The sequence below is a fragment of the Paenibacillus puldeungensis genome, from assembly GCF_042678945.1.
Taxonomy (GTDB): Bacteria; Bacillota; Bacilli; order Paenibacillales; family Paenibacillaceae; genus Fontibacillus; species Fontibacillus puldeungensis.
On record NZ_JBHTLM010000010.1, the window covers coordinates 1 to 57,671 of the forward strand.

46 protein-coding genes, 2 pseudogenes and 1 riboswitch are annotated in these 57,671 nt (G+C 51.2%); of the genes and pseudogenes, 18 read left to right on the forward strand and 30 right to left on the reverse strand.

Annotated elements, in window-relative coordinates; genetic code table 11:
* Window positions 1–215: 215 nt before the first annotated feature.
* On the forward strand, window positions 216–437 hold the full coding sequence (locus ACFQ3W_RS14460) for a hypothetical protein (protein WP_379319950.1): 222 nt from the start codon (window positions 216–218) through the stop codon (window positions 435–437).
* Complete coding sequence (hepT, locus tag ACFQ3W_RS14465; protein ID WP_379319951.1) at window positions 394–669, forward strand: type VII toxin-antitoxin system HepT family RNase toxin; 276 nt, start codon at window positions 394–396, stop codon at window positions 667–669. Before ACFQ3W_RS14460 ends, hepT begins: the two co-directional genes overlap by 44 nt.
* A gap of 144 nt (window positions 670–813) precedes the next feature.
* On the opposite strand, the gene ribB is transcribed toward hepT, so the two are convergent.
* Window positions 814–1,458, reverse strand: a complete 645-nt coding sequence (gene ribB / locus ACFQ3W_RS14470; protein WP_379319952.1) for a 3,4-dihydroxy-2-butanone-4-phosphate synthase — start codon at window positions 1,456–1,458, stop codon at window positions 814–816.
* Between the two features lie 108 nt (window positions 1,459–1,566).
* A riboswitch (FMN riboswitch) is annotated at window positions 1,567–1,725 on the reverse strand.
* 182 nt (window positions 1,726–1,907) lie between these two features.
* On the opposite strand from ribB, the gene ACFQ3W_RS14475 reads away from it, so the two are divergent.
* Entirely contained in the window at window positions 1,908–2,912 is a 1,005-nt protein-coding gene (locus ACFQ3W_RS14475; protein ID WP_379319953.1) for an LLM class flavin-dependent oxidoreductase, read from the forward strand.
* A gap of 46 nt (window positions 2,913–2,958) precedes the next feature.
* Here the strand turns inward: ACFQ3W_RS14475 and ACFQ3W_RS14480 are convergent, their stop codons facing one another.
* The 7 genes from ACFQ3W_RS14480 to ACFQ3W_RS14510 all read right to left on the reverse strand — a co-directional run bounded on the left by ACFQ3W_RS14480 (window position 2,959) and on the right by ACFQ3W_RS14510 (window position 14,098).
* Window positions 2,959–5,292 carry an alpha-glucuronidase family glycosyl hydrolase gene (locus ACFQ3W_RS14480; protein WP_379319954.1) on the reverse strand — a complete coding sequence of 778 codons (2,334 nt, stop codon included), beginning with the start codon at window positions 5,290–5,292 and terminating at the stop codon, window positions 2,959–2,961.
* Between the two features lie 376 nt (window positions 5,293–5,668).
* On the reverse strand, window positions 5,669–6,724 hold the full coding sequence (locus ACFQ3W_RS14485; RefSeq protein WP_379319955.1) for an endo-1,4-beta-xylanase: 1,056 nt from the start codon (window positions 6,722–6,724) through the stop codon (window positions 5,669–5,671).
* A gap of 142 nt (window positions 6,725–6,866) precedes the next feature.
* Window positions 6,867–7,796, reverse strand: coding sequence for a carbohydrate ABC transporter permease (locus ACFQ3W_RS14490; protein ID WP_379319956.1), 930 nt, complete (start codon window positions 7,794–7,796; stop codon window positions 6,867–6,869).
* A gap of 27 nt (window positions 7,797–7,823) precedes the next feature.
* Complete coding sequence (locus ACFQ3W_RS14495; RefSeq protein ID WP_379320105.1) at window positions 7,824–8,687, reverse strand: ABC transporter permease; 864 nt, start codon at window positions 8,685–8,687, stop codon at window positions 7,824–7,826.
* Window positions 8,688–8,907: 220 nt separating this feature from the next.
* A complete protein-coding gene (locus ACFQ3W_RS14500) occupies window positions 8,908–10,605 on the reverse strand; it encodes an ABC transporter substrate-binding protein (RefSeq protein WP_379319957.1) in 1,698 nt (565 codons plus the stop codon).
* A gap of 104 nt (window positions 10,606–10,709) precedes the next feature.
* The gene (locus ACFQ3W_RS14505) at window positions 10,710–12,488 is read right to left on the reverse strand and encodes a sensor histidine kinase (RefSeq protein WP_379319958.1); all 1,779 of its coding nucleotides are present in this window, start codon (window positions 12,486–12,488) and stop codon (window positions 10,710–10,712) included.
* Entirely contained in the window at window positions 12,485–14,098 is a 1,614-nt protein-coding gene (locus tag ACFQ3W_RS14510; protein ID WP_379319959.1) for a response regulator, read from the reverse strand. Before ACFQ3W_RS14510 ends, ACFQ3W_RS14505 begins: the two co-directional genes overlap by 4 nt.
* 287 nt (window positions 14,099–14,385) lie before the next feature.
* On the opposite strand from ACFQ3W_RS14510, the gene uxuA reads away from it, so the two are divergent.
* The 10 genes and pseudogenes from uxuA (at window position 14,386) to ACFQ3W_RS14560 (ending at window position 25,212) form a co-directional block, all read left to right on the forward strand.
* Window positions 14,386–15,492, forward strand: a complete 1,107-nt coding sequence (gene uxuA, locus ACFQ3W_RS14515) for a mannonate dehydratase (RefSeq protein WP_379319960.1) — start codon at window positions 14,386–14,388, stop codon at window positions 15,490–15,492.
* Between the two features lie 2 nt (window positions 15,493–15,494).
* Window positions 15,495–16,349, forward strand: coding sequence for an SDR family oxidoreductase (locus ACFQ3W_RS14520; RefSeq protein WP_379320106.1), 855 nt, complete (start codon window positions 15,495–15,497; stop codon window positions 16,347–16,349).
* A gap of 659 nt (window positions 16,350–17,008) precedes the next feature.
* Window positions 17,009–18,793, forward strand: a complete 1,785-nt coding sequence (locus tag ACFQ3W_RS14525) for a sensor histidine kinase (RefSeq protein WP_379319961.1) — start codon at window positions 17,009–17,011, stop codon at window positions 18,791–18,793.
* A 2-nt stretch (window positions 18,794–18,795) separates the two neighbouring features.
* Entirely contained in the window at window positions 18,796–19,596 is an 801-nt protein-coding gene (locus ACFQ3W_RS14530; RefSeq protein ID WP_379319962.1) for a response regulator transcription factor, read from the forward strand.
* 148 nt (window positions 19,597–19,744) lie between these two features.
* Complete coding sequence (locus ACFQ3W_RS14535; protein WP_379319963.1) at window positions 19,745–21,091, forward strand: extracellular solute-binding protein; 1,347 nt, start codon at window positions 19,745–19,747, stop codon at window positions 21,089–21,091.
* Between the two features lie 84 nt (window positions 21,092–21,175).
* Window positions 21,176–22,057, forward strand: a complete 882-nt coding sequence (locus ACFQ3W_RS14540; RefSeq protein ID WP_379319964.1) for a carbohydrate ABC transporter permease — start codon at window positions 21,176–21,178, stop codon at window positions 22,055–22,057.
* Window positions 22,058–22,078: 21 nt separating this feature from the next.
* Entirely contained in the window at window positions 22,079–22,963 is an 885-nt protein-coding gene (locus tag ACFQ3W_RS14545; RefSeq protein WP_379319965.1) for a carbohydrate ABC transporter permease, read from the forward strand.
* A 42-nt stretch (window positions 22,964–23,005) separates the two neighbouring features.
* Complete coding sequence (locus ACFQ3W_RS14550; RefSeq protein WP_379319966.1) at window positions 23,006–23,632, forward strand: polysaccharide deacetylase family protein; 627 nt, start codon at window positions 23,006–23,008, stop codon at window positions 23,630–23,632.
* A gap of 469 nt (window positions 23,633–24,101) precedes the next feature.
* Window positions 24,102–24,440: pseudogene (locus ACFQ3W_RS14555) on the forward strand (insertion element protein); the annotation flags it as partial.
* Between the two features lie 235 nt (window positions 24,441–24,675).
* Window positions 24,676–25,212 (forward strand): GNAT family N-acetyltransferase, encoded by a 537-nt coding sequence (locus ACFQ3W_RS14560; RefSeq protein WP_119367397.1) that lies wholly within the window; start codon window positions 24,676–24,678, stop codon window positions 25,210–25,212.
* A 446-nt stretch (window positions 25,213–25,658) separates the two neighbouring features.
* On the opposite strand, the gene nirD is transcribed toward ACFQ3W_RS14560, so the two are convergent.
* The gene (gene nirD, locus ACFQ3W_RS14565) at window positions 25,659–25,973 is read right to left on the reverse strand and encodes a nitrite reductase small subunit NirD (RefSeq protein ID WP_379319967.1); all 315 of its coding nucleotides are present in this window, start codon (window positions 25,971–25,973) and stop codon (window positions 25,659–25,661) included.
* 19 nt (window positions 25,974–25,992) lie between these two features.
* On the reverse strand, window positions 25,993–28,428 hold the full coding sequence (gene nirB / locus ACFQ3W_RS14570; RefSeq protein WP_379319968.1) for a nitrite reductase large subunit NirB: 2,436 nt from the start codon (window positions 28,426–28,428) through the stop codon (window positions 25,993–25,995).
* A 439-nt stretch (window positions 28,429–28,867) separates the two neighbouring features.
* Between nirB and ACFQ3W_RS14575 the strand changes: the two genes are divergently transcribed.
* Both ACFQ3W_RS14575 and ACFQ3W_RS14580 read left to right on the forward strand, forming a co-directional pair.
* The gene (locus ACFQ3W_RS14575; RefSeq protein ID WP_379319969.1) at window positions 28,868–29,473 is read left to right on the forward strand and encodes an ANTAR domain-containing response regulator; all 606 of its coding nucleotides are present in this window, start codon (window positions 28,868–28,870) and stop codon (window positions 29,471–29,473) included.
* Window positions 29,474–29,493: 20 nt separating this feature from the next.
* Window positions 29,494–30,543 (forward strand): anthranilate phosphoribosyltransferase, encoded by a 1,050-nt coding sequence (locus tag ACFQ3W_RS14580; protein ID WP_379319970.1) that lies wholly within the window; start codon window positions 29,494–29,496, stop codon window positions 30,541–30,543.
* Between the two features lie 744 nt (window positions 30,544–31,287).
* On the opposite strand, the gene ACFQ3W_RS14585 is transcribed toward ACFQ3W_RS14580, so the two are convergent.
* From ACFQ3W_RS14585 to ACFQ3W_RS14650, 14 genes are all read right to left on the reverse strand, one after another.
* Window positions 31,288–31,461, reverse strand: a complete 174-nt coding sequence (locus ACFQ3W_RS14585; protein WP_379319971.1) for a hypothetical protein — start codon at window positions 31,459–31,461, stop codon at window positions 31,288–31,290.
* An 88-nt stretch (window positions 31,462–31,549) separates the two neighbouring features.
* The gene (locus ACFQ3W_RS14590) at window positions 31,550–32,773 is read right to left on the reverse strand and encodes an alpha-L-fucosidase (protein ID WP_379319972.1); all 1,224 of its coding nucleotides are present in this window, start codon (window positions 32,771–32,773) and stop codon (window positions 31,550–31,552) included.
* A gap of 55 nt (window positions 32,774–32,828) precedes the next feature.
* Window positions 32,829–34,604 carry a glycoside hydrolase family 35 protein gene (locus ACFQ3W_RS14595; RefSeq protein WP_379319973.1) on the reverse strand — a complete coding sequence of 592 codons (1,776 nt, stop codon included), beginning with the start codon at window positions 34,602–34,604 and terminating at the stop codon, window positions 32,829–32,831.
* Between the two features lie 25 nt (window positions 34,605–34,629).
* A complete protein-coding gene (locus ACFQ3W_RS14600; protein WP_379319974.1) occupies window positions 34,630–35,514 on the reverse strand; it encodes a carbohydrate ABC transporter permease in 885 nt (294 codons plus the stop codon).
* Window positions 35,515–36,399, reverse strand: coding sequence for a carbohydrate ABC transporter permease (locus tag ACFQ3W_RS14605; RefSeq protein ID WP_379319975.1), 885 nt, complete (start codon window positions 36,397–36,399; stop codon window positions 35,515–35,517).
* A gap of 108 nt (window positions 36,400–36,507) precedes the next feature.
* Window positions 36,508–37,944 carry a carbohydrate ABC transporter substrate-binding protein gene (locus ACFQ3W_RS14610; protein ID WP_379319976.1) on the reverse strand — a complete coding sequence of 479 codons (1,437 nt, stop codon included), beginning with the start codon at window positions 37,942–37,944 and terminating at the stop codon, window positions 36,508–36,510.
* Between the two features lie 149 nt (window positions 37,945–38,093).
* Window positions 38,094–39,680: a response regulator gene (locus ACFQ3W_RS14615; RefSeq protein ID WP_379319977.1), complete on the reverse strand. Its 1,587-nt coding sequence runs from the start codon at window positions 39,678–39,680 to the stop codon at window positions 38,094–38,096.
* Window positions 39,673–41,409 carry a sensor histidine kinase gene (locus tag ACFQ3W_RS14620; protein ID WP_379319978.1) on the reverse strand — a complete coding sequence of 579 codons (1,737 nt, stop codon included), beginning with the start codon at window positions 41,407–41,409 and terminating at the stop codon, window positions 39,673–39,675. The genes ACFQ3W_RS14615 and ACFQ3W_RS14620 overlap by 8 nt, the downstream gene beginning before the upstream one ends.
* A gap of 546 nt (window positions 41,410–41,955) precedes the next feature.
* Window positions 41,956–42,564, reverse strand: coding sequence for an alpha/beta hydrolase (locus tag ACFQ3W_RS14625; RefSeq protein ID WP_379319979.1), 609 nt, complete (start codon window positions 42,562–42,564; stop codon window positions 41,956–41,958).
* Window positions 42,561–43,511: a ring-cleaving dioxygenase gene (locus tag ACFQ3W_RS14630; protein ID WP_379319980.1), complete on the reverse strand. Its 951-nt coding sequence runs from the start codon at window positions 43,509–43,511 to the stop codon at window positions 42,561–42,563. Before ACFQ3W_RS14630 ends, ACFQ3W_RS14625 begins: the two co-directional genes overlap by 4 nt.
* 40 nt (window positions 43,512–43,551) lie before the next feature.
* The gene (locus ACFQ3W_RS14635) at window positions 43,552–44,184 is read right to left on the reverse strand and encodes a nitroreductase family protein (RefSeq protein ID WP_379319981.1); all 633 of its coding nucleotides are present in this window, start codon (window positions 44,182–44,184) and stop codon (window positions 43,552–43,554) included.
* A gap of 40 nt (window positions 44,185–44,224) precedes the next feature.
* On the reverse strand, window positions 44,225–44,623 hold the full coding sequence (locus ACFQ3W_RS14640) for a DoxX family protein (protein WP_379319982.1): 399 nt from the start codon (window positions 44,621–44,623) through the stop codon (window positions 44,225–44,227).
* Between the two features lie 263 nt (window positions 44,624–44,886).
* Window positions 44,887–45,330: a MarR family winged helix-turn-helix transcriptional regulator gene (locus ACFQ3W_RS14645; protein WP_379319983.1), complete on the reverse strand. Its 444-nt coding sequence runs from the start codon at window positions 45,328–45,330 to the stop codon at window positions 44,887–44,889.
* Between the two features lie 235 nt (window positions 45,331–45,565).
* Window positions 45,566–45,946, reverse strand: a complete 381-nt coding sequence (locus ACFQ3W_RS14650; protein ID WP_379319984.1) for a cytochrome-c oxidase — start codon at window positions 45,944–45,946, stop codon at window positions 45,566–45,568.
* Window positions 45,947–46,168: 222 nt separating this feature from the next.
* Here ACFQ3W_RS14650 and ACFQ3W_RS14655 point away from each other — a divergent pair, with 222 nt between their 5' ends.
* Window positions 46,169–47,077 carry a DegV family protein gene (locus ACFQ3W_RS14655; protein ID WP_379319985.1) on the forward strand — a complete coding sequence of 303 codons (909 nt, stop codon included), beginning with the start codon at window positions 46,169–46,171 and terminating at the stop codon, window positions 47,075–47,077.
* A 53-nt stretch (window positions 47,078–47,130) separates the two neighbouring features.
* Here the strand turns inward: ACFQ3W_RS14655 and ACFQ3W_RS14660 are convergent, their stop codons facing one another.
* From ACFQ3W_RS14660 to ACFQ3W_RS14680, 5 genes and pseudogenes are all read right to left on the reverse strand, one after another.
* A complete protein-coding gene (locus tag ACFQ3W_RS14660) occupies window positions 47,131–49,422 on the reverse strand; it encodes an ATP-dependent DNA helicase (RefSeq protein WP_379319986.1) in 2,292 nt (763 codons plus the stop codon).
* Between the two features lie 88 nt (window positions 49,423–49,510).
* Entirely contained in the window at window positions 49,511–50,980 is a 1,470-nt protein-coding gene (locus ACFQ3W_RS14665; protein WP_379320107.1) for an FAD-dependent oxidoreductase, read from the reverse strand.
* Window positions 50,981–51,192: 212 nt separating this feature from the next.
* On the reverse strand, window positions 51,193–51,888 hold the full coding sequence (locus ACFQ3W_RS14670) for a copper homeostasis protein CutC (RefSeq protein WP_379319987.1): 696 nt from the start codon (window positions 51,886–51,888) through the stop codon (window positions 51,193–51,195).
* A 13-nt stretch (window positions 51,889–51,901) separates the two neighbouring features.
* The gene (locus ACFQ3W_RS14675; protein ID WP_379320108.1) at window positions 51,902–52,963 is read right to left on the reverse strand and encodes a M17 family metallopeptidase; all 1,062 of its coding nucleotides are present in this window, start codon (window positions 52,961–52,963) and stop codon (window positions 51,902–51,904) included.
* An 84-nt stretch (window positions 52,964–53,047) separates the two neighbouring features.
* A pseudogene (locus ACFQ3W_RS14680) lies at window positions 53,048–53,374 on the reverse strand (peptidase M17); the annotation flags it as partial.
* Between the two features lie 544 nt (window positions 53,375–53,918).
* Here ACFQ3W_RS14680 and ACFQ3W_RS14685 point away from each other — a divergent pair.
* Entirely contained in the window at window positions 53,919–55,130 is a 1,212-nt protein-coding gene (locus ACFQ3W_RS14685) for an MFS transporter (protein WP_379319988.1), read from the forward strand.
* Between the two features lie 81 nt (window positions 55,131–55,211).
* On the opposite strand, the gene rlmN is transcribed toward ACFQ3W_RS14685, so the two are convergent.
* A complete protein-coding gene (gene rlmN / locus ACFQ3W_RS14690) occupies window positions 55,212–56,255 on the reverse strand; it encodes a 23S rRNA (adenine(2503)-C(2))-methyltransferase RlmN (protein ID WP_379319989.1) in 1,044 nt (347 codons plus the stop codon).
* Window positions 56,256–56,537: 282 nt separating this feature from the next.
* On the opposite strand from rlmN, the gene ACFQ3W_RS14695 reads away from it, so the two are divergent.
* The gene (locus ACFQ3W_RS14695) at window positions 56,538–57,662 is read left to right on the forward strand and encodes an ABC transporter substrate-binding protein (RefSeq protein WP_379319990.1); all 1,125 of its coding nucleotides are present in this window, start codon (window positions 56,538–56,540) and stop codon (window positions 57,660–57,662) included.
* Window positions 57,663–57,671: the final 9 nt, after the last annotated feature.

Sequence of the window (57,671 nt, forward strand, 5' to 3'; positions counted from 1 at the left end):
AGTATCGACAGGTATTCTTTATTTAGGCTTGTAGGTTTTAAGGTTTAAGTTTTGAAAAACAGGTGCGAGTACACAATTATTTTCATCCGCGGCGGTCGGAATGGCACATTACGGGATTGTTTGTACAACCAATCAATAATACGAACAACAGAATTGGAAACAAATACTTCAAGTAATCCCCCGACAACTTGGCCCCCTCCGCCTATGAACTATTTATGGCTTCATCGGAATTGGCCGATCTTGTCGGGCGTGAAGTGGACCTCATTTTTTTCCCCCAAGCCACCCCTGTCTTTAAAGCACAGATCATTGGATCAGGAGAGTTGCTGCAAGATTCGAAGCCTTATACCCGGCAAATAGCATATATGCACGCTTTGAAGGAATATGCCCTGCTTAATGAAGAACGTAAAGAAATCATGGAGGGTTACCGGAGAGGGTGATGGAATTGAACCGCGATATATTAGCGAACAAATCAGAAACAATCAATCGGTGTCTGAAACGAATCCAAGAAGAATACGATGGGAAAATGGAGTAATTGATAAATTACTCAACCGCAGCCTAAAGGCAATGGTCGGTTTCCGCAACATTGCCGTACACGACTACCGAAGCATACAGATTGAAATTGTTCAGGCCATTATAGAGAACCACATCGATGATTTCGTTTCCTTATAACAAAAGTTAGGGTTTTCAGCTCAGATATCACCGAAGAATAGACCTAATACAAACGCCCTTTCGACTTTCAAATCAGAAAGCGAAAGGGCGAATTAGTTGATTGCTGGATTTGCTCGGATTCACCAGATTGCAGCTCAATTGCAGCTATTTTCCGGTACGCTGGCGGTATTCCACCAAGTCTTCTATTGTAACTACCGTCATGCCATGCTTGTTCGCAAAATCGGCTACCTCTGGCAATCGGGCCATTGTTCCATCCGGGTTGGTCAATTCGCACAGCACCCCGTAAGGCTTGTGTCCGGAAAGTCGGGCCAAATCGACAGAAGCTTCCGTGTGCCCCTGGCGCTCCAAAACGCCCCCTTGCCGAGCCCGCAGCGGAAATACATGCCCGGGATGGCATAGATCGGACGGTTTGGCATGTTCTGCGATGGCTGCTTTAATTGTGGTTACCCGGTCGGACGCCGACACTCCGGTCGTCACCCCTTCACTGGCCTCGATGGAAATGGTAAACCCTGTTTGATACCGGCACGTATTGTGCTGGACCATCATCGGAAGCTCTAACTCCTTGACCTTCGCCTCCGGCAGGCAAAGGCACACGATCCCGCTGCATTCGCGAATCAGCATCGCCATCTGCTCCACCGTCAGTGTATCCGCGGCAAAGATCAGATCGCCTTCGTTTTCCCTTCCCTCATCATCGGTCACCAGAACGCCCCGGCCTTCCCTTAGTGCGCTCAGCGCCTTTTCCACCCGTTCCGACGGGCTGCCGAACTTCGACAATAACGATTGATTCATGGTATACGCCTCCATATGAATAGTAGACTTACCAGAATCAGGGTATAGAAAAAGACAGTTTTCTTCAAAACTGCAGAGAAAAATAAACCCTGTACCTCATCATCACTGTCCTATCCTCTTCCATCCAGACTGTCACTGTCGGCACTGGCCTCGCACCAGTTCTGCTGACTTCCTCCACACTTTATGGGGGAACGCTTGCGGGCTCCCCGGCTCTTTTTGACCCGGGATACCGCCGATGGGGAATTTCACCCTACCCTGAGAATAAGTCATCTCAAACGTTACCACTATGGCGCAGGGTGTCTATGACGTTTATCTCTCAAATTGCTGAGTTAACCGATTAATTTTGTTTATATTGCCACCCTTTGATATGATAAAAGAGCAATATCATCCATAAAGTTCCTTTCGCTCTTTTTGCTCAAATCACCCTATTCATTAGGAGGCATAGATTTATGAGTAAAAAAATAACCGAAATCCCGTTTTCTATCCTGGATCTCGCCCCGATTACCGTCGGCAGCACGGCCGCCGACTCCCTGCGGAATACACTGGACCTGGCACAACATGCCGACCAGTGGGGATACAACCGCTACTGGCTTGCGGAGCATCACAGCATGCCCGGCATTGCCAGCTCGGCCACGTCGATCGTGATCGGGCATGTGGCCGGGGGAACCAAGCGCATCCGCGTCGGCTCCGGCGGCGTCATGCTGCCCAATCATTCGCCGCTCGTCATCGCCGAGCAGTTCGGCACGCTCGAATCGCTGTACCCAGGGCGAATCGATCTTGGGCTTGGGCGAGCGCCGGGCTCCGACCCGCTCACCTCGCAAGCGCTCCGTCGCGGCCCCGGCAGCGACGGGCAGGATTTCCCGGAGCGGCTTAGCGAGCTCCGGGGGTATTTCCACCCCGCGCCGGGTAGCGGGGCGCGGGTACGGGCCATCCCGGGCGAAGGTCTGAACATCCCGATCTGGCTGCTCGGCTCCAGCGGCTTTAGCGCGCAGCTGTCCGGCCAGCTCGGTCTGCCGTTCTCCTTCGCCAGCCACTTCGCGCCGGATTATTTACTCCCGGCGCTCGATCTGTACCGCCACCAGTTCCGCCCATCGGAGGAACTGGCGGCGCCCTACGCCATGGTCGGCGTGAACGTCATCGTCGCCGATACCGACGAGGAGGCTCGCCGCCTGGCGACCTCGCAGCAGCAGCAGTTCCTGAACCTGATCCGCCGGCAGACCGGACAGCTCAAGCCGCCGGTGGACAGCATGGAACCGATCTGGACGCCGCAGGAAAAAGCGCTGATCGAGCGGCAGCTCGGCTTTGCTGCGATCGGCTCGCCGGATACGGTGCGTCAGCGGCTGGAGATATTGCTGCAGCAAACCGATGCGGATGAAATGATCGTCGCCGCTCAGGTATACGATCATAAAGCCCGCCTACGCTCGTATGAGCTGCTTGCGGAAATCGTGCATTAAAGCTGAGGCAGCCCGCTGGACTAAGTGTCCAGCGGGCTGTTTTACTTTAATAAATCGTCCGTCCCTGTTCATCCGGTATACCGGACTTCCGGTAAAAATATGTGTTAATCACATCGCGCCAATGCTTGGCATGCTCGGCCTGCTTAGCGAGTCGACCCGCCACCTGGGCGTGGCGGATATCATCGATTTTATCCCTTAGTCCCTCCCAGCTCTGGACAAAGCCCTCCGCCTCTTCTGCCCCGGTAAAGTGAGTATCGTAAATATGCTGGATTACGGTTTTGCCCGAATGCAGCACATGGGAATAGGGTACATGGTGAAAAAAGAGTAGCAGTTCGTCCGGGCACGTCCCCAAAGACTCGAACATTTCGGTGTTCGGACTAAAATATTGGGCCGCATAGCCCGTCCCGCTGCGCTTCGTCCGATCAACCCCAATCCCGTCCCGGTCCGCAAAATGGTACGTCCCCCAGCGCGAATACTCGTACCCGTCCACGTCAGGTCCGTAATGCGTGTGGGGCGTCACCATCCAGCCGACGCCGAGCGGCGCGGTGTAGCTCTCGTAAATAGGCCATGACTTCATGAGCATACCGGTGACTCCCGCTACAACCGCAGGATGATTGCCGAACGTCAGCCGTGTCCATTCATCGGCAATCGCCTCGGCGGACAAATCCGGATTCCAGACGAGTCGCCCGTAACCGTACAAATTGGCCTGCGCCAGCGTATGCCCCGTCCAGTTCTCCTCGTCCCCGATGTTGGATACGGCCGCTACGCCGCTATGCGGAAAGGGAAACCGTGAGCCGCCGACAATATCCTTCACCCTCGTCTCGGGTCCCAAGGCATAGGTGTCGAAGTCCAGCACCTGCTTCCACTGCGGCACCAAATAGCAAAGGTGCCTCTGCTGTCCGGTATATTCCTGCGCCACCTGGAACTCAATCACCTGATTGGTATGCGGCAAGGCGCCAAACAGCGGGGAAACCGGCTCGCGGACCTGAAAATCCATCGGTCCGTTTTTGATTTGCAGGATGACGTTATCCCGAAACTTGCCGTCCAACGGCTTAAAATGATCGTACGCCGCGCGGGCCCGATCTGTCCGGCGATCGCGCCAGTCCTGCATGCAGTTATATACGAAGCAGCGCCAGATGACCAGACCGCCGTAGGGCTCCAACGCCTCGGCGAGCATATTGGCTCCATCGGCATGATCGCGTCCATAGGCAAACGGGCCCGGGCGATGCTCCGAGTCAGCTTTGACCAGGAATCCGCCAAAGTCGGGGATGGCGGTGTAAATCTGCTGGACTGCAGTTTTCCACCAAGCTTGAACGCCCCTGTCCAGTGGGTCTGCGGTACTCAGGCCACCGATGGCGATCGGTGCGGCAAAGTTCACGCTAAGAAACAGCGCGATACCATACTCCCTGAACACCGCGGCCACCCGGGCTACGTCCAGCAGCAACTCGCCGGTAATAAAGTGCGTCTCCACTTCATGCACATTCACGTTATTTATCGAAATAGCGTTGATTCCGGTGGAGGCCAGTATACGGGCATAATCTTTAACTCGCTGCAAGTCAGTGACCATACTGCCGTCTCGATAAAAAATCGAACGTCCCGCATACCCCCGTTCGATGGAACCGTCCGCATTATCCCATTGGTTGATCATCCGCAGCCGGTTGCGCGGGCACTCCCTGACGTTAAGCCCCTCTGGGCAGATGCCCATGGAGATCAACCGCAGCAGATGGAACGCGCCGTACATTACGCCTCTCGCCGATCCGCCCGTAAGCAGCAGGCAGTTTTCGCCGCCTTCCCGGACATGAAGCAGGGTGAATCCATCGGCTTCGAGGGCTGCACTAGCCTTAGGGACTCGCCATGGCTTGCCTTGGGCTGATGTTTGGGATATAGGACCCGTTTCCGACATCGGCAGAGGGTCAAAACCGGGTTGAACCGCGAGCTTACTCACGGTCCCCGAACCTTCCCCGGCTGCCCCCGCTGTCTCCGCCCCCTCCGGCTTGTTCACCTGCAGCAACAAACAGGAAGTGCCAGTCGGTTCCTGCACCACCTCTGGCGTAAAGCCGAGCATGGACCGAATTCCCTCCTGCAATTCAGCCACCGCCGCGGCCAATACCCCCTCAATCCGCCCGGCAACGACGATCTGTTGGATCAATGGCTTGTAAACCTCGCACACCTCAGAATCATTCACCTTAGCATACTGAAGCCACGCTTTGTACAAAGCGCTTCCACCTGAACCCGCACAAAAGCTATCCACCCCGTTTGTGCTTCCGTTTGTGCATTCATTTTTGCTCTCGTTTGTACTGTTGTTTGTGCTCCCTTTTGGGCTTCCGTTTGTAGTCGCGCTAAAGCTTTCCCCCGATATTCCGCCAGTATTTTTGCTCATCCGTACGCCCCTCTCCTCTCTCAAACATCTGAGCCCGTTCACTAGTTATGCGCCTTCTATCATTGTTGGACCTGTCTATCCTGTTTCCACCTGTCCACTACTTATGCCACTACCCACATAGACAGGCAAAAAATAAGGGACATTTATGGCCCTATTTCTCCCTTTTTACCTCTTTTACACAAAATAGGGGTAAAAAATGGCCCTATTTCTACGAAGTAGGCATAAAAACCGCCTTTTGGGCGTCTTTGGAAGAAAATAAGACCATAAAATTCCCCTATTTTATGAATCATAGTCATTTTTAATTAAATAAGGCCATTTTTATCCCCTATTTGGGTTAACCCCCCCGGCACTCTACCAAGAGAGGCCGAAGGCAAACTCACCCTTGCGCCCCTTCCACCACGCGGTAAAAGGCGGGCTTCGGCCGATGCGAGGCGTCGAACAGGAACGGCCAGTTTTTGCGGCCGCGTACCGGGAAATCGTCCAGCCATGTGTAGTCGTCCGCTGCTCCCCAGAACGTGACGGAGCCGATTACATCGCGGTATTCCTTTAGCAGCCGGAATATCGCTTCGTACCGCTGCGCCTGGAGCTCGGCCATCTCCGGGGTCGGCTCCGCAAGATCGCTCCGCCGATCCTCGAAGCGGAACACGGACATATCCAGCTCCGTGAGATGAAGCTCCAGCCCAAGCGAGGCATACTTCTCGATAGCCGTCCGTATGTCGTCCAGCTGCGGATCATACAGATTCCAATGAGCCTGCAGCCCAACCCCGTGCAGCGGCACACCTTGATCCAGCAGCGACTTCAGCAAACGGTAAATTTTATCCCGTTTATGCGGGTGGGATTCGTTGTAATCGTTGTAGAACAGCAGCGCGTTCGGGTCCGCTTCATGCGCATATTCAAACGCCTTGGCGATAAAATCCGGCCCGGCGATGTCAAGCCACTTGGAGGATCGCAGCAGCTCTTCCCCCTCGTCCGACACCGCCTCGTTAACGACGTCCCAAGCGTAAATCGCCCCCTTATAGCGCCCCACAACCGTATCGATATGCGACTTCAGCCGCGAAAGCAGGGTTCCTCGATCCGTGAGATTCTCGCTCCCGTCCTCAAACAGCCAATCGGTAGACTGGTTGTGCCAAACGAGCGTGTGGCCGCGAACTTTCATGCCGTGCCGCCCAGCGAATGACACAAGCGCATCGGCAGCGCCGAACTCATAAGTATCTTTCGCAGGATGAATTCTTTCGAATTTCATTTCGTTCTCCGCCGTAATGCTGTTAAAGTGATGAACCAGCAGTGCTTCCTGCGCTCGGATCGTCAGCGGATTTACCGCCGCGCCGATCAGAAAATCTCCATCAAACACTTCCTTAAGCTTCGGCTCGCTGCGAGTTCCTGCTTGATTTGTCCCCGTGATTCCTTTCACATTCATCAGTCCTCCCGCCATTTCTCAACTTTCCTGATATGTCCATCAGTTCTTCCGCTTCCGTAACTTTCTCGACACATCCGTCAACTCTTCAGCTTCCTTAAACCTTCCTGTCACGTCCATCTCAGCGCTTCCGCCTTCCCCAACTTTCCTGACATACCCATCAACCCTTCACTCCTCCCAAGGTCATGCCCTGCACAAAATATTTCTGCAGGAACGGATAAACCATAATGATCGGCACACTGGCAACGATTGTCATTGTGGCGCGAATGGACGTCGGCGTCACCAAATTGGCGGTATTCTCCGAACCCGCGAACGCGCTGGCATAGTCGCCGCCGTTGTTGTTCACGGACGTATTGGAGTTTTGCAATATTTTCATCAGCTCGTACTGCAGTGTGCTTAGATCGACATTCGATGAATTATACAAAAACACATCAAACCAAGAATTCCATTGCGAAACGGCCGTAAACAGCGATACTGTTGCGAGCACCGGCAGACAAAGCGGCATGACGATGCGCAAAAAGGTCATAAAATCACCGGCTCCGTCGATCCGCGCGGACTCGAGAATCCCCTCCGGCAACCCTTCGATAAACGAGCGAATGATCATCACGTTGAACACGCCGATCAAACCGGGGATGATGTACACCCAGAAGCTATCCATTAGGCCGATCTCACGAATGAGCAGGAAGTTCGGGATCAGCCCGCCGCTGAAATACATCGTTAAAATAAACGCAATGGAAACAAACTTCCGCAGTACATATTCCGGGCGGCTAATCGTATAAGCGACCATCGTGCAGCAGAACACCGATAGCACCGCGCCGACAACCGTGCGCAGCCCAGATATCAGCGTGGCGTGAAAAATCGTCGCCTCTTTAAATACAAAATGATAATTCTCCCAAGTAAATTCCCTCGGCCACAAATAAATGCCGCCTTTGACCGAATCGTTGGCCGTATTCAATGAAACTGCCAGCATATTCAAGAACGGGTACAGCGTCACGATCATTAGGCATGTCATAAACAATATATTGCAAGCATCGAAGATCCGGTCCGATGGCGACTTGAACCGGGCGTGCATGACTGGCGCTTTAGCCATGTGGAACCCTCCTCCTTCAAAAGTCCGCTAGAACAATCTATCCTCGCCCATTCGCTTCGCGATCGAGTTCGCACTGAACAGCAAAATGAAGCTGACCACCGTTTTGAACATCCCCGCTGCGATCGACAGGGAGAAGTTCCCCATCTGAATCCCGTATTTCAGTACGAAAATATCTAGATTTTCAGAATAGTCGACATTCATGCCGTTGCCGAGCAGATACTGCGGTTCAAAGCCGGACTCCAGCAGATTTCCGATATTCATGATCAGCAGGATGACGATGACGGAACGGATGCCCGGCAGGGTAACATTCCAAATGCGCTGAAACCTTCCGGCACCGTCGATCTCCGCTGCTTCATACTGCGCAGGATCGATGCTAGTCATTGCCGCCAAATAGATGATGGTGTTCCAGCCAACGTTTTTCCAAACCTCCGAAACACCGAGGATTCCCCAAAATAATTTGCCTTCCCCAAGCCATAAAATCGGCTCCTTGATGATACCCAGCCAGAGCAACAGCTCATTGATGATGCCGCCGTCTGCCGATAAAGCCGTCGAAATGATGCTGGCCGCGACCACCCAGGAAATGAAGTGCGGCAGGTAGCTTATCGTCTGAACGACCCGCTTGAACGCAATCTTGCGCAGCTCATTCAACAGAATCGCCAGCCCAATCGCCGTCACGAACCCCAGCACCAGATTAATGATGCTCATCGCCAGCGTATTGCGCATGACCTGCACAAAATGCTCATCCTGGAACAAGAACCGGAAATGCTTCAGCCCTGCCCAGTCTTGTTGAAACATTCCTCGGGCCGGCTTGTAGTCCTGAAAAGCGATGGTCCAGCCCCACAAGGGCAAATATTTGAATATAATAAGCCAGATCAAAAATGGCACCGACATCAGCACGAGCACTTTTTGCCGCAATAGCGTACTGAAGAAGCCGTTCGAGCTACGGGCAGGCTTTCCCGTTGCTGCAGTCTCACCCGGTTTTAGTCGCGTCACATTGTCCATGGGTGTCCTCTCTCCCTTCCCAAAAAACGGGGTTATATCGTGCGTATAGAAAAGGCCGGGACCATGTTCATGAACAGATGATCCGGCCCTTTCTTGTTAATGAATTCGCTTATTTGCCCTGCACCAGGTCGATTTTTTTGGCAACTTCGTCGGTGATCAGCTTTTCATAGTCGGCGGCGCCAAGCTTGTTGAATTCTTTGATATAATCGCCCCAGAGCCCCTCAAACTCAGCAGGGTTCGCGAGCACCAATTTCGGGAAGTATTTACGCTGCAGGTCGCTCTTCTTTTGCGTGAAAATCTGCGCCGGGGAGCCCTGCTCGATCTGAATGCTCCAAGCCGGATACCACGGACGGTCGTCCGGAGCCGCAAACATTTCCGAGAATGTCTTTGCCCCATAAGCTTTCAGCAGCTTCTTGTCTCCATCCAGGTACGAGGTTTGCGCCACTTCCGGCTGGCGTCCTGCCCCTACGGAGTTACCGTCGGGAATCGTTGAGCCGCTGCCGTAGCGAGGCCAGCTATATTCGAAATACTTGAAGCCGAACGATTCGCGGAACGCATCCGTATTCGTCTGAGCGATTTGCTCAGGAGTCCGGTAGAAGCGACCCTTTTCATCCACCTTATACGTTTCGTCCTTAATTCCCCAGTTGGACAAAATTTGATTCTCGTCGGTCAGCAAATTATTAAAGTATTTGATGATCCGCACCGGATCCTTTGCACTGACCGATATCCCCACCCCGCGGTTGTTGACAAAGGACGGCGGATCCAGGTACTGGTCCTTGATATTCTCGTCGTACACGATCGGGAGAGCCATGTACTCCATGTCGTCATTACCCGACTTTTGCGTAGCTTCATGCAGGTTATTCAGCGCCTGCCCTGCTTGCCATCTGTAATCGAAGAAGCCCACCACTTTACCACCTGCGATCTTCGCCAGGTATTGGTCGTAATTATCCACGAAGGAGGACTTGTCGAACAGTCCTTCTGCATTGAGCTTGTTCAGTTCCTGCAGGTATCGTTTTGTAATATCATCGTCGGCATAGTCGTTAGCCTGGTGTGTCTTCATGTCGATGATGACGCCCCCGTCGTTTGGATATCCCGCCAAATGCATCGGCGCATTCGTAAACGAGAAAAACTTATCCTGCGTCGTCAAAGCAATGTAGCCCGTCAGGTCTTCATCCGGATGTTTTTTCACAAAATCGCGGATGAGATTCAAATACTGGTTAAACGTCTTGATTTTCGGATAGCCAGCTTCCTTCAGCACGCGGCGCTGAATCCAGAAAGCCCCTTGTTCAATATCTGGCGCCGAGATGTACTTACCGACAACCGCGCTAAGCGGCAGAAAATAGATGTTGCCGTCCTTCGCCTTCATCAGGTTGTAATAAGGCTCATAAACCCGTTTAATGTTCGGGCCGTATTTATCAATGAGGTCGTTAAGCGGAATAAAAGCGCCTGCGCTAAGGAGCTTATCAATGGATATCCCTGGCACGATAACATCAGGGTAATTGTTGCTGGCGATGAACGTACCGACCTTCGTGTTTTCGTCGCCAACCAAATGCTCGATTTTGAAGTTAACGCCGGTCTGATCCTCAAATATTTTGCCGATCCGCGTCTCGTTCGTATTAATGTCCTTCCCCGCTGCCGCATTGAAGTATGAGAATGTAACCTTTTTCTCCTGCTGAGATTCCCCGTTTCCGCTCTTGGCCGCGTCCCCATTTTCAGACTTGCTGTTACTTCCCCCGGAGCAAGCCGATAAGATCGAGACCATCATTACTACGGTTAAGCAGCTGAGCCAAAATCGATGTTTGCGCATTCTATAGACCTCCCCTTTCGATCTTCATTTTTTGTAAGCACTTTCAGTATAAAAGAGGTCGGCCTCCTCGTTTACCCGTCAATCTATAGATGCTGCTTAGAAAACTATAGAACCCTTTTCACGGCAAATAAGCTTTCTCCCTCATGCCATGGAACAACCAGCTGAATCTCCGTCCCTTCGCCAGGCAAGCTGTTGATGCTGAAATTAAAAGAGTCCTCATAGTACAGCTTCAAACGATGTATCACGTTCTGAACACCTACCCGCTCACCCATAGGATCTTCGTGATGTAAATAGCCGAGAAGCAGCTCGACCTGCTCCGGCGGCATACCGGCACCGTTATCGCTTACGGAACAAGTCAGCTTGTCTCCGCTTCGTTGAATTACAACCTGAATGCGCCCGCCCTGCTTCAGCGGCTCAATCCCATGAATGCTGGCGTTCTCCACAAAGGTGATGATCGACATTTTGGGGATCAAGCACCCAAGGTCGGCCTCGTCCGTCTGCACATCATAGTCAATTTTGTCGCCAAACCGATACTTTTGGATCTCCAGGAAGCAGTGAACGAATTCCAGCTCTTCGCGGAGCGTGATCATATCCTTATGCCAAATCAGCGAATTGCGGAACAGTTTCGCCATGTGGTGGATAATCCGAGCGGTTTCTTCCTCATCCTTCATGAGGCTGCGCATACGGATCGTTTCCAGTGCATTGAACAGAAAATGGGGATTAATTTGGCTTTGGAGCGCATTAAGCTGGGCATGGCGCCGCTGCAGCTCCAAATCTTTTTTCTGGATATCGGCCACATATACATTGTTGATCAAACTCTTGATTTGCAGCGTCATGCGATTGAATTCCCCGGACAGTTGACCGATTTCGTCACGGGATTCCGCATCCTTGATTATCTCGAAATGCTGATTTTTTACTTTTTTCATATGCTTCAAAATCCGCACAAGCCGCACGTTCATCGACCGGGTAATCCAAATAATGATCAGCGTCGGCAGCAAAATATTGAGGCACGTCAGCACAATCACAAAATTGCGGGACTGCCGCACCTCGCGAAACACCTCATCCTCGGATATCCGCCCCACCAGGCTCCAGCCTTGAAGGTTGCTGCCCCGGGCATAATCCGTCCGAAATTCGATCGTTTTATCCGCAGTGGTCACTTGTTCAAAAGGGACAGCCCCATGCTCCAATTTCAAGTCCGCATCATTCGTGTATTCGACTTCACTCTTGTCGTTCAACAAATAAACATGTCCCTGGAGGTTCAAATTGCCGAAAATTTGCCGGATCGCGGGCATACGCATGTCGATTTTTAAATAATTCCCGGTCTCCAGCTTGGAAAAATAGTAGTAATCCATGCGCCGGATAACGCTGAATCGGTTCAGCACCCCGTCGCTTCCGGTACGCATAATGATCGGGGCCGGCTGCCTGCTCCGGCTGACCTGCTTATACCAAGCCTCCTGCTTCACGTTCTCGTCGATGTACATAATTCCTCCGGAGTACAGCAGGGTCGGATTGTCCACGTATACGCTGATGTTCTCGACAGAATTATACGTGGGACTCGAGGTGTTGATGATGCGCCGCAGGTAAGAGTCGTAAGCCGCCACGTAATCGGCTGGATGCTCGTAGTCCGTCTCGATAATTTCATTCAGCAGGTGGTCCGTATAAAATACCGAGGACACCTCTACCGTGTCGTCCACCTCCTGGCGAAATTCGTTCTTTACCTGCTCCAGCGCCCGGGTAATATCTTCGAGCCGCCGGTTTTTCACATTCGTCGTCGTGACGTTGTAGAAGATCAGGTTGGTGACCAGAATCGGCACAAATACGCACAAAAAATAGAGCAGCAGCATCTTGTCGCGCAGTCTGACATCGTTCAGATTCGGGATCATCGCTTCTTCTCCTCCCGGGGACCGGACGTCCCCTCCCGCAGCAGACGGCTGCGATATTCGCTGGGCGTGACTTTCTCCAGCTTCTCAAACTGGGTGACGAAGTAATCGGGATTGCCGAAGCCAACCCGCTCTGCCACCTCGTAAACGCGCAGATCCGTCTGCCTCAGCAGCCGTTTGGCCTCGTTCACCCGCAGCTGCAGCAGAAAGTCATTGAAATAAATGCTGTAGTGTTTCTTAAACAGCTGGCCTAAATAGACCGGATTCATATAAAAACGGGAGGCGATGCTCTTCAGCGTAATGTTGTCTTGATAATGTGTCTCGATATAGGAGCGTATTTTGTGAATGTCGCCGCGCTGGCGTTCCCTGCGCAGTTCCGCGATATACCTGGAGCTCTCCACCGCGAAGGAAGCAAAGAGCCGCTTGATCTCGCGAAGCGTTAAGTTCAGATCAGGCCAGCCCATCATTGGCGCAAGGAAGCGCAAGCTTTGCTCATCGCCGTCCATACGGCGAACAATTTGTACGATCCCGAGCACGCATTGATGCAGATTCATTTTGACCGCTTCCGGCGCATAACGCTTCTCCTGAAAATCTCGGAACATCGCGCGGATGCTGTCCTCCAGCCGATCCAGCTGCAGCTCCTCCACCTGTTCGATGATCCGGCCATACAAGCCTTGGTCGATAGCGAGATATTGGATCGGCTGCAGGGAAGCTTCCGCGGACAGGACAATGCCGCTGTCATCGCAAATGTATTTGTACTGCAGGGCTTCCCTGGCGGCCTGATAGGCCTCGCGAAGCTCGGTCAGCCTGCTTACCGGACCACCGGCGTAAACAAATACTCGGCCGTCCAAGACCTCCAGCTCACGAAGCAGCCGCTCGGCGAACGAGCGAATGGAATCGCCAAGCGGCGCTAGTGCCCTGTCCGGTACGATCAGGCCAAGGCGATTCCGGTGCTCACGCAAAGGGAAGGTTTGACCATCTCCGGCCAGACGCTCTAATGCAGCCTGCACCAGTTCCATAAACCTAGAAGGTGTGATGTCTTCCGCTTTCTCCCGCCATGGATGATGATCATTCAGCTCCACCAGCATGTAAAACAGCTCGTTCACTGCTTTTAGATTAAGCCGTTCCTCCCAACCTGCAATCGCCCCCTCATCGGCATCCCCCTTAAGGATCGATTCAATCACAGCTCCGCCCTGCAGCCGCTCTTCCCGGGCTCTCGCCTCCTGCCGCTGGCTTAGCTTCCCGTGCAATCTGCGAAGCGTATCCGCAAACTCGGTCTGGTCGATCGGCTTGAGTACAAAATCATGCACCCCGTACCTGACAGCCTGCTGGGCATATTTGAAATCATCATAGCCGCTGATAATGATAAATTCAGGGCCCTCCTCCTCGCTCCGGGTGGTTTGCCGGATCAGCTCCAGGCCGTCAAGCACCGGCATTCGGATATCCGTGATGACCAAATCCGGCTTCAGCCGACGGATCAGCTCAAGCGCATCCTCCCCGTTGTCCGCCTCCGCTACGATGCGAAAGCCGCAGGTTTCCCAATCGATCAGCTTCATCAAACCTTTGCGGGAGAACACTTCGTCATCCACAAGCATGGCATGGTGCAACTGCAAGACCGACTCCTCCTTTTCGCTACGGTGCCCCATAATTTCATATATTTGAGGCTATAGCCTGTATTTTCCTAATCATCATAATACAGATTTTCTACTTTCTGGCTAGAGACAACTAGAAACCGGGCAGAGTAGCGCCTCAATTAGGACTATATGAACCTTATAAATGAAATGGTTAGAAAATTAAATATATTGCATATTTGACCTTGCCACCCAGTAGTTTCCATACTACCATGCAAGTGTAAGAGCATGACTTTGGGAGTTAAAACATAGGAAATGGCGGTGATCAGATGCGTATGGTATTTCGCTGGTTCGGCGAGGGAAACGATACAATTTCGCTGGAGAGCATCAAGCAAATTCCCGGTGTGGAAGGGATCGTTTGGGCGCTGCATGACGTGCCTGCCGGTGAAGAATGGCCGAAGGACCGGATCGAGCAGGTCGTGCAGCAGGCCGCACAGCACGATCTTCACACGGAAGTCGTAGAAAGTGTAAACGTACATGAGGATATTAAACTGGGGCTGCCGACGCGGGACCGGTATATTGAAAACTACAAGCGCACCATCGAAAGGCTGGCCGAGGCCGGTGTCAAAGTCATCTGCTACAATTTCATGCCCGTATTCGACTGGCTGCGCACTGATTTGCACAAGCCTTCCGGCGATGGATCAACGGCGTTATTTTATGAAAAAGCGAAAATCCATAACATTGATCCCTTTGAACTGGTAAGGCTGATCAACCAAGACAGCGCGCTTACCATGCCGGGCTGGGAGCCGGAGCGGCTGCAGCATTTGACGGCCTTGTTTGAGGCGTATCGGAATGTGACGGCTGAGGACCTTTGGGAGCACCTGGGATATTTTCTGGAGGCGGTTATTCCGGTGGCGGAGCGGTGCGGCATCACGATGGCGATCCACCCGGACGACCCGCCTTGGCCGATATTCGGCCTGCCGCGCATCATGACGGGCCAGCCTAGCTTACGCAGGCTGCTGTCGCTCGCGGATAGCCCGGCGAACGGCATTACGCTTTGCAGCGGCTCGCTTGGCGCGAATCCGGACAACGACATCCTTTCGATGATACATGAGTTCCACGACCGGATTCCGTTCGCGCATATCCGCAATGTACACGTATTCGAAAACGGCGATTTTATCGAAACCTCTCACCGCACCGCCGACGGCACCGTGGATATCGCTGGCATTGTGAAGGCTTATTATGACAACGGCTTCACCGGCTACTGCCGTCCGGATCACGGGCGCCATCTGTGGGGCGAGCAATGTCGACCGGGCTACGGGCTATATGACCGGGCGCTCGGCATTATGTATTTGTGGGGGCTCTGGGATGCCTATGCCAAGGCTGCAGGAGTCCCAAGTCGTCAGGCCGGCGAAGAGGAGGTGGCCCGCCGATGAGCATAAGTCCACTGCCTCTGCACCCTTCGCTCGCAGGCAAAACTGCGGTCATCACCGGAGGCTCGGGCATTTTGTGCCAAGCGATGGCCCGGGAGCTGGCGCGTCAAGGTGTGCGGGTCGCGATTTTGAATCGCACGCCGGCCAAAGGCGAGGCCGTTGCCGCTCTCATTCGCGAGGCTGGAGGCGAAGCGATCGCGGTCGGCTGCGACGTGACGGATGCGGAAAGCGTTCGGACCGCGGAAGCGGCCGTTCGGGAACGGTACGGCCCGTGCGATATTCTCGTGAACGGTGCCGGCGGCAACCGCCCGGATGCGAACACGACCTTTGAAACGTTTGATCCCGAACAATTGGAGTGTCCCGGGGTGACGACCTTTTTTGACATAAGCCTGTCCGGCGTACGCAGCGTATTTGATCTAAATCTGGTCGGCACACTGATTCCGACGCAGGTGTTTGCTAAAGCTATGATCGGACGCCCGGGAGCGGTCGTCCTGAACATTTCTTCGATGAGCGCCTACAGTCCGATGACCAAGGTGCCCGCCTACAGTGCAGCAAAAGCGGCGATCAACAACCTGACGGCTTGGCTCTCCGTTCATTTGGCCGAGTCTGGCATCCGCGTCAACGCGATTGCGCCGGGATTTTTCCTGACCGAGCAAAACCGAGGGCTGCTGACGAACCCGGACGGCTCGCTCACCGAACGCTCGCACAAAATTATGACCCATACCCCGATGCGCCGCTTCGGCGTACCGGAGGATCTGCTCGGCACGCTGCTGTGGCTTGCGGATGCCAGCACCTCCGGCTTCGTAACCGGAGCAGTTATCCCGGTGGACGGCGGTTTTATGGCTTACTCCGGTGTTTAGACGGTTAAGCACAGGCGGAGTGAGTCTCCCCCTATGTACAAACGCTGCTAATGATTGCGATTTTAGCGAAAAGTGCTGGTGTCCTTAAAGATGAGGAACCCAGCTTTTTTGCTGTCAGCCGTCATGACATTTCCTTTATTTTCACCCAAAAAAAGGACTATACCCCTCAATCAAGAATACGTTATCATCAAACATGCAACAGCAAGTGTCTATGCATCTTAAATTTATTACCGAGGCAAACTGCGTTGGTCCGACCGGGTAATTAAATGTATTCTGTACATCTATTTTGCTCATTTCGGCTCCCTACACAGAAATAAATGCAAAAAGTGCAGCTAAATCGAGGTAAATGTTCGTTTCCTGCCTTTATACGCCAATTTAGATGTACTTTTTACAATTAAATCATCACCTGCAGCTTACAGGCCAAATTTAGATGTATAAAATGCAGTTATTCTGAATCTGGCTTTTATCTCTGGCAAATCCTCAAGCTAGCGCCACCTAAACCCGCTTTTTTATGCACGCTAGCCCCATCTCAGGCACGTTCGAGCCCAGGCCGGGGGCAACTAGAGATCCGTCCGACGTCCATTTGTTCATAATTGAATGGTGCCGCTTCCCCGGCATAGGTGACTCACATAGACAAGAAAGGATCGGTTGACGCAGCCATGTTCATTAAACTAAGCAGATTCAACTCCCTTCGCAATCAAATGCTCTTTGGTTTTCTCCTGGTGATGCTGGTCATTTTATTTGTCGTCGGCATTCTTACCTTCGATTCGGTGTCCAAGCTGCTCAAGAATAATGCGGAGAAGCATATCCAGCAAACCGCGGTCCAGGCGAACGGGCGGCTTGAAGCCGTACTGAACCAAATCGACTCCTTAACGACCCAGGTCGCCACACACCCATATGTCCAGCAGCTGCTGCTAAATCAACAGGCTGGTAAACAGGCTACGTTCTCCGAGCGGCAGGCGCTCATTACGAGCGTAAAAGTAGTCCAAACCTATGCCAATGGTGTAAACTACGTCGATCTGTACAACAGCAACAACAACCGGCTGTTTCCGCTGGATGACAGAAGTCTGGAGAGCAAGGTTTCCCCGGAATGGATTGCCAGAGCCTTACAGAACAAAGGCAAGCTGGTCTGGGTCGGTATTGACCCGGCCAATCCGAACGCCGTGCTGGCCATTCGGAGCATCAGTCTGATAGATCACTGGTTTACTCCTGGCGGTTATTTGGTCATTTCGCTGGACCGGAAGGTGTTTAAAATCAGCGGCTCGCTCTCCGAGGAGGACGGCAGTAATGAGACCATGCTGGTTGTCGGCCGCAACAACACCCTGATCGCCGCAAACGATGCGCGTTTTGACGCGCGGTTTACACCGTCCGATATTAAGCCGCTGGTCGAAGCGAAGGATCCTACCGTCACGATTGACGATAAAAGATACATGCTCGTCAAGCAGACCTCTGAGGTCACGGGCTGGACGCTGCTAATCCTCACCCCGATGAGCGCCATTACGAGCGGGATTTCGGTACTACGCACGGCGATTCTTTTTTCTGCGGGAATTGGAGGCGGGCTGTTCTTCATGCTATCCTTCGGGCTATCCACGATCATTACGCGCCCGATCTTTAGACTGATCAAAACGATGCGCAGAGCCCGGCTGGGGGGACTTAAGCCGATTACCGAAGTCACATCCACGATTGAAATCAACGAGCTGAACCATTCCTACAATCAGATGGTCGAACATATGAATGATTTAATCAAACTGGTATACGAGAAGGAAATTTTGCAAAATCGGACCGAGTTAAAGGCGCTCCAGGCACAAATTAATCCACATTTTCTATTCAACACGTTGGAAGCGCTCTATTGGTCCCTTCAAGAAAAAGACGAGTCCGAGCTTGCTGAATTTGTTGTTGTGATGTCCGATCTATTCCGATATACGATTACCGGTCCCAACAAGGACGAATGGGTCACGCTCAGGGATGAGCTGGAGCACATTGAACGTTACCTGCTCATCATGAAGGTTCGCTTTGGCGACCGCATTTCGTGGCAAATCGACGCTCCGCCGGAGTATAGCACAATCCGGTTACCGAAGCTGCTCGTTCAACCGCTAGTCGAAAACGCCATACTACACGGCTTTGAGGGTAAAATCGGGCCGGGTTCGGTTGCGGTTCGGGTAGCTCCATCCGAGGATCACCAGTACCTGCACATCACGGTGGAGGATGACGGAAAAGGCATGGACGAGGAAACGCTGCAAAAGCTGATGACCGCGCTCAAGACAGGCGGCAAAAATCCGGTTGCCAAAGGCTCCGGCATTGGGATTGTGAATGTTCAGCAGCGGGTCAAGCTTTATTTTGGCAGCACAGAGGACGAAGACGGCCCCGGCATCAACATTCACAGCAGCGAAGGCGCAGGGACAAGTATACGGTTAACGATTCCGATGAAGATGGGAGAGAACTAAAGATGTATAACACCCAAACGATATTAATCGTTGACGATGAACCAAGAACGCGGGGCGGACTGAAAAATATGCTGGAAGCCTGGAGCGCCGGACGATATACCATAAAAACGGCGGATAATGGAAAGGATGCCCGGCGGCTGATCGAGCAAGAGCCGGTCCACCTGCTGATCACGGATATTCGCATGCCGGAAATTACCGGATTAAACTTAGTCGAGTGGCTCGGAACGCTTAACCTCTCGGTAAAACCGACGGTGATCCTGATTTCGGGATATGCCGAATTTGAATATGCGCAGCAAGGGCTTCAGCTCGGCGTCGTCAACTACTTGCTGAAACCGATCAGCAAAAGCAAATTAATCGCCGCGACCGAACAGGCGCTTGAGGTGGCCAGCGAGCAAAGCCGAATCCAGAAAATGCAGCGCATCGTGGACGAGAAGCTGATTCATGTCACCAAGGAATCCGAGGCACTAAGCGAGCCAGTGAAAGCGGCGATCGGCTATGTCGAGAAGCATTTGGATCAGGCGTTCAGCCTGCGTGAAATCGGGGATCATGTTCATTTGAATCCGAGCTATTTTTGCGTACTGTTTAAAGAGCAGATGCAGATGACGTTTCTCGAGTATGTGACCCGCTCCAGAATGCAAAAGGCGAAGGAATTGCTGCTGCAAACGAAGCTGCCCATTTCGGAAATCGCCGAGCGCGTCGGTTATCAGACGACCAAATATTTCAGCAAGCTGTTTAAGGAATACGAAGGGCATAGTCCCGGGATTTACCGTAACGAGACGCTGGGGCAGGATGAGGAAGTTTAATTTGCTGACCTCCAAATCCCATGACCTAAATATTGTGGAAAAACAGCTAAATGCTGTTCCCTTATTCACCAAAGAAGAGGGTGCTACACTAAATCCAGAAGGAAAGCGCATACATCCTTCGCAATTAAAAAAGGGGGAACTGGATTACATGAAGAAAAAAGCGTTTGCAACTACTTTGCTCATGCTCGTATTCGTTCTGATTGTCTCGGCGTGCGGAGGCGGCAAGGATAACTCATCCAGCAGCAATGCATCGTCCGGCAGTGATTCCAGCAGCTCAGGCAATTCCACAGCAGGTAAAAAAGTAACGATCAATATGATGCACCTTTGGCCGGATGGCAGCAACTCCGCTCAGAACAAGCTGGTGAAGCAAATTATTGACGAGTATGAAAAGGCAAATCCAAACGTCAAGATTGAGACCGAAGTATTGGAAAACGAACAATACAAAAACAAATTGAAAGTGCTTTCGGCCTCGAACAGCTTGCCTGATGTCGGCTTCACTTGGGCAGCCGGATTCATGGAGCCTTATGTAAAAGGCAACATGTTCGCACCGCTTGATGATCTGCTCCAAGGCGATCTGAAAGACAAATTCGTTAATGGAACAACTGAAGCTTATGCCTCGGGCGGAAAAACGTATGCGCTCCCAGTCGAACTCAACATCGTCCCGGTTTATTACAACAAAGAGATTTTTGCCAAATACAATCTGCAGCCGCCGACCACCTATGATGAATTCAAAAACGTTATCAAGACGCTGAACGATAATAAGGTGACACCGATTGCGCTCGGCTCCAAGGACGCCTGGACCGGATCATTCTGGTACATGTACCTGGCGGACCGGATCGGCGGACCGGATGTACAGGATAAAGCCGTTGCAAGCAGCACCTTCAGCGATCCAAGTCTGATTCAAGCCGCTAAAGAAGCTCAAGAACTCGTGAAAAGCAACGCATTTGTCAAAGGCTTTAACGGCCTGTCCAACGATGAAGCCAAGTCTGAATTTATGAACGAAAAAGCAGCCATGTACGCGATGGGAACGTGGGAAGTGCCAAACTACACGACCAACCCGGACATTCCGCAAGCGTTCAAGGATAAGATCGGTTTCTTCAAATTCCCGACCATCTCCGGCGGTAAAGGCGACATCAATGATTGGGTCGGAGGCGTTGGGGTCGGCATGTTCGTCTCTGAAAACTCCAAAGTCAAAGAGGATGCCAAAAAATTCGTCAGCTTCTTCGTAAAAAGATGGGGTGAGCTGTCCGTCACCGAAGCCGGAATTATTCCAGGCACAAAGGTAGACACCTCCTCCGTCAAATTGCCGCAAATGTTCATCGATGTACTGAACGAGCTGAACAATGCTAAGAAAGTCATTCTATATCTGGACGTGCAAATGAAACCTGTCGCTTCTGAAGAGCATCATAACCTGATTCAGGCACTGCTCGGCAATGCGGTTACACCGGAAGAGTTCGCCAAGAAGCAGGAAGAGGTACTGAAAGCAGGAAAATAACGTTTCGCGGCCGAGGAGGAAGGACGTACCGGATCACTTCTGGTGCAGTCCTTTTCTCTATCCGCGAGGAGGAGGCGACACCTGATGAATAAAGTTTTATCCAACAAAAAGATTATCGCCCTGTATGTGCTGCCATCGATTCTGCTGATCATGGGAATTATCTATATTCCGATTGTGCTAACCGGCTATTATGGCCTTATGAAGTGGGATGGCGTCAGCCCCATGACCTTTATCGGCCTGGACAATTACGCCCAGCTGGTGAAAGACGGGGATTTTTGGAGCAGTGTGGGCCATTCCTTATTGTTTGTTGCCCTGTCTACGCTAAGTCTCGCCATTTATCTGCTGGTGGCCGTCGTGCTTTCCGGCAAAATTAAAGGAGCTAATCTGTTCCGGAAAATTTACTTGATCCCGATGCTGCTGTCCTCAGTAGCGATCGCTCAATTGTGGCTCAAAATCTATCATCCGACGAACGGGATTTTAAACTCTTTTCTCAGCTCCCTAGGGGTAGAAAATACGCCAGCCTGGCTGTCTGATCCGAAGCTCGTTCTTTGGGCCATCTTCATTCCGATTCTTTGGCAGTATGCCGGTTTTTACATTCTGATCTATTACGCCGCCTTGAAAAACATTCCGGAATCTCTGGTTGAAGCAGCTCGGATCGACGGCGCGAACCCATGGCAAATTGCCCTGAGAATTAAGCTGCCGCTCATTTCGGAGGTTATCAAGGTAACCATCGTGCTGGCGGTTGTCGGTTCACTCAAATATTTCGATTTGATTTATGTCATGACGGACGGCGGCCCGAACGGGGCCAGTGAAGTAATGGCTTCTTACATGTACCACAAAGCGTTCCGGGGATTCGACTTCGGCTACGGCAGCGCCATCGGCTTCTTCCTACTGGTCATTTGCATGGTAGCGACATGGGCGATTCGCAAAGCGACCGCCTCGAAGGATACAATCCAATATTCCTAAACAACAGAGGTGGTGATTCGAATGGAAACCGGAAATCAAGTTGCTTATGCTCCCAGAGTGCACACCCCGCTTCGCTCGGTTGGGTCCAAGCTGGTCTATGGCGTTCTATATGCTTTGTTGATCCTGGCCGCCGTTGTTCAGATATTGCCTTTGGTATGGCTGTTGTTTTTCTCCCTGAAAAATAACCAGGAGGTGTTCAACCTCCCTCCGTTCGCACTGCCGACGCATCCGAAATGGGAAAATTACGCGAATGTCTGGTCTCAGGGAAACATTGAACGGTATTTTCTAAACAGTGTGTGGATTACGTTGGCCGCCGTGCTGCTGACCATTCTGCTGGCGAGCTTCGTAACGTTCGCGATTACCCGGATGCGCTGGAAGCTGTCATCCGCGGTGCTGGGGCTGTTTATGGTCGGCATGATGATCCCCGTCCACTCGACCTTGATTCCACTGTTCAGCATGTTTCAAAAAGTCGGGCTGACGGACTCGCAGCTAAGCATTATTTTGTCCTATACGGCATTCAACCTGCCGATCACGATAATGATTCTGCTCGGATTCTACTATGCGCTGCCGGTTGAGGTTGAAGAAGCCGCCATCATGGACGGCTGCTCCGTGAACCGGATGTTCTTCCGCATTGAGCTGCCGATGACGATTTCGGTCGTTGTTACTGCAGCGATTATCAATATGATCTATAATTGGAACGAGTTTATTTTCGTCAATACGTTCATCAGCTCCGATAGCCTGAAAACGCTCACGGTAGGCGTGCAAAACTTCGTCGGCCAATACACGACGGATTGGGGAGCGATTGGCGCCACATTGATGATTAGCATTTTGCCGATTCTCATCGTGTTCCTGCTGCTCAGCAACAGAATCGTCGAGGGCATTGCCGCCGGATCGGTGAAAGGTTAAAGACTCGATTACAGAGTCCATGACAAAGGAGACTAACTGATCATGTTGAAACCGGTAATTCATGTGGTAGATACGAAGCGGAAGGCGGTTGCGTTTACGTTTGACGACGGCCCGAACCCGCTATACACCCCGCAGGTGCTGGATATTTTCCGGCAAGCAGGTCCGAAGGCGAAAGCCACCTTTATGCTGATCGGCACCCAGCTGGAGCAGAGTCCTGAAACTGCACGGCAAATCCATGAGGAGGGCCACGAAATCGCCAACCACACCTATACTCACCCGCATCTGACAGAGCTTAGCGAAGAAGAATGCCGGGAAGAGCTGCTTCGGAACGAGGAGCTGATCCTAAAGACGATTGGGGTTAAGCCCAAGGTGATGCGCCCCCCTTACTTTTCCTACAATGACAAGGTAGCCCGTATCGTCGGCGAGCTCGGGTACCTGGCCGTGGCGGGAGCCGTCAATGGCGAGGCGACGGATTGGGAAATGCCGGGAGTCCAGCACATTGTTGAAAAAACGAGAGAAAAAGTGCAGCCCGGCAGCGTTCTTTTGTTCCATGACGGATATGATGACCGCTCGCAAACGATTGAGGCCGTGCGCATCCTCGTACCGGAGCTGATCGCCGAGGGGTATGAGCTGCTCACCGTTAGTGAATTACTGGGGATGCATTCCTAGAACATAGTGTTCTGCAGGGTGTCAGTATTTAAGCCATTTGCAATTATAAAATAGAAATTGACCAAAAAGGAGCTGAGGATAACCTAACGGGTTCTCTTTTGGAGTGCAAAGTGAACAAAATCAAATAAATTCACAAGCAAAAAAGACTATGTTTTCACATAGTCTTTTTACGTTGATATTAAAGACTTTTAAAGACATTCATAGATATATTATTTGTAAATTTACAAGTGTTTCCACATAAAGCAGACTGGAAGATTTCTAAAAGAAGCAAACAAATTATTAGTCAGTATGCTAAATATACAAAGTATGATGAAGACGAAATAGTAGACAAGCTAATTATAGATATTCTCGAAGATAAGGATTTTGTAGAATGGCTTAAAACAAGAAGGTATCAAAGGAAGATCAAGGTGTTATTTTTGAAAGCAGCGATAGTTCTATGTCAGATGAAACAATAAGTAGGACATACTACCTTTCAAATGAAGAACTCGCAAGACTTATTATGCAAGTCAATAGTAGAGCTATAAACAACTATTTTCAAGAAATAAGAAGGAGAATATCTGTACTTGAAAGACCTTTAGTTACAGCGAGAGGTGATGGAAAAAGCTATATTTATGCCAACTATAATCCTCGGTATGCTCAATACATTCTTACTATATTTAGGACTTTCTACAACTTTTGTTGGGCTACAAAATCATGGGATAAAAGGTCAATAGAAAATCCTAAAGAGGTAAAGCTTGAAACTCCAGCTCAAAGATTAGGGTTGACTGATAAGATATTCGATATAAAAGATATTATCTACTTTAGATAACAATTTCATATAGAGTAATGATTTCGAGTACAGGTATATGCCTGTACTTATTTATTCTTATAAAGTTTTCTTTAGTGTATGTAATATAAGGTAGTGTTGAAGAATAGTGTAGAAAATCATATATACTACTTATAACAAGAATTATCCATATGTTGTATAATGGGGTTAATTCGTAATCGTAAGATATTGTGAAGCGAAGAAAATTAATATTATATATATGATGAGGAGGATTTTTATGAAGGACCCATACGAAATATGCCCCACTTTTGAAACAGAAAGTTTTATTTTAAGACTCGTTTCAGAAGAAGATTCCGAAGGTCTACTTAGATGTTATTCTGATAGTAAGGCACAAAAAATTTTTAACTCTGATAGGTGTACAGGTGATTTCTGTATTTACGCAATTGAGGATATGTTGCAATGCATTAAAGCTTGGCTTTATGCATATTCTCAACAAGAATTTATACGCTTTGCAATTATAGATAAATCACTATCTAAAGCTATTGGAACAGTAGAAATGTTTGGTTATGTTGGTAAATATAAAATCAAAACAGGAATACTCCGAGTTGATGTTTCTTCTGAATACGAAAATGTAGATTACTTAAACGAAATATTTAATGTTTGTGACGAGAACTTTTTTGATTTGTTTGAGGTTGATATGATTGCAACTAAGGCAATACCTCAAGCTGTTGAAAGACGGAATACATTAATAAAAAATGATTTCTGTGAAGGCAAGGTATCTGAAGGAGAACACTATTATTTGCGTTCAAAATAAGCATAATCTACAGTAAACTTAATACACAATATTCAAATATGACGCAATAAAGCAACCATCAAGGTTGCTTTCAATTTCAACATTACTCTCAAACAGTCTTGATATAAAAATCAATAAACCAGAGAATTGACTATAGAATTACACCAAAACAGAGGCTAAATTCTATCGCTTCTTTAAATAGATATGAAAGCCTAAAGGACTATGAAATTCATAGTCCTTTAAGTTTGTGTTATTACATGCTAATTATAATGAGATTTTCAACTATTAAGTGCTTAGATAATCAATAAGATATAAAGTGATTTTTTCTATAAAATTAAAGTTTGCACTCCAAAAGAGAACCCGTTAGGATAACCCCACGCTCCTTTTTTTGCAGGTTCACTATTTTATTTTATGCTATCCATAATTGCCGAACTCATTTTGATGTACACTTTTGCATCTACTCAGCTTTACAGTGTGATAAAAATGGCTCCACTCGCCTGGTCGATTTCCACCTCGTACACAGAAACGCTCCCCTGGTCCGGCTCCTGCACACACCCGTTCGTTAAATAGATTTTCCAGTCATGTAATGGGCAATGCACCGCAGAGCCGCACACCATCCCCTCGGACAGTCGTCCGCCTTTGTGCGGGCAGCGGTTTTCCACCGCCCGAAGGCTCCCGTCGCTCAGCCGGAAAATGGCAACCTCCTGATCTCCGATGACGACCGTACGTGCCCCCTGCTCATCGATATCCTGTACTTGCGCCACATGCATTTTGGTTAACATAGGCGATGCCACTCCTTTCTTATTTCATGATCGGCTCAACCTTTGGCAGCGGTTCGAAATTTTTGCGCAGCTCGGCGTCTTGAACAATCTCCTTCCATGGATCTGTCGATCGGCTCAGGGTCTGCTCAAGCCGCTCCACCAGCGCTGTGCGCTCCTCATGGTTTTCCAATGCTCCCTTGATCGATTCGAGGCCAACACGCTCTACCCAGTGAGCGGTCCGCTCGTTCCAGCCCGCCTGCTCCCGGTAATATTGCAGGAATGCGGCTGTCCATTCCACCACCTCGTCCTCCGTTTTTACCATACAAAGCAGCTCCGCTACTCTGACCTTTACGCCGCCGTTCCCGCCGACGTAGATTTCCCAGCCGCCGTCAATGGCGATGACGCCAAGGTCTTTAATTGTGGACTCCGCACAGTTTCTCGGGCAGCCCGATACGGCGAGCTTGACCTTCCCCGGCGTGTTCAGCCGCTCAAACGCCTTCTCAAGCCGGACCCCCATGCCGATCGAATCCTGCGTACCAAACCGGCAAAACGTGGAGCCCACGCAGGTCTTCACCGTGCGCAGCGCTTTTCCGTAAGCGTAACCGGAGGGCATATTCAGCTCCTCCCATACCTTCGGCAAGTCTTCTTTCTTAACTCCGAGCAAATCAATCCGCTGGCCGCCGGTGAATTTGACCATCGGCACGTCGTATTTTTCCGCCACTGCTGCGATCCGTTTCAGGTCGGCCGGTGAAGTGACCCCGCCGTAAATGCGAGGAACTACGGAGTACGTACCGTCCTTTTGAATGTTGGCGTGGTAGCGCTCGTTGGCGAAACGGGACTCTTTTTCATCGGTATAATCGGAGGGCCACAACATCCCCAAATAATAGTTCAGCGCAGGCCGGCATTTGGTGCAGCCCTCAGGCTCCCGCCACTCAAGCACATTCATGACCTCTTTGACGCTTTTTAGCCCCATCGCCTTGATGCTCGCGATGATTTCATCCCGCCCTAACGACGTGCAGCCGCAAATCCCTTCTTTAACCGGCTCCAGGCTCGAGCCCTCGGCATACAACTGCAGCAGCCCTTCCACCAGCGGCTTGCAGCCGCCGCAGGAGCCGGAGGCCTTCGTGCAAGCCTTGATTTCGCCAACGCTTGTGCAGCCGTTCTTCACTGCATTCACAATGGTTTCTTTAGTGACGCCATTACAGCCGCACACGATCTCATCGCCCGCCATCGCCGCGAGCCGGCTTGCCGGAGAAGCATTCGCCGCTTGACCGGGAGCGTAGCCGAGCAGCAGTTCCTTTTCCTTTCCGGCGACCGATTCTCCGCTCTTGATTTTGGCAAACAGGGAAGCTCCGTCCGACGTATCGCCGAACAGCACCGCCCCGACGAGCTTATCGTCCTGGAGTACGATTTTCCGGTAGGTGCCATCGAGTTCATCCTGAATGCGCAGCGAGCGCGTTCCGGGGGTGTCGGCAAAAAATCCGGCTGAGAATACGTCAACGCCTGACACCTTCAGCTTGGTGGAGGTCACTGAACCCGTATACCCGGGCGTCTCCACCCCGGCCAGCCGCTTCGCCAACACGCTGCCTTGTTCGTAGAGCGGAGCAACCAGGCCATAGGTGATGCCGCGGTGCTGGGCACATTCACCGACGGCGTAAACGCCGGGTACGCTCGTTTCCATATGATCGTCTACGACGATGCCTCGTTCAACCTTAAGGCCTGCGGCTTTAGCCAGGTCGACATTAGGCCGGATTCCGACGGCCATGACGATGAGATCGGCTGCAAGCGAACTTCCATCGGCAAATTCCAGCCCTTCGGCCCGGCGCTGCCCATAAATGCCCGCGGTCTGCTTCTGCAGCAGGAATTTCATTCCCTGCGCTTCCAGTTCGCGCTGCAGCATCCTCGACGCCGGTTCATCCAGCTGGCGCTCCATCAGATAGGGGTGGATGTGAACGACCGAGGCTTCCATCCCCAGATGAAGCAGACCGCGAGCCGCTTCCAGGCCGAGCAAGCCACCGCCGATGACGGCCGCTTTATGATAGTGGCGTGAGGCTTTCATCATTCGCTCGCAATCGTTGATGTCGCGAAAGCCGATGACCCCTTCCTTGCGTGCGCCCGGAATCGGCAGCATAAATGGGCTGGACCCCGTCGCCAAAATGAGCACATCATAGTCCGCCTCTATGCCAGATGCCGATATAACGCGCCGCTTGTCGTTGTTTATTTTTACGATCTCCTCGCTAAGATGCAGCTTTATCCAATTCTCTGCATACCAGCTTGGATGATTGATGACGATATCCTTCAGGTCAGCCCCGCCCGCAAGCACCGAGGATAACATGATTCGATTGTAGTTCGGGTGAGGCTCCGCGCCGAACACCGTAATTTCATAAGCATCCGGCGCCAGCTTGAGTACATGCTCCACCGTACGCATACCTGCCATTCCGTTTCCGATCAGCACCAACTTTTTCGTAGGTTTCAAGCCCATCTCCCACCCTCTCCTTTTCTCTTTTTTCTAATCGAGCATTTAAAAAAACAGAAAAAGCCCGCTTCACCATAGAAAAGACATGCTTTCCTAAAATGGCGAAGACAGGCTCCATTGCCGCTTCTTACGGATACCCCATTGTATCCATCCTGACATTTTTGATTGAACTGATTTGGTTGCCATTTACTATATAGAAGCCGTGGAGCGATGTCAATATTATTTACATAAAATTTTATTAATTCATTTTTTAATGTCAGTTTTTATAACATTTGTATTGATTTTTCTGAAAAAACACGCGAAAATACATTTATCATTTTCCTTCGATTGTTTCATGTCAGCTTTCTTCCTCACTCAACTCCGTCGTACAAGATTTCTGGCTCATCTAAGGGCCATTGGTTTTAGCCATAGTTCCACGGATAGGAGGGATTTCCTCTCAATGCGTTACTTATTGGTCATTCGCGAAGCTGTTACTGCCGGATCGATCCCGTCACCGTCTGAATCATCTTTGCCCATAGCCGATCCCGAAATCATTCTGAAATCGAGCGGTTACCAGGTCCTCTCCTCCGCTCAGGAAACACGAATACGCAGAGCCATAAAAGAGGTCGATGCCGCCATCTTGGATATGCCGATCTCAGCCATTCCGAGCTGGGGAGCGACGCTGCTGAAATGGAAGGCCATCCCGCTGCTATGGTGGTGCTCCCCGGAAGCGTCCGCAGCTTCCCTACAAGCCTGCGAAACCGATACCCCGATTGACGGCCTTCTGACGCCGTCTATGTCTGCCCAGGAGATGCATTGGGTGCTCCACTTCGGGGCGAAGTGCTTCTATGAGCGCGCGGCGTGGGCGGACGAACGGGCGCAGCTCGTTTCCCGGTTGGAGGAGCGTAAATGGATCGATATGGCCAAAAGCATTTTATGCGATTTGAACAGGGTCTCCGAAGCGGAGGCCTACGACATGCTGCGCAAAAGGGCCATGAACGAGCGAAAAAGAATGGTGGATGTAGCCACCTCGGTTGTCAAAGCACATCAGCAATTAAAATTTTAGTCCGCAAGGGAGGTCTGCACATGTTGATGTCAGATATTCTGAAGGAAGTAGGCCGGGGAAAAAGAGGGGCCCGCGATCTCACCTATGAAGAGGCGCGCGCGGCTGCGACGGCTATCATTAACGGGGATGCCTCACAGGCGCAGATCGGCGCCTTTCTCATGGCGCAGCGCATTAAGATGGAAAGCGTGGATGAGCTTAAAGCGTTCGTGGATGTATTGCGCAGCAGCGCTTTTCGCTCGCCGGTTTCGGAGGGGCTGGACTGCGCCGGACCGTACGACGGCAGAACCACCACTTTCATGGCGACGCTGGCAACCGCATTCCTGCTGGCTTCCGCCGGACTGCCGGTCACACTGCACGGAACCGCGCCGCTTCCTCCCAAGTGGGGCGTGACCCTGCCGGATGTGCTCCGCGAAATGGGCGTTGATACCACCGAGGCGCCGGAGCGGCTTGCATCTTCGGCGCGTTCTATAGAATACGGAGGCGTCAAATTCGTTCCGGCAGAAGCCTCGTGCCCTCCGCTCGGTAGATTGCGGCCGATACGAGAGGAGCTCGGACTTCGGACTATTTTAAACACCGCCGAGAAGCTCATCGACTACAGCGAGTCGCCTTATTTGGTGTTTGGCGTGTTCCACAACACCGTGTTTGACCGGATGGCCCAGCTAATCCAGCGGCTAGAGTACCGCAAAGCGCTGATCGTGCAAGGCCCGCAGGGCTCCGAGGACGTGTACATCGACCGCCCAACTCGAACATACAGGATCGATGGCGGTGAAGCCAAGCTGCATGTGATCGACCCGGAGGCGTACGGGCTCGACACCCCGCTTCCGAGCGCCAAGGACACCGTATGGTCGGCATCCGACCAGCTCCAGATCACGGAGCAGGTGCTGCGTGGCGAAGCCCATCCGGCCTTCGTCAACCAGGTGATGCTGAGCGGCGCAGTCCGGCTGGAATTAGCCGGACGGGTCGATTCCGTCGAAGAAGGCATCTACACCTGCAAAGCGCTGCTCGACAGCGGCAAGCCTTGGCACCTTTACTGCCACTGGCGCGTCTCCGCCCTAGCGGTGCGCTGCTAGGGGCGGCAGGGCTTGCGCTGCGCTAGCGTCCAGGCGGTGCGCGCTGGGGGTTGATGCGGTATGCTGCTAGGTCCAAGCACGCTAAAGGATGAGCGACTGCCAGCAAAAAACAAGGCTGCCCCGCAAGGAGCAGCCTTGTTTTGATTAGCGCATCAGCTGACAAGCCTACCGATGTAATTAGCTACGCCCCCGCCGCTGACTCAGCACTCCAGTTGATGAATTCATGATCCCATACACGCGTGATTCTTCAGGAAAGCCTTTTTCACAATTGCCTTCTTCAGGATAGCCTAATGGATTGGAATAGCTGCATTTTCTACATCTAATTTTGGATATTATCCCATTTATGTGGTTTTAATTGTAAAAAGTACATTTAAATTGACCAAATTCGAAGGAGCATGAAAATTCACCTCGATTTAAATGCACTTTCTGCAGTTATTTACACATGGGACGTCAAAACGCTGAAAATAGATGCACAAAATACACTTAGCTACCTCTACCGCTCATGCAGCCCCCCGAGATAATGAATTCAAAAGCCCATGTATGCGTGATCTATTAGAATAGTTCCTATTGTGTAGAAAAAAATTGGTACAATCCTGCCAAAATCAAAACACAAATAGCAACAACGGCGACAACCAGCAAATTTTTTACCATTGCCCCTCACCTCAACAATGTGATATCCGCTTCAAAAAAATATATAAAAAGTAAGCTATAACAAATTATAACATTAGTTAGGAAGTCTGCTCCCTACTTAATAACAGGATTCAATGGCGTACCAAAGAAACAAAGCTGCCCCAAACGGAGCAGCCTTGTTTTGCTGAAACGAGCTTCTAGGTTGTGGTGCAAATCCAGAAAAAGAATAATCAAGCGAAAGGAGTTTACGTCCGCATTCGGGAGCCGCTTGTCATCTTTCTCGTCCATTCATGTGACAAGTGGCGGACAAGAGCGGCCCCAGCTCGTAATTCTCGTTCACTGAATATGCTAAGAGGGCTCCGACCTTACGTCCACTTTAATAGACCGCAAGCTTACGGATGATCGGCTTGTCAACAAAAGAGGGGATGACCAGCCGCACGCGATCCGCAGAAACCGGCTGGAACAGGTCGATTTTTTTGTGTCCAATCGCGCTGCCCTGGCAAATCTCCAGCCACTCCCCTTGCACCCGCGCCTCTAGCTTATAAACGCGAACCCGCTCCCCGTATGCGATATCCTCCATGAGGATGGCATGATGTATCATCTTGTCTGCGGGAAGCTCCAGCACAAGCTCGCTGCCCTCGCCCGATTGCTCCGCAATCGGCTCACCGAACCGCCGCCGCACTTCCGCTCCAAACTCAAGCGCCCGCTTGACGTCGGCGTCCGGCAGCAGGCCGTGATCGTTCGGCGCAATGTTGAGCAGCAGGTTGCAGCCATGCCCGACCGATCGGCAGTAAATATCCATGAGCTGCTCCAGAGACAGCAGCAAATGCTCCTCCTCAGGGTGCCAGAACCAGCGGTCCTTGCGGATCGGCACGTCGCATTCGGCCGGCACCCAGGCCGACGTCTCGGGCATCCATTTCAGCTGGTTCTCGGAGAACATGCTGACCTTGGCGCTTTCCGCCGTATTCCAGCAAGGATACGGAGCAAGCCCATCCTCATTGCCGACCCAGCGAACCGTCGGTGCGCCCATGTTGAAAATCATGGCGTCCGGCTGATATTTTTTCACCAATCCGATAATCCGCGTCCAGTCGTATTCCCGTCCTTCGGACCCGGCGCCGTCAAACCAGACATAGCACAGCTCCCCGTACCCGGTCAGCAGCTCGGTCAGCTGTTCGCAATAAAAGTCGTTGTATGCCGCCGGATCGGCGTAGCAAGGCTCATGGCGGTCCCAAGGGGACACGTAAATGCCAAATGGCAGTCCTTCCTTGCGGCAGGCCTCGGCGCATTCGCGCACTACATCCCCTTGCCCGTTCTTCCAAGGGCTTGCTTTGACCGAATAGTCCGTCGTGCGCGTCGGCCACAAGCAAAACCCGTCATGATGTTTTGCTGTTAAAACAAAATATTTGAACCCCGCCTGTTTGGCGGTTTGCACCCACTGGGCCGCATCGAGAGCTGCCGGGTTAAAGCGCTCGGGGGAATCATTTCCCTCGCCCCATTCTTGGTCGCAGAAGGTGTTCATGCCAAAGTGGCAAAACATCCCCATCTCCCAGTCCTGCCATCTGCGCTGCGCATCTGTCGGTTTCGCCAATACACTTTCCATGTACGATTGCACCCTTTCTAAGCTGATGTGCTACTTTTGCACTTGACGCTTAACGCTAACCCAAATCCGGTTGATCGCTCCAGCGCACGGTCGGCTCCTCGGTATGATGAAGCTCAAATACGATCAGTTCATTGTCGCCCTGCTTGAGCAGCGGAGCAGGTACATATAGCGTCCGCTGCGGCCCGGCGTTCCAGTAGCGGCCCAGGTTGAAGCCGTTCAGGTAGACGACACCTTTCGTCCAGCCATCAAAGCTCAGGAAGCTGTCTCCCTTCACTTCATCCAGCTTAAAGGTTCCGCGGTAGAAGCGCGGGGCTTCCTCCTGCTTCGCAGCCGCGGCTTCCGCGGTCTCCGTATACGTCAGGTTCCCCAATTCCGCAAACGGCAGCGTGTAAATGGTCCAATCGTAAAGGAACTGATTGTCGATACGAACGCCTTCAGTGATCCCTTTGGGGTCCCGCAGCAGGGGACCATAGTTGACCCGCCCCATGTTTTCCACCAAAATGTCCAGCTGCAGCCCCTCCGCCGGAACATCAAGCGGCAGGGATACCGGATTCCACCGCTCGACCGTTCCGATATATGAGCCGTCTGCAAATACCATAGCCCGGTCTCGAACGTCCTGCAGCGTCAGCTTAAACCCGGTTCTTGGTCCGCTCACACGCGTCCGGTACAGAATAAACCCGTAGGACTGGCCCAAACGTTCCATTGGCTCCGGGCATACGCGGGATACCGGTGTCGACAACCGGTCAAGCTGTTCCAGCAGAGGAGCACATTCCGTGAGCTGAACCGGCTCATAGGCCACCTTCGGGATCGGTTCCGGAAGGGGAGGCAATACTGCGGCGGTAGAGCCATCCCCGGTGTACCGCTTCAGCACCTCGCGAACGGCAAAGTATTTCTCAGTGGGGTCGCCTGCCTCGGAAAGCAGCGCGTCATAATCATAGCTACCGACCGTCGGCTCATAGCGGTTGATATGATTCGCCCCGTTATAAAAGCCAAAATTCGTCCCTCCGTGGAACAAGTAAAAGTTGACGGAAGCCCCGGCCTCAAGTATTTTTTCGAATTCCGCGGCTACATCTTCCGCCGATCTCGTCTGGTGCTCCTCCATCCAGTGATCAAACCAGCCGATCCAGAACTCCATGCACATGATCGGCTTATCCGGTTGATACTTCCGCAGCTTCGCAAACGCTCCCTCGGAGCCCGAACCGAAATTTACTGTTGCGAGCACGCCATCCACCATACCGCCTTGCAGCATATGATCCTCCGGGCCGTCCGAGGTGAAGAGGAGAACGTCCATCCCGCGCTGGATCATGGCCTCTTTTATGTAATTGAGGTAGGCCTTGTCATTGCCATAGCTGCCATATTCATTTTCAATTTGCATAGCAATGATCGGGCCGCCATTTGTACAAAGAAGCGGTTTCAATTTGGGAAGCAGCACATCGTAATAAGCGTCCACTTTATCCAAAAAGCTCCGATCGAAGCAGCGCAGTCGCATGCCCGGATCAGCCAGCAGCCAGCCCGGAAGCCCGCCAAATTCCCATTCGGCACATATGTAAGGGCTTGGCCGGACGATAACATGCAGCCCTAGCTCCCCGGCCAGCTCAATAAACCCGGTTACATTTGCAAGTCCATCAAAGTAAAATTTTCCTTCCTCCGGCTCATGAACATTCCACGGAATATATGTTTCTATGGCGTTGAACCCGCATGCCTTCAGCTTCAGCAGCCGGTCGCGCCAGTATTCAGGTACCACCCGGCAGTAGTGCACCGACCCCGATACAATTCGAATTTCGCGGCCCTCATACAAAAATTGGTCACCCTTCACCTCAAATATCGCCATTCCAACACCCCGCATCGAATTTTAATCAGCCCTTGATCCCCCCGAGCATCATACCCTCGGTCAGCTTCTTCTGAAGCAGAGTATACACCAAAATCGTCGGTACGAGAACAATGACAAGTCCGGCAAATAGGGAGCCCCAATCGGTAGCGTACTGCTGAATTTGCATCAGATTGGCCAGTCCGATCGGTATTGTCTTTTTTGTGTCACTTGTTACTAGAGTCATCGCCAGCACATACTCGTTCCAGAAATCAAAGAAGCTGAACACAATTAATGATATGACCCCTGGCTTCGCCATGGGCACGATGATTCGGACGAGGGTGGTGAAGTAGCCGCAGCCGTCCATCATAGCAGCATCTTCATAGTCGGCAGGTATTGACTTCATGAATCCGGTGAGCAGATAGACGGAAAAAGGCAGACTGCCCGTTGCGTATACCGCGCTCAGCCAAAACAGATTATCCAGCATATGAAGCTGATTCATCAGAATAAACAGCGGTACGATAATATAAACTCCGCCGATAAACAGTCCCGCCATATAGAAGTTAATCGTAAATGCGCGGCCCCTGAACTTCATCCGGCCCAGCACATAAGCAGTCGGGATCGCCGTCAGCAGCAAAAGTGCCATCGACATAATGACAACAAGTACAGAATTGAGCATGTAGTCGCCAATTTTTGCCGTCGTAAAGGCCCGGTAGTAGTTGCCCCATTGCAGGGAGGATGGTAGCGTCCATGGGCTATCCATAACTTCTTTATTCGTTTTAAACGAGGCCAGCACATTCCAAAACAACGGGTATACGACAATCAAGGTTTGTATAATCAGAACAATTCGCAACAGCGTCTTTCCGAGACGAGCCATCGGCTTTCTCGATTTTGGCGCATCGGGGTTGTTCAACTCTGTTATAACCACATTCATCTATTCCGCTCCCCTTTCCGTCAGCTTGTTGCTAATCAATGCCAAGATGAGAGAGACGATAAATACGAAGACGCCGATTGCCATGGCATAGCCAAAGTTGGAGTTGGCGAACGCTTGACTATACAAGTACGTCATGACTACTTCCGAGTGTCGATCCGGTCCGCCAGCGGTCATAATTGATACAATAACGAAGCTAATCGAAAGGACCCCGTTAATGCTGAAAATGATCGTCACACGAATGATTTCCCAAAGCATCGGGATAGTGATGTAAAAAAACTGCTTTACCGAGGTGGCCCCATCGATGCTGGCCGCTTCGTATAAATCAGCCGAGATGCCATCGATTCCGGCCATATACATGACCATGTAATAGCCGGCCGCCTGCCAAATCAAGGTAACCGCAAGTGCCCACAGCACAGTTCTCTGATCCCCCAGCCAAGCAAACGCATAATCGCCCAAGCCTAGAAACTCCAGTCCGGAATTCAGAAATCCGATCGTCGGGTGGTAAATGAAGGACCACAAAATCGCGATGACAACAAAAGATAGGATACTTGGAAAAAAGAACACCGTCCGATATAAATTACGTTCCTTCAGCTTCGTTCGGGTCAAAATTGACGCATTTAGCAGGGCAATAAACAGCGTTAACACGGGAACGATCAGCATCAGAAAGCCGGTATTTTTCAAAGCTAAAATAAACACATCATCGTGAAACATATCTATGAAATTCTTAAATCCTACAAATTTGGGCTTATCCCCGATCCCTGTCCATACATAAAATGATTTCTGAAATACCTGTAAGGTAGGATATATTTTGAATAAGCAAAATAGGATCAATCCTGGGAGCAGACAAGCAGCAATAAAAATCCGGCGCCGTGCTTTTATCGTCATGGATCGATTGCACATCCTTTCTATTAACCATCCGGCCATTATCCTATGAGAAAGCCTGCCTGAGCCTGTTAAAATCGGCCCTGGCAGGCTTTGGGGTAGCCAAGAAAATTATTGCTGAGCCGAAAGCTCTTTTTGAATATCTGTATAGACTTTGGTCAACTTCTCACTGTACTGATCGAGCGTCAACTGCTTGTTCATAATCGACGATATCGGTTTGTACACCTCGTCTGCAGGATTGTACTTGCTGCCTTTGGCTACGGGTTTGAAGGTGCCGTTGGTCGTTTTCATACCGCTATCGACCGCTTTGTAAACATTATAGGTGGTCTCTGAGATGTACTCTTTGACCAGGTCAGGAGCCCCTTTAACGGCAAGCACAGCCTTGGATTTCTCACCGTTCAGCTTAACGCTCTTTTCCGTATAAATGTATTTCAAAAATTCTTTAGCCAGCTCCGGATTTTTCGCTTTGGCCGGGATCAGCATTTGTTCTACGTTTGTCATCGCCATCACCGGATCGCCCGACTTGAATGCCGGAACACCCAAAAATCCAAATTGGAAACCGTCTTCTCTTGGAGCATCCTTCATTTCATCCTCGAACCAGGTTCCGTTAGGGATAAACATCGCTTTCCCTTGCATAAAGGCCGTTTGAGCTTGCGTATGATTGAGCGCTACCGTACCTTTCATCAAGCCGTTATCATCATTCGCAATCTTGTCCAAAAGTCCCCATACCTGTTTGAATGTATCGGATTTCCAGAAAGTCGGGTCGTATTCATACATTTGGTTGACTGCATCTTGACCGCCCAATCCGTAAATCGACGGGATGATCATTTCTTCCAAATAGCCAGGATACAAACCTTGATATGTGAACAGTGCCCGACCGTTTTGTTTGGCAGTGTCATTCAGGGCGAATAGTTCATCCCACGTTTTTGGAACTTGGATCCCTTTGGTATCAAATAAGTTCTTGTTATACCAAAGACCCATCACCCCGAAATTAAACGGAGCCATATATACTTTCCCGTCTCCATAAGGTGACATCGAGCGGGATTCCAGTGCGCCCGGCAAAATTTTGTCCTTCAGCGGTGTATTGCTATCAAGGGCGTTTTCGTTAAATAAATCCGTAATATCCAGAACCGCTTTATCTTTAATCATCGCATCGACCAGCGGCGTATTGTCGCTCCCTGAAATATACATGAAATCCGGAGGATTCCCGGCAACGATCTTCGGTCTGATCAATTCAGCGATTTTCGGGCTCGCCGTGATGTTGATCTTCGTACCCGGATAATCTTTCATGAAGCTATCTGCCACGGCATCCCAGTACTCACGACCATATCCGCCTTGGAACACCGCTACATTCAGTTCCATGTTGTCAAACTTCTTGACGTTGGTTCCATTGTCTGAGGAAGTGTTCGAAGTAGCTGTTCCAGAATTGGAAGTCCCGGCTTTATTATCCGCCGTATTGTTACCTCCTCCGCCGCAGCCGGCTAACATAGCAAATGCAACGATGGTAGCCAAGACTGCCGCAATCCATTTTCTTTGTCTGTGTATCATAGGGCGACCTCCTTATATTTGATTGAGTTCAGTATACTTCTGACAAAGATTTCGCCATATAAACAAAACCTATGATCTTATGGACGATCCTCAGGCCTGACACGATATGTAAGCGCAAACATATACGATTTTATGCCTACAGCGAAAAATCATATAGATCCGGGCATATCCGGCTGTTTGACACTTTTAGGAGAAATGCCGAAGTGCTTCTTAAACAAGCGGTTAAAATAAAACGGATCATCGATGCCGACCTGAGCCGCAGCCTGCTTCACCAAATACTTGCCCGAAGCCAGAAGCTCATATGCCTTCTTCATGCGCAGCTCATTCACATAAGTTAAGATGCTTCTTCCCGTTTCAGTCTTGAATATCTGGCAAAGGTACGTTTCTGACAAATTCACCCGTTCGGCTATATCGGAAATCACGATCCGCTCCGCAAAGTGCTCATCCAGATACAGCAGTGCGCTGCGAACCTCCGGCTTGGTCACCTGTATATTGGCAAAAATTCCTGCCTGGTCGGAGGCTTCTTCGGCAATCCGGGCAACGATGCCTGCCAACTCGGTGTCTGAGCTGCTTGCAGCGATTTCCTCCATCCAGAGAGACTCGTCGAATGTATCGCGTTCGTGCAAAGCGAGGTTGTGGATCATGTTCCATATGGCTCCATTCAATGTTCGCTTCAATAGCTTCGGGTGAACATGGTGACAGGCTGCATCGGCAATGAGCTGCTTGGCGCTATGCTGCCATGAGGATAGCCAACTCAATTTTTCATGATTCGGATGATCTACCTGATCCTTCTCGCAGGCCTTAAACTTTAGTGGAAATTCCTTCGGTTGGACGGAATTTGACAGGCAACCTTCACCTAAGCTCCGGTAGAATAACAGCGGCTCGGCTTCCCGGCATTTTCGCACTTCTTCATCCAGTTCCGCGCAGTTCAGTGCTCCCTCGGAATAAATAACTCCAAACTTCACATTGTGATACATAAACGTTAAGCTGGCGAGTCTTCGCGCAATCTCCTCGGATTGTACAACCTGGGCAGCATTGTAGGATACAGCGAGTAGAAATCTGTCTGAGGCCAGTGGAACGACGCAGCTCCATGCACATCCGGTAAACAGCTCTCCGGACAGGTTTTCCAGCATTTCGTAAGCGGCTCGTCGTTGATTGTTCGGTTCGGGCTTGTCCAGGTGCCGCAATACGAACAGAAATATAGCCTCTTTTTTCTGAAACAACAAAGACTCTCCATGATTTACTGAATCATACGTCTTCCCAACCTCCGGGCTATATTTCATTTCCAGGACGGCCTTCACTCGTTTTTTATAATCCGTAGGTTTTACACTTTCCGTGTCCCGTTTTTTTCTCTTCTTACCGTCAAGCTTGGAGGCAATCTCCTCCAGCGCCAGCATAAAATTGTCTGCCTGCAGGGTCAGTTTAAGTACATAATCATGAGCACCGCATTTTAAAGCTTCACGTACAAGTTCAAAATCGTTGTAATTGCTAAGGACAAGAATCTCCCCATCAAAGCCATGCTCCAGCAGTTTCTTGATCAACTCGATTCCATCCATCTCCGGCATTTTCATATCGGTAATTATGATGTCCGGCTGCGCTGCCCCAACCATTTTTAACGCTGACTTACCATTGGCTGCAGACCCCGCAAACTCGAATCTTCCCGTATCCCATTTAATTAATGTTTTCAAAGCGTGGCGCACAATCACCTCGTCATCCACGATCAGTATTTTATACAAGTGGATTGCCCCCTTCTACTTCAAATGGCAGGATGATTTCTGCCTTTGTCCCTTCGCCAGGGATGCTGCACACGTCAAGGCCAAAAGCTTTGCCAAAATGCAAAACGATGCGTTCATGCACATTTTGGGTCCCGATCCCGGAAAGCTTCGAACGGGAAGAAGCCTGCGTCTGAAGCTCCTCCACGTCAAATCCTTTGCCGTTATCGGAAATCACTATTCGAACCTTATGTTCGATTAAACGGGCGGTGACTTGAATATCTACGCGTCGTCCATCCTCACCGGTACCGTGAATAATGGAATTTTCAACAATTGGCTGCAAAAGAAACTTTAATACCGGGTAGTTCGCAAGCTCCTGCGGAATATCGCAATGCAGAGAGAACGAATCCCCGTACCTGATCCGCTGAATCGTGGCATAGTGGTTCAGGTTATCGATCTCCTGACTCAGCGGAATCATTTCCTCCTTCACCATAATCGTATTTTGCAGTAGCACGGATAACGAATCTAGTCCTTCCATCACCGCCTGGTTGCCGCCCAGCATAGCGCTCCATTTCAAGGAGTTCAAAGTATTAAAGAGAAAATGAGGATTGATTTGCGCCTGAAGCATCTTCAGCTCCGCCTCTCGCTTGGCTTGCTGCTCCGCTTCAACCTGATAAATCAAATCCTTCAATCTTTCCACCATGTTGTCGATCGTCTCCGTGAGCTTGCCCATCTCATCCGCGTAAGGAGTACCGATGGTTGTATCGAGCTGTCCCATTCGAATGCGCTTTGCATACTGCAATAGCGACCTCATCGGACTGCTGATGCTGAAATAAATCCACATCGAAATTCCACCGGAGCCCAGCAGCGTAAATACGCACAAGGCGACGATATTTCGGCGCATATCCGTAAGCTCCGCCAGAATAAAGGCCTTTGGAATCATCCCAATGAGGAACCAGTCCGCTGACCGAATGTATGAGCTCGTGACCAAATAGCCTTGATGGTCCACATCTGTATTAAAGGCATGAAGCTTGGTATCCTTTTGAAATTGTTGTTTGATCGGGTCAAACACCTCTTTTTGGGCATAGCTCTTTCCATGGGGAATTTTCGGGGAAACGGTAGAGATCACCATCCCCTTGGAGTCGGAAATGAACACTTCACTGCCTGTGCCCAAATTAACATGCTTATATACATTTTGGGAGAATACCTTCTCATCGACAAAAATGATGACATAGCCCAGCTTCAAATTCAGGTTATCCTTCGAGTAAATGATCCGGCTGAGCGTAATCGTATGCGTACCTCGGTTCGAACGAATATAGCTCCAATACGCATTCCCGGGGGAGTTGTTGGTTGAGCTCAACATGTTAAACAAACCGTTGCGAGGGTACATCTCATAGCCAAGGTCGAATAGCGTTTGCCCGTCATTGTTCAGGATCATAATGTTGGATATGTTGCTGATCCCGAAAATTTGGACACTGAGCTCATTTAAAATCCGTTTATATAATTTGCTTTTTTCATAATCGCTCATTTTGGAAAACTGCTGGAGTCCCTCCTGAATGGAGTCGTTCATAATCATGTTTTCACTCAGTGTTTCGTATTGCTGCAGCTCGTCGGATGCGTTTCGGGTCACTTCATCCAGGATTTGCGTGGAGTAGGAGTTGATTTTCGCGTGGGTGGCCGCTTCGTATTTCATATTGGAATAAACCGCTACAAATATAACCGGCATCATAGAGGTGATTAAGAAAGCAGCCATTAGGCGCCGCTTGATCGTTACTCTCCGCAGCGAGAGCCACGCCTTGATTGGAGGTATACGCGGAGATTTGAGGGGCATACGTATCACCGTCTTTTTAGTAGGATTGATTTTTGTTAACCGATAATCTATTAAACAAGCCTATCGCATTTTTCTGGTTTTGCCTGTGATTATGAAGACAAAGAGCAGCATCGTCAATTCGGCTATTTGGAGAGGAACGCCCCGCAAAATAAGGGTATTTTATGGCCTTATTTATGCAATTTGGGGCTTCTCTCACATAATAAGGGTAATTTGTGGACCTATTTTCCGGGTTGCGAAGGTAAAGTGACCTTTTTCTCTCCTTTCGCAAAAAATAGGACCATATAATGGCCCTATTCGCGCCGACGCTCGCTAATTTAACAAATAAGGCCATTTTTTCCCCTTAACCCTAGTAGCCCTGGCCCCGAGCGCATTAAAAAAAGCGGCCCTATGCAGCCAGCACAGCTAGCACAAGCCAGCAGGCGCAAAGAGACGCTCTCAGTCTTTTTCTATCCAATTTTAACCGACACTCTATATCAGGTGATGCTGGAACCAAACCGCCGCAGCCTCTACCTCGGTTTGGGTGAGCTGGTGGCCGTATCGCTCCCAGTGCACGGTGACCGAAGCCCCCGCTCCGCTGAGCAGACTCTCCAGCTCCTCTACCTCCCCGGGAGGACAGATCGGATCGTTGCTTCCAGCGCTAATAAACACGGGCAACTCAGGCAGGTCCGGCAGCTTCACGCCACGGCGCGGCACCATCGGATGGTGCAGAATTGCCCCGCGCAGCGCATCCTGATGGTGAAACAGCAGGCTCGCCGCGATGTTCGCACCGTTTGAATAGCCTACCGCCACGACACCGCGCCGATCAAACCCGTAACGCTCCGCTGCCTCATCCAAGAAGCCGTTCAGCTCCTTGGTGCGAAGGATCAGATCCTCCTCATCGAACACGCCTGCCGACAGCCGCCGAAAGAAGCGAGGCATTCCGTTTTCCAGAACTTTTCCGCGAACGCTTAGCACCGAGGAGGTTGGCGAGATCATTTCTGCCAGCGGCAGCAGATCGTGCTCCGTACCACCCGTGCCATGAAGCAGAAGCAGGGTTGGGGCCTTTCCGTCAACGCCTTGCTTGAACAGATGCTTCACTCCTGATCCTCCTTCAGCACGCGGACAATGAAGGGATCCAGGTTCTGTTCGATCGTGCCGCGATGCGGCTCAAACCAATCCGGCAGCATCAGTTTTTCCCCCAGATGCTCCGGCGCTTCGTCCCGGGCAAAGCCCGGAGGGTCCGTGGCAATTTCAAACAGAATGCCGCCTTCCTCGCGGAAGTACACCGCATGGAAATACTGCCGGTCCACGATTGGGGTCGGTTGATAACCATGCTCCGCTACAAGGTTTCTCCAAGCCTCGTGCTCTGCAAAATCCTTCGCCCGCCAGGCGATATGGTGGACCGTTCCAGCGCCGCCGGCGCCGTTGTCCATCGGGTTTACGTTTACGTCAATCACGTTTCCCAGCTCACCTGGCGCTTTATAGCGGGCGTAATAGCCGTCCTCGCCGAGCTTTTCCAGGCCCATGACGGTTTCCAGCAGCTTGCCGGTTTTTTCCGGGGCCCTGCTGTACAGCAACGCTCCTCCAAAGCCTTTAATCGCCTTGTCGGCCGGAACACCCCCAAAGGACCAGGAGTTAAGCGGGCCTGCGGCACGCTCCACCAGCTCAAGCTGAAGCCCATCGCGATCTCTGAAGTGCAAATACGTTTCATCGAATCTGCTGACCTGAGTAGTCGATATACCGAATTTTTGCAAACGCTCCTTCCAGAAATCAAAGCTTCCTTCGGGGATCGTGAACGTCGTAACTCCAACCTGACCGGCACCGATCCGCCCTCGGCGGGAACCCGCTGCAGGGAAAAACGTAATGATCGTTCCGGGGCTTCCGGCTGCATCGCCAAAATACAAATGGTAAACTTCCGGCGCGTCAAAATTGACGGTTTTCTTCACTAACCGCAGTCCGAGCACCCCAGCGTAGAAATCCACGTTGGCTTGCGGATCGGTTGCGAAGGCCGTGATATGATGTATCCCTGCGGTGGGTTGAATCATGGGCTCCACTCCTTTTTTCTAATTATAAATATGGTCTGTTTTAAAACTTATTAAAGCTTACAAATTCAGCTACCGGCTTCCGATAACCGCGTGGGCGGAAGCTCGAGGTGTCTTCCTTACCGATCGCGATGAGCATCACAGGTACATAATTGTCCGGCACTTGCAGCAGCTCGCGAATTTCATCTTGATCAAAAGTGATCATCGGGCAGGTGTCCCACCCTTTATCTTTAGCAACCAGCATCATTTGCATCGCGGAAAGGCTGGTGCTGCGAATAGCCTCTTCATATCTAAAGCTCTCGCCCTTTGATTCATAGAAATCAATACTTGCGTTAACGACCATATCATATTCCTGTTTGCTAAAGAAACCAAGTTCCAGCAATCCTTCATTTATCTTAGGGGCGTCCAGGTGAGCATCCAGCTTGCCGAGTACAAGAATCACTGCGGAGGCCGTATGGATTTTGTACTGTTTGCTGGCGGCCTCATACACTTTTTCCTTCAAGTCCGGGTCTTTAACGACAACATAATGTGCATGCTGCAAATTAAAAGCTGTCGGAGCAAATTTCGTAAGACTAAAAATCTCCTCCAAATCCTTATCCGGGATCTGCACCCCTTCAATAAATTTGTTCACCGAACGTCGGGATTTTACGATGTTTTCAAAGTCATGCTCACTCATGGATAACTCCTCCTAGATTAGGGTTTATGATTTATGTGAATTACAGTAAAGCATCAATGGAATAAGAGCCTGCACCGGTTAACGCCACGCCAACCGCAACCGCAATCAGCAGCAGATTAAATTCATACCCGTTTGCTGATGTCCAAAAACCATTTTTGATGTGTACGGTGAATATCGCAACCAGCATCGTGATTACCAGAAGCGCAGCCCCCAGCGGTGTGAACAGCCCGGCTGCAAAAAGCAGGCCGCCGCCGAATTCGGACAACCCGGCCATAATCGCCATCGGTACGCCCGGCTTAACCCCGATCGACTCCATCCAGCCGCCGGTTCCCTTCGGACCGTAGCCTCCGAACCAGCCGAACAGCTTCTGAGCGCCATGCGCCATAAACGTCAAACCTACCACCACACGAATTATTAACAATCCTAATGCTATCATCATTTTGATTATCTCCTCATTATTTTAATTTTGAAATTTACCTTGAACTAAAGAATCTTAATTTTAAGATATAAGGCCTAAGTAGACCTGTGTTACTGTCCGTGCGTTTTACGCTTTAAGCTTAATTATACGCTTTAACACTTTTGAACTTAATCATTTTTCTTGCTAGACGATTTCGCGTTCACACTTTTATGCCTGTGCATTCTTGCAGTTACAATGCTTTCGTTTTCTTAACGGCGGTTCCGGAGCCCTGGTTTGGACCTTGGCTACTTGAACCCGTCTTCCGCAAATTTACCCAACTTCTTCAACAGCTGAGACGCAATCTCTCTCTCCTCGTGGGAGAGCCCGCCTACCGCCTTTTCAATAACCTCAGTGTGATGCGGGAATACGTCCTCCATAAATTGTCGACCCTTCTCCGTAATTTCCGCATATACGAGGCGTCTGTCTTCCTTGCACGTATTCCGGGTCACAAAATGCTTCTGCTCCAGCTTGTCGACGATATAAGTTATGTTCCCACTGCTCATCAGCACCTTGCTGCCAATCTGCTGAATCGGCTGACGGCCTTTGTGGTACAGCAGCTCCAGAACTCCAAACTCGGTGCGAGTTAACCCATACTGGCGGATCGCCTTGTCACTATGGGCATGAACCCATTGGCTGGCCCGGGACAACGTGACAAACAGATGCAATGCGTCATTATTTACTCGATCCATGTGGCGATCACCTCCGCTTATATTTGTAAAATCATGCTGTCGATCATAGTGTACCCGATTGTCTCAACATTTATTATCTCAACAATCATTTTCTTAATGTTAATTATCTTGATTTAAAGATACTCTTTATTAAGATAATTGTCAATGCTTAATTTTAAAATATTTTGCACTAACGCAGTAACCAAAAAAGGGCGCTCCATGGCGCCCGTTCACCTCTTCTCTAGCAGTTCTATTTTCACTTCCTTGCCCCGTCCGGGCGCAAGTGGATCAATACATTTATGGCAAACAGAATAACGCTGAAAACGACGAGCGTTCCGCCAATAGCCACCAACGGTTCAAATTGCTCAGATCCTAATAGCAGCAGCGCCAAGCTGACCATCATCAACGGAAGCCCGATGGAATATGTCCAAAATTGGATTTTGCTGAGTAGACTCTCTCCCGCCTGTGGAAATAACCAGTAAATGACCCCGGCCAGAGCAAACGACGCCCACCCCAGCAGATTAACGTGAGTATGAACACTTGCTAACGTATAATCATGCTGCATCGACATGTACATGCCTAGGATTACGCCGACGACAAAATACAGCACCGCTACTTTAATGTATGCAATCCCCAAACCGCCCCACTCCCCCAACTTGTACAGATTCATTTCATTTTCAAAATATGTCTCGGGTCAGAGGAATATTCGGACTACATTGCTTGTTGTAAATCGGAAGAGATGGTGCTTATACCCAAATTCGCACTTACCATATATGAGATGGTAAAATAATAAAAACATAACAATCCGTAAAACTACATTTTGGTGGAGGGCAACGCGGCGGTCTAATCCGAGATTTCGGTGATCCGGCTAATCGAGCTATCCATTCAAGTGATGGAGCAAAGCACGGTTAAATTTTATAAACAAGGAGATTACAATATGGAGTACAAAATTATTGCCGATAGCTGCTGCGATCTGACTCCCCAGTTAAAGGAACAGCTGGACGTTACCACGGTTCCGCTTACCCTAATCCTCGGGGATACGACCTTCGTAGATGACGATGCGTTGGACCTTGCCGATTATATGGACAAAATGAAAAGCTTTAAAGGTAAAATCGGATCGGCTTGTCCCTCGCCAGGGATGTACAAGGACACTTTTGTCGGCAACCATGTTTCATTTGCAGTGACATTATCCAGCAATTTGTCCGGGTCCTACGCCAGTGCAAATTTAGGAAAGAACTTGGCTGAGGAAGAGGGCGCCGAGGTTCATGTGTTTGACTCCAAAAGCGCATCGGCCGGTCAACTGCTGCTTGCCGTAAAAATTCGTAAAATGATCGATGCCGGCATGCATAAATCCAAAATCATTACCTCGATCGAAAGCTTCATCCAAGAAATGAAGACTTATTTTGTGCTCGATAACCTCGATAATTTGGTGAAAAATGGGCGGCTGAACAAAATCGCCGGCAAGCTGATCTCCGTACTCCACATCAAGCCGATCATGGGCTCGGACGGCGACGGCAATATTGCCCTTTACTCCCATGCCCGCGGGCAGAAGCAAATTGTGGAGAAGCTGCTTCATTTTATTGAAAAAAGCGGCCGATCCACCGTTGGTGAAAGCATGGTCATCACCCATTGCAACAATTCCGGGCTGGCCGAGATGCTGCTCAGCGCGATTCGCACCCGCTTCCATTTCAAAGAAATTTTAGTCGTGCCGACCAGAGGACTCAGCTCCATGTATGCCAATGACAAGGGCATCATTATGGCTTTTTAAGACCAGGCAGCCTGCAAACAGGGGCTGCCTTTCTTTTTTCCCTCTAATTACTCTTATGTCCACTCTTCCGGAAGTAATCTTGCATATTGCGGCTGAAGATAGCGGTCATCCACCAGCATCAGCACGCCGCAGTCATTCTCGGAACGGATCAAGCGGCCCCCGGCCTGCAGCACTTTATTCATCCCAGGAAAAACATAGGCATAATCGAACCCTCTTCGCCCGGTTTCATTGAAATAATCCCGAATGATGTCCCGTTCGAGCCCGATCTGCGGCAAACCCACGCCAACGACAACAACGCCTGTCAGACGGTCGCCTACGAGATCGATGCCCTCGGAGAAAATCCCACCCATTACCGCAAAGCCGACCAGTGTTCCTTGAGGGCTTGGCATAAACGCAGCCAGATATTGCTCCCGTTCCTCTTCCGTCATGCTCCCCTGCTGCAGCAACAGCTGGACGGATTCCCTCATTTTGGCCGCAAATCCCTCATAAATGAGATTCATATAGGCGTAGGATGGGAAGAAAAACAGGTAGTTTCCCGACCTTTCGCGGGCCAACTCACACAGCAAACGAACGAGGGGCTCACGCGTCTCCTCCCGGTCACGGTACCGGGTCGAGAGCGGTTTAATGATCACGCTCAATTGTTCACGGGAAAAAGGAGAAGGGATCGATACTGTATAATCATCCGGCCCTGCACCCAGCATGTCCCGATAAAAGGAAAGCGGGGACAGCGTAGCCGAGAAGTAGATGCGGGAGCGATACCCTTTCCCCATTTCCTGCAGTAAATAAGAAGGGTCAAGGCAGAACAGCTTGATGGTGATGTCCTCCCGGGTCATCTCCGCATACGTCACATACCGCTCATCATACAGCTTACCGATACGGGTAAAATTCACCGCTGTAAAATAGGCCTGCAGCAGCAGCTCGCTCCGGTCCACGTCCCCGCCAGACTCCGCAGAGCTTAGCGCCTTCTCCGCTTGTTCAGCAAACGCTTCAATTAGCTTTAGCAAGGGTTCGGGAACAGCCTTGCTGATCCACTGCGGCCCCTCTGCTTGTTTCCGCAGCTGTATGAAGTAAGCGTTCACGGCTTTGGCGGCCTGGTATACTGCGGCGTTAAAGCCTTTATACGCCCGCTGCAGCGCCAGAAAATCGGACTTTTGGAGCTGGCTCGAGAACATCTCCCTTGCCCGGTCCACCAGGTTATGGGCCTCATCGATCAACAGCGCAGTCTCCCGCTTTTGCTCGCCAAACATTCTTTTCAGGGATACCCTGGGGTCAAAAGCATAGTTATAATCACAGATGACGACGTCCGCTGCATAAGCAAGGTCAATCGAAAACTCAAACGGGCAAACCCGGTGCTTCCGTGCATATTCCTCGACTACCGTCCGGGTCATCAGCGTTTCATGCGCCAGAATATCCAGGATCGCCCCATTAATTCGGTCATGATACCCGTCCGCATAAATGCAGTCCTCTTTGTTGCAGCTGATTCCTTCTTCCCGAAAGCAGATTTTCTCCTTAGCGGTCAGCGTTACCGCGTGAATGTGTAAGCCCTGCGATTGCATGAGGACAAAAGCTTCTTCCGCCGCCGTCCGGGTAATCGTCTTTGCTGTCAGGTAGAAAAAATGCTGCAGCCACCCTTCCCCCATCGATTTGATCGCCGGGAACGTGGTGGAGATCGTTTTTCCTATGCCAGTTGGAGCCTTGGCAAATAAGCCTACCCCTTCCTCAATCGTCTTGTACACCGCGCCCGCGAGCTTCCGTTGACCGGCCCGGTAGGCCGGAAACGGGAACGCTAACCCTTTGATGCTGAGGTCCCGCGTCAGGCGGTGATCCCGTTGAAGCCGGGCATACGGAGCGTACTGCTGCACCGTTTCCAGCACGAACGACGCAAGCTCTGCGAAAGCATTTTTTTTCTGATATTGCTTCCGTTCCCCCGTTTCCGTTTGAACATATGTCAGCTGAACCGTCATCTCGGAGATATCGTGGGCCAGCGCATACATGTACGCGTAAAACTTCGCCTGAGCCCAGTGCACCGGGTACGTCTCCGCCGTAATCAGGGCGAGGTCCCCCGATGTCGACTTGATCTCGTCCACGGTAAGGGACCCGTCCTCCGCCATAAGCAGACCATCGCAGCGTCCATCCACGACAAAGAGGAGATCCCCACACGGAATCTCCGCCGAAACATATACTTCCTTTTGATCCAGTTCGCCGTATTCTTTCTGCACCTGCTGATGTGTCCTCGTACCCTCGATCAGCGCTGCCGCCGTCCGAAAGCCGCCGCTTTCCAGATCCCCGCTGCGATACACGTACTCCACCAGCGGCCTTACGGCGATGCATACCTTATCATTCATTTTGTCACCTGCCGAGCCGATACCTATCGGAACATTTGTTCTATTAGTATATCACGTCCGCAGCGAATCAAACAGCAGGTGAACAAAATTAGCGATTCAGAACAATGTTAAAATCTTTGGCTAAATAATTATGAATCCGCACGAAATCAGCCTGGGTCAGTTGATCGAGCATTTTATGGCCGTTCTTCCATTCGCGTCCCAAAATAATCCCAATCGTCTGTCCGGCTAAAGCGGTTGTCGGGATAATCCGTGCACTTCCGTATGCCTTAATCGAAGCCCCCACGTTTTTCCCGGCCACCAGAACGTTGTCGTAGGACTTTAACTCAAAGGAACGCAGCGGGATACCGTAACGGTTTGGCTTGCCAAGACTTACGCCCAAAGGCATAACCTGAGTGGCCTGCAGATCGATGGTGTAGCCGCCGATCGTCACGTTATCCCAGAACATCCGGTTCGACTTGACGTCTTTGTAATCTAATACATATTTCGTTTCGTACCGGTTAAAGTCACGGATATACAAATACTCAGGAAATTCCCCCAGCTCGGCATTCTCAAATCCCGGAACATACTGCTGCAAAAATTTCAAAATGCGCGGTGCTTCCTCTCTAGCCTTGCTAATAGCGGTTTGAACCGACTTCGGATCCGCGGGATTTACGTTAAAAATCAGCAGGCTGTTGACGATGACCTGGCCGTTTTTCTGATTTGTCGCATTGATTCCCCGCAGCAGCAACTGTGAATCCTTCGGTCTAAATTTATAGGTCTGGTTGCTGAAGCCAGTAGCAAATTTTCGGTCTACGTAGGTGTTTTGCCCGAATATTTTTTGTACCTTCGAAAGGGGATACGCATGGAGCACAGCCTCGTGCATATGCGCCCAATCGACGTTATTAAAGTTAAGCATATATGTCGCCGCCATATAATCCGGCTTGCTTCCCCGGTATATGCTTTCCATGCCCGGAATACGCTCCTCACCGAGCTTGCTGGACAGGGCGCCGTAGTCGGTGTTTTCTACCCAATATTCAGCCTGGACCGTGTATTTCGATCCATCATTGGCACGGTAGGACAACGCTTCGAGCGATTTCTCATTCCCGCCCGGAATCGTCCTGATGGAGTCGATCGCGACCCCGCTCTTCAACGGAATCCCCCTAATCAGCCTCTGATAGTATTGGCGAAAATCTTTGATTCTCCGAATCACTCCCGATTTGTAGCCGTCATATAAATGCTTGATTTCCCCCTGAACAAGACTGCGTTTCGCTTTATCATGGGGCTCGTCCAGCACCAGCATTTGTCCCTGAATAAGCTCGCCGCCCGGTTTGCTGCGGGGGTCCAATATCAACACGCTTAAGCCTTGGTCGTGAGCCGCCTTAGCCAGCTCAACCCCCTCGATTTCGCTGCCGATCACAACGACATCATAATGGGAACACCCCGGTCCACAGTATAATGGTGTGCTTTTTTGGGGTGTTCCGGCATAAGCCCCTGGGGTAAACGCCGCAAAATGAATGAGCTGCATCAGCAAGGCCGCAGCGATGATGACCATAAAGGGTCGTTTATTTTTCCACCACATTTTCTTCACTTCCGGATTCTCTCCTCTTTTTATACAGATGACACTATTTTGCCGCGATAAGAATGAGAATTCCAGTAATTAACTCGATAATAATGGGAATTTCTGTATAAAAGTGACTTGTTTCGACAGTCCCGTCTCAACGGTGTGTAGCAAACAAAGCGGCTGCTCCGTCAAATGAATTCAATAAGCCACTTTCTTATAAAAAATAACTGTCAACCGTTCTTGTGCAGTCGATCCGCCAACGTTTTGAGACGTTCCGGGTCGATTGGAGCAAGCCCGCTGCCGCCGAGCCTAACGGCGGAGCCGAAGTGGACCTCGTCGACGCCGGTTTGCATGATAACGTCTTCGACCGTATCCAGCGTGAGGCCGTGACCGGCTAAAATACGCAAAGATGTGCCACGAGCTGCCTCTTGAACGAGTTCCCCAATCTCGGGAATGGCGTCAGGGGCCGGCCTTGGTCCACCCGAGGTGAGAACTCGGGATATTTGCGGGTATTGCTGTAACGTGCGAATGCCGGCGATCTGGTCTTCCAGCTCGTCAAAAGCTCGATGAAAGGTCACATCCAGCCCGGAGGCTGCGGACAGCACTTTTTTGAGCGCGGCCTCATCAATCGTATGGTTCGCCGTCAGCATGCCGATAACGATACCGGTTGCCTTGGTTCTACGAATCGCTTGAACCTCGGCCACCATGGTCTGCAAGTCCGCTTTCCCGTAGACAAAGGATCGACTATGCGGCCTCACCATGACATTAACGGGGATTTTCACCGCCCGGGTCACCTGCTGGACCAATCCAATCCCCGGCGTAAGGCCGCCTTCCGTCATGGCGGTGATAAGTTCAAGCCGATCCGCACCATTCGCTTCAGCGATAACGGCGTCTTCTACGCATGTGGCAATAACCTCTAAAATCATTAGCGAGTCCTCCTTACTTGGCTCCTGTGCAGGTACGTGTGCGGTCCACCACATAATCCGCCAGCAGTCGAGCACCGTAGCCGGTTGCGCCCGCTGCGGAGTAAGCCGTCTCCTGCTTATATTGGACCGTCCCGGCCATATCAATATGTACCCATTTTATCGATTCAGCAACAAACTTGCGTATAAAAAGTGCGGCGATGATCGCCCCCGCCATGCCGGACTTGCCGACGTTGCGGAGGTCAGCGTAGTCGCTTTGCAGCTCCGCCTCGTATTCATCCATCATCGGCATCGGCCACAGCCGCTCGCCGTTTCGCTCGCCGATGCGGATGAGCTGCCGGCTCACTTCAGCATCGCCCAAAATAGCGGCGATGCCAAGGCCAAGCGCCTGGCCGACATTGCCGGTCAGCGTGGCGATGTCGATCGCCTCGGCCACGCCGAGCCCCGCAGCGTGAAGCAGCGCATCGGCGAGGACAAGCCGGCCCTCGCCATCGGTGTTGGCTACCTGCACGGTCAGCCCGTTTGGATAACGGATGACCGTGGAAGGCAGCGCAGCCCGGGCGTCCGGCAGGTTGTCGGCCACCGCAATCAAGGCGGTGGCGTGGACGGCGGCACGCTGGCGCACGAGGATATCCATCGCACCGACGACGGCCGCGGCTCCGCCCATGTCCATCCGGGCATCGCTGATGTCCGCGCCGGTCTTCACATTCATCCCGCCCATGTCAAAGGTGATGCCTTTGCCGACCAGGGCGAGATGCGGCAAATTTTTGCCGCCCTCATACTCCAGCTCAATGAGCGCCGGAGCGTGCTTGCTGCCCGCTCCTACCGTGAGCAAGCCGTTCATTTCGCGATCCTTCAGCTCTTGCCCCTGATGCACATGAATCCGCACCGGTGTCCCGGCAAAATGGTCAACGACCGTTGCCACGAACCGTTCCGGATTTAAGCCATCCGGGGTCTCGTTCACCAGATCGCGAGCCAGCATGGCGCCTTCCGCGCGAATCCGTGCGGTTTGCACGACCTCCTCCAGCCGAGCCTCGGACAGCTCCGGCCACTGCTCCGGTCGGAGGATCAGCTCCACGCTGCCCTCCCGCCGCGTCGTGCCCCTGTACTTGTCGAAGTGGTACAGCCCCAGCAGCCAGCCTTCGACCCAGGCTTGCAGCCAGGAGGCGGCGGCTTCTGCGGTAGCTCCAACCCCTGGACCGCCGCAGCTCCTGCGGTCCAAGACGGCGCTGCGCCGCTCCTCGCGCAGCATCGCCCGGGCCGCGGCCCCGCCGGCGCGCCGCACGAGCTCCAGCGTCTCGTCCGCTCGCCGCCCAAGACCTGTGGCGAGCACATCCGCCTCGCCCTCCGTCCGCCCCAGCAGCCACGTTACGCTGCCTGCTTTTTTATGCTGTTCCCGCAGCGGCAGCCAAAACGGCTCCTCTGCATATACCGGGCTTACGACAGCTGCGCCTGTCCGCTCTCCGGATCGGTCCATTGTGATTAACATCGCGTGATCCCTTCTTTCCTGCAAATAACAATACGGATAGTGCCGGTCAATCTACTACATCCCGCTCGCCTACACACCACAAAAAATAAGGGTAAAAAATGCCCTTATTTCAACGAATTGGCCCCTTCAGGCCAAAATAGGAGACCTTTATGGCCCTATTTTCCAATTTTTGAAGAAAAGTAGTCCAATCCCCCGGCTTCTGGCGAGAATAAGTACACAAAACACCCCTATTTTTCGAGTAGCCCCGCTTTTCCCACAAATAGGTCCATTATTTACCCTTATTTCACTCACCTTACCCCAAGCGAACGCACTCAAAGGTCCCCTTACCCATCCATACCTTGATATACTACAGAATACTCCCCATATTCCACCAGGTACATGACATATTTCGTTCTGTGCGACTCTCCAAAAAAACGCTTGATCTTATCCCAAAGAAATTGAATAATTAAAAACTGAACTTACTTTTGCATAGCAAACATTCACACACTTGGTCACATCACTTCATTCCATAGAAGGCACCGATCTTCAGAAAGGTTGTTTCATCATGAACTCAACACCGGCTATTAGCGAACAGAGGGCAGCCGTCAAAGCCTCGTTTCCTATTGCTCTCCTATCCCTGACCGTCGGGGCGTTTGCCATCGGCATGACCGAATTTGTCATCATGGGGCTGCTGCCGAATGTGGCGAGCGACCTGCACGTCAGCATCTCTACAGCCGGGCAGCTCATTACCGCATACGCGATGAGCGTCGCAATAGGCGCGCCGATTTTGACCCTGCTGACCCAGCGCATTCCGCAAAAAGGATTGCTTTGCCTCCTGATGCTTCTCTTTATCCTCGGCAATGGCTTATCAGTCGTGGCCCCGAGCTATGCGGTGCTTATGGCCGCCCGGATCGTAACAGCCCTCACGCATGGCACCTTCTTTGGCGTTGGTGCGGTCATTGCCGCCGGCCTCGTCCGGCCGGAAAAAAGAGCCGTAGCCGTCTCAATCATGATGGCCGGCCTGACCATCGCCAACATTGTAGGGGTTCCGCTCGGCACCTTTGTCGGTCAGCAGCTTGGCTGGAGGGCTTCCTTCGGTGCAATTGCCTTGATGGGCGTGATCGCCCTGTTCGGAATCTTGCTGCTTGTCCCGCGCCTTAAACCGGAGGAGCCGAGCGGAATAGCTCAGCAGCTTCGGGCGTTGGTTCGTCCCAAGTTGCTTCTGTTTTTGCTGATTGCCGCGCTCGGCAATACAAGTCTTTTCGCCGTATTTACGTATATCGCCCCTATGCTCCAAGACATCACTGGATTTGGCGAGCATAGCGTCACCTGGATTCTCGTCATCTTTGGCTGCGGCGTCACGCTCGGCAACATCGCAGGCGGCAGGCTCGCCGATTGGAGGCTGATGCCTTCCCTGCTGGGGCTCTATCTCATGGTGGCCGTCATTTTGGGCATCTTCACCTTTACGATTCAAAGCCCGATTCTTGCCATCCTTACGATCTTCTTCTGGGGATTCGCTTCGTTTGGAGTCATGCCCGGCCTGCAGGTCCGAATTATGAGCCTCGCCAAGGCCGCTCTGGCGCTCGCCTCCACCGCCAGCCACTCGGCCGGAAATCTTGGCAATGCTGCGGGCGCTTTTATCGGTGGACTGGTCATTATCCACCTGGGCTTGCCTGCACTGCCTTGGGTCGGCTCGCTGCTCGCCGCACTCGCCCTTCTTCTCGGGGCGGTCAGCTACGCGCAGGAACGAAAGCAACAATCAGCCGCGGTAGAATAAACGACTTAAGCAAAAAGGACCCGAGGATTGGATTCCTCAGGTTCTTTTCTGCGCAAATTTCACGAACGCAAGCAGCTTTAGCTACTTAAGCTGCTTGCTCCGCAGCTGCCCGCAGGCGGCGTCGATGTCGGTTCCGTGCTCCAGGCGGATGCTGCAGCTGATGCCTTGTTTTTTCAGCACATCATAGAACGCCAGCACAGATTCCTGCTCGCTTCTCTGGTACTGGCTGTGCTCGTCCACCGGATTGTATGGGATCAGGTTGACCAGCACGAGCCGGTCCTTCATCAGCTCGGCCAGCTCCAACGCCTGCTCCGTGCCGTCATTAACGCCCTTCAGCATAATGTACTCGATCGTGAGCCGCCGGTTTGTTTTCGCCAAATAGTAGTCGATGGCATCCATCAGCTTCTCGATCGGGATCGCCCGGTTGATCTTCATGATCCGGGTGCGCAGCTCATTGTTCGGCGCATGCAGCGATATAGCCAGATTGACCTGCAGGTCGGAATCGGAAAACTCGATGATTTTGTCCGCCAGTCCACTGGTCGATACGGTAATATGCCGCGGTCCGATCGCAAGCCCCTTCGGATCTTGAATAACACGCAAAAAGTCAGCCATGTTGTCGTAATTGTCAAAAGGCTCCCCGATCCCCATCACCACAAGGTGGGTCACCTTCTCTTCCTTCTGCACCTGGTCCAGGTGAAGCTGAACCTTCATCACCTGCTCTACAATTTCCCCGCTCGTCAGATCACGGCTCTTCTTAAGCAGGCCGCTCGCGCAAAAGCTGCAGCCGATGTTGCAGCCGACCTGCGTCGTGACGCATACCGACAAGCCGAACTTGTGCCGCATGAGCACCGTTTCGATCAGATTTCCGTCCTGCAGCCGAAACAGAAACTTAATCGTGCCATCGACAGATTCCTGCCGAATATGCTCCTCAAGCGTTTGAATTGTAAAATGTTCAGCAAGCAATTGTAAACATTCCGCCGGCACATCCGCCATGGCCGAGAAGTCGGTTACCCGCTTCCGGTACAGCCACTCCCACACCAAGTCGGCCCGGGATTTTTTAATTCCCCGCTCTTCCAACCATGCGATCAATTGCTTTTTGGTCAAGCCATATATTGAAGGTTTCATTTTATCATTATCCTCTTTCCGAAACGGTGGCTATACGTGAATCCGCAGCCAACCCCTTCTTAAAATCATTCTTTTATTATACAAAATTCGCTCTACCCCATGCCACAGGTAAAAAATTTAGCCGGTTCGCACCCATTTGCAGTTTAAGATCCACCACCGCTTTTACATAGAACGAATTTTCCGTTGAAACGGGGAAAACAATGCAGGCCTAAAGTTAAATCAAGGCACAATCAACAACAATGTCGAGAGAAACCACATTTTCCATGGGAGGAAAGAGAATTCATGAAAAAGAGATGGCACAAAGGTACCGGAATGATCCTGACGCTCGCACTTGTTACGGCATTATCCGCATGTTCCGGCGGAAGCAAGGATACGACGGCCGGAACCGCAGCAGCAAACAACAATGCATCTGCACCACAAACGGTAAGCCTCGAGGACATCACGAAGCTCGCCAAAGAGGAAGGTCAAGTGGTCAGCGTAGGGATGCCGGACAACTGGGCGAACTGGAAGGAAACGTGGGCGGACATCCTGTCTACATACGGCCTTAAGCACACCGACACTGACATGTCCAGCGCAGAGGAAATTGCCAAGTTCGACGCCGAGAAAAACAAACCGACAGCCGATATCGGCGACGTAGGGATTGCATTTGGACCCGTAGCGGTTGATAAAGGCGTAACGCAGCCGTACAAAACGGCCAATTGGGATGAAATCCCGGATTGGGCCAAGGACAAGGACGGGCATTGGGTCGTCGGCTACCAAGGAACAATCTCTTTTTTTACAGATAAAAATTTAGTGAAAAACGCTCCAAAAAGCTGGGAGGACCTGAAAAACGGTGACTACAAGATCATCGTCGGCGACGTGACCAAAGCGGCTCAAGCGCAAATGGCTGTTGTCGCAGCAGCATATGCCTTTGGCGGGGACGAGAAAAACATCGAGCCCGGCATCGCCTTCTTTGAAGAATTAGCGAAAAAAGGTCGGATCTCGCTGTCTGAAGCATCCGTGGCCAACATTGAAAAAGGTGAAGTACCGGTAACGCTTCTGTGGGACTTTAACGCGCTCGGATACCGCGACCAGTTGGGCAAAGACCGGTTCGATGTAGCGATTCCTAAAGAAGGCAGCGTTGTAGGCGGCTACGCGACGATCATCAACAAGTACGCTCCGCATCCAAATGCAGCCAAGCTGGCCCGTGAGTTCATTCTTAGCGACGAAGGTCAAATCAATCTGGCGAAAGGTTATGCCAGACCAATCCGTTCCAGCGTGAAGCTCCCGGACGACGTTGCCGCGAAGTTGCTCCCGCAAGAGGAATACGCAAATGCCAAGCCGATCGGCGATTATAAGGTATGGGAAGAAACGGCGAAAAAGCTTCCGCAGCTTTGGCAGGAACGTGTACTCGTACATCTGAACTAATCGATTTGC

Excerpts from the sequence above, each read along its gene's own strand:
- ACFQ3W_RS14460 (WP_379319950.1), top strand. The coding sequence starts at position 216 with ATGGCTTCATCGGAATTGGCCGATCTTGTCGGGCGTGAAGTGGACCTC.
- hepT (WP_379319951.1), top strand. The coding sequence starts at position 394 with ATGAAGAACGTAAAGAAATCATGGAGGGTTACCGGAGAGGGTGATGGA.
- ribB (WP_379319952.1), bottom strand. The coding sequence starts at position 1,458 with ATGAATCAATCGTTATTGTCGAAGTTCGGCAGCCCGTCGGAACGGGTG.
- ACFQ3W_RS14475 (WP_379319953.1), top strand. The coding sequence starts at position 1,908 with ATGAGTAAAAAAATAACCGAAATCCCGTTTTCTATCCTGGATCTCGCC.
- ACFQ3W_RS14480 (WP_379319954.1), bottom strand. The coding sequence starts at position 5,292 with ATGAGCAAAAATACTGGCGGAATATCGGGGGAAAGCTTTAGCGCGACT.
- ACFQ3W_RS14485 (WP_379319955.1), bottom strand. The coding sequence starts at position 6,724 with ATGGCGGGAGGACTGATGAATGTGAAAGGAATCACGGGGACAAATCAA.
- ACFQ3W_RS14490 (WP_379319956.1), bottom strand. The coding sequence starts at position 7,796 with ATGGCTAAAGCGCCAGTCATGCACGCCCGGTTCAAGTCGCCATCGGAC.
- ACFQ3W_RS14495 (WP_379320105.1), bottom strand. The coding sequence starts at position 8,687 with ATGTCGGTGCCATTTTTGATCTGGCTTATTATATTCAAATATTTGCCC.
- ACFQ3W_RS14500 (WP_379319957.1), bottom strand. The coding sequence starts at position 10,605 with ATGCGCAAACATCGATTTTGGCTCAGCTGCTTAACCGTAGTAATGATG.
- ACFQ3W_RS14505 (WP_379319958.1), bottom strand. The coding sequence starts at position 12,488 with ATGATCCCGAATCTGAACGATGTCAGACTGCGCGACAAGATGCTGCTG.
- uxuA (WP_379319960.1), top strand. The coding sequence starts at position 14,386 with ATGCGTATGGTATTTCGCTGGTTCGGCGAGGGAAACGATACAATTTCG.
- ACFQ3W_RS14525 (WP_379319961.1), top strand. The coding sequence starts at position 17,009 with ATGTTCATTAAACTAAGCAGATTCAACTCCCTTCGCAATCAAATGCTC.
- ACFQ3W_RS14530 (WP_379319962.1), top strand. The coding sequence starts at position 18,796 with ATGTATAACACCCAAACGATATTAATCGTTGACGATGAACCAAGAACG.
- ACFQ3W_RS14535 (WP_379319963.1), top strand. The coding sequence starts at position 19,745 with ATGAAGAAAAAAGCGTTTGCAACTACTTTGCTCATGCTCGTATTCGTT.
- ACFQ3W_RS14540 (WP_379319964.1), top strand. The coding sequence starts at position 21,176 with ATGAATAAAGTTTTATCCAACAAAAAGATTATCGCCCTGTATGTGCTG.
- ACFQ3W_RS14545 (WP_379319965.1), top strand. The coding sequence starts at position 22,079 with ATGGAAACCGGAAATCAAGTTGCTTATGCTCCCAGAGTGCACACCCCG.
- ACFQ3W_RS14550 (WP_379319966.1), top strand. The coding sequence starts at position 23,006 with ATGTTGAAACCGGTAATTCATGTGGTAGATACGAAGCGGAAGGCGGTT.
- ACFQ3W_RS14560 (WP_119367397.1), top strand. The coding sequence starts at position 24,676 with ATGAAGGACCCATACGAAATATGCCCCACTTTTGAAACAGAAAGTTTT.
- nirD (WP_379319967.1), bottom strand. The coding sequence starts at position 25,973 with ATGTTAACCAAAATGCATGTGGCGCAAGTACAGGATATCGATGAGCAG.
- ACFQ3W_RS14575 (WP_379319969.1), top strand. The coding sequence starts at position 28,868 with ATGCGTTACTTATTGGTCATTCGCGAAGCTGTTACTGCCGGATCGATC.
- ACFQ3W_RS14580 (WP_379319970.1), top strand. The coding sequence starts at position 29,494 with ATGTTGATGTCAGATATTCTGAAGGAAGTAGGCCGGGGAAAAAGAGGG.
- ACFQ3W_RS14585 (WP_379319971.1), bottom strand. The coding sequence starts at position 31,461 with ATGGACGAGAAAGATGACAAGCGGCTCCCGAATGCGGACGTAAACTCC.
- ACFQ3W_RS14590 (WP_379319972.1), bottom strand. The coding sequence starts at position 32,773 with ATGGAAAGTGTATTGGCGAAACCGACAGATGCGCAGCGCAGATGGCAG.
- ACFQ3W_RS14595 (WP_379319973.1), bottom strand. The coding sequence starts at position 34,604 with ATGGCGATATTTGAGGTGAAGGGTGACCAATTTTTGTATGAGGGCCGC.
- ACFQ3W_RS14600 (WP_379319974.1), bottom strand. The coding sequence starts at position 35,514 with ATGAATGTGGTTATAACAGAGTTGAACAACCCCGATGCGCCAAAATCG.
- ACFQ3W_RS14605 (WP_379319975.1), bottom strand. The coding sequence starts at position 36,399 with ATGACGATAAAAGCACGGCGCCGGATTTTTATTGCTGCTTGTCTGCTC.
- ACFQ3W_RS14610 (WP_379319976.1), bottom strand. The coding sequence starts at position 37,944 with ATGATACACAGACAAAGAAAATGGATTGCGGCAGTCTTGGCTACCATC.
- ACFQ3W_RS14620 (WP_379319978.1), bottom strand. The coding sequence starts at position 41,409 with ATGGCTGCTTTCTTAATCACCTCTATGATGCCGGTTATATTTGTAGCG.
- ACFQ3W_RS14630 (WP_379319980.1), bottom strand. The coding sequence starts at position 43,511 with ATGATTCAACCCACCGCAGGGATACATCATATCACGGCCTTCGCAACC.
- ACFQ3W_RS14635 (WP_379319981.1), bottom strand. The coding sequence starts at position 44,184 with ATGAGTGAGCATGACTTTGAAAACATCGTAAAATCCCGACGTTCGGTG.
- ACFQ3W_RS14640 (WP_379319982.1), bottom strand. The coding sequence starts at position 44,623 with ATGATGATAGCATTAGGATTGTTAATAATTCGTGTGGTGGTAGGTTTG.
- ACFQ3W_RS14645 (WP_379319983.1), bottom strand. The coding sequence starts at position 45,330 with ATGGATCGAGTAAATAATGACGCATTGCATCTGTTTGTCACGTTGTCC.
- ACFQ3W_RS14660 (WP_379319986.1), bottom strand. The coding sequence starts at position 49,422 with ATGAATGATAAGGTATGCATCGCCGTAAGGCCGCTGGTGGAGTACGTG.
- ACFQ3W_RS14665 (WP_379320107.1), bottom strand. The coding sequence starts at position 50,980 with ATGTGGTGGAAAAATAAACGACCCTTTATGGTCATCATCGCTGCGGCC.
- ACFQ3W_RS14670 (WP_379319987.1), bottom strand. The coding sequence starts at position 51,888 with ATGATTTTAGAGGTTATTGCCACATGCGTAGAAGACGCCGTTATCGCT.
- ACFQ3W_RS14685 (WP_379319988.1), top strand. The coding sequence starts at position 53,919 with ATGAACTCAACACCGGCTATTAGCGAACAGAGGGCAGCCGTCAAAGCC.
- rlmN (WP_379319989.1), bottom strand. The coding sequence starts at position 56,255 with ATGAAACCTTCAATATATGGCTTGACCAAAAAGCAATTGATCGCATGG.
- ACFQ3W_RS14695 (WP_379319990.1), top strand. The coding sequence starts at position 56,538 with ATGAAAAAGAGATGGCACAAAGGTACCGGAATGATCCTGACGCTCGCA.